This is a genomic window from Mesorhizobium sp. M0060 (genome assembly GCF_040323155.1).
GTDB lineage: Bacteria > Pseudomonadota > Alphaproteobacteria > Rhizobiales > Rhizobiaceae > Mesorhizobium.
The window spans coordinates 1-54,334 of the sequence record NZ_JAMYUP010000033.1; the positions used below are offsets into that span (position 1 = coordinate 1).

At 63.4% G+C, this 54,334-nt stretch carries 56 protein-coding genes, 1 pseudogene and 1 riboswitch (1 of these 58 cut by a window edge); of the genes and pseudogenes, 25 read left to right on the top strand and 32 right to left on the bottom strand.

The window, feature by feature from the left end:
* Positions 1–119: 119 nt before the first annotated feature.
* Complete coding sequence (locus tag NKJ94_RS24995; protein ID WP_352528813.1) at positions 120–548, bottom strand: cupin domain-containing protein; 429 nt, start codon at positions 546–548, stop codon at positions 120–122.
* A 6-nt stretch (positions 549–554) separates the two neighbouring features.
* Complete coding sequence (gloB, locus tag NKJ94_RS25000; RefSeq protein ID WP_352528815.1) at positions 555–1,322, bottom strand: hydroxyacylglutathione hydrolase; 768 nt, start codon at positions 1,320–1,322, stop codon at positions 555–557.
* Between the two features lie 98 nt (positions 1,323–1,420).
* Here gloB and NKJ94_RS25005 point away from each other — a divergent pair, with 98 nt between their 5' ends.
* From NKJ94_RS25005 to NKJ94_RS25015, 3 genes are all read left to right on the top strand, one after another.
* Complete coding sequence (locus NKJ94_RS25005; protein WP_352528817.1) at positions 1,421–2,191, top strand: class I SAM-dependent methyltransferase; 771 nt, start codon at positions 1,421–1,423, stop codon at positions 2,189–2,191.
* A 127-nt stretch (positions 2,192–2,318) separates the two neighbouring features.
* A complete protein-coding gene (locus tag NKJ94_RS25010) occupies positions 2,319–4,145 on the top strand; it encodes an ABC transporter ATP-binding protein/permease (RefSeq protein WP_352528819.1) in 1,827 nt (608 codons plus the stop codon).
* 76 nt (positions 4,146–4,221) lie between these two features.
* Positions 4,222–5,028: a DUF1194 domain-containing protein gene (locus NKJ94_RS25015; RefSeq protein WP_352528821.1), complete on the top strand. Its 807-nt coding sequence runs from the start codon at positions 4,222–4,224 to the stop codon at positions 5,026–5,028.
* A 22-nt stretch (positions 5,029–5,050) separates the two neighbouring features.
* On the opposite strand, the gene NKJ94_RS25020 is transcribed toward NKJ94_RS25015, so the two are convergent.
* From NKJ94_RS25020 to metX, 4 genes are all read right to left on the bottom strand, one after another.
* Complete coding sequence (locus NKJ94_RS25020; RefSeq protein WP_352528823.1) at positions 5,051–6,085, bottom strand: RNA polymerase subunit sigma-70; 1,035 nt, start codon at positions 6,083–6,085, stop codon at positions 5,051–5,053.
* Positions 6,086–6,126: 41 nt separating this feature from the next.
* Positions 6,127–6,873 (bottom strand): SDR family NAD(P)-dependent oxidoreductase, encoded by a 747-nt coding sequence (locus tag NKJ94_RS25025; RefSeq protein ID WP_352528825.1) that lies wholly within the window; start codon positions 6,871–6,873, stop codon positions 6,127–6,129.
* 242 nt (positions 6,874–7,115) lie between these two features.
* On the bottom strand, positions 7,116–7,730 hold the full coding sequence (gene metW, locus NKJ94_RS25030; protein WP_352528924.1) for a methionine biosynthesis protein MetW: 615 nt from the start codon (positions 7,728–7,730) through the stop codon (positions 7,116–7,118).
* 58 nt (positions 7,731–7,788) lie between these two features.
* A complete protein-coding gene (gene metX, locus NKJ94_RS25035; RefSeq protein ID WP_352528827.1) occupies positions 7,789–8,958 on the bottom strand; it encodes a homoserine O-acetyltransferase MetX in 1,170 nt (389 codons plus the stop codon).
* Positions 8,959–9,051: 93 nt separating this feature from the next.
* Positions 9,052–9,129: riboswitch (SAM riboswitch) on the bottom strand.
* Between the two features lie 138 nt (positions 9,130–9,267).
* On the opposite strand from metX, the gene hisC reads away from it, so the two are divergent.
* Both hisC and NKJ94_RS25045 read left to right on the top strand, forming a co-directional pair.
* The gene (gene hisC / locus NKJ94_RS25040) at positions 9,268–10,377 is read left to right on the top strand and encodes a histidinol-phosphate transaminase (RefSeq protein ID WP_352528829.1); all 1,110 of its coding nucleotides are present in this window, start codon (positions 9,268–9,270) and stop codon (positions 10,375–10,377) included.
* A 4-nt stretch (positions 10,378–10,381) separates the two neighbouring features.
* Positions 10,382–11,317, top strand: coding sequence for a prephenate/arogenate dehydrogenase family protein (locus tag NKJ94_RS25045; RefSeq protein WP_352528831.1), 936 nt, complete (start codon positions 10,382–10,384; stop codon positions 11,315–11,317).
* A 32-nt stretch (positions 11,318–11,349) separates the two neighbouring features.
* Here NKJ94_RS25045 and NKJ94_RS25050 read toward each other — a convergent pair whose 3' ends face one another.
* Positions 11,350–12,351: a DUF2125 domain-containing protein gene (locus tag NKJ94_RS25050; protein WP_352528833.1), complete on the bottom strand. Its 1,002-nt coding sequence runs from the start codon at positions 12,349–12,351 to the stop codon at positions 11,350–11,352.
* A gap of 113 nt (positions 12,352–12,464) precedes the next feature.
* On the opposite strand from NKJ94_RS25050, the pseudogene NKJ94_RS25055 reads away from it, so the two are divergent.
* Positions 12,465–12,997: pseudogene (locus NKJ94_RS25055) on the top strand (gamma-glutamylcyclotransferase).
* Between the two features lie 45 nt (positions 12,998–13,042).
* Here NKJ94_RS25055 and NKJ94_RS25060 read toward each other — a convergent pair.
* Complete coding sequence (locus NKJ94_RS25060) at positions 13,043–14,023, bottom strand: quinone oxidoreductase family protein (RefSeq protein ID WP_352528835.1); 981 nt, start codon at positions 14,021–14,023, stop codon at positions 13,043–13,045.
* A 447-nt stretch (positions 14,024–14,470) separates the two neighbouring features.
* On the opposite strand from NKJ94_RS25060, the gene NKJ94_RS25065 reads away from it, so the two are divergent.
* Both NKJ94_RS25065 and NKJ94_RS25070 read left to right on the top strand, forming a co-directional pair.
* The gene (locus tag NKJ94_RS25065) at positions 14,471–15,418 is read left to right on the top strand and encodes an aldo/keto reductase (protein WP_352528837.1); all 948 of its coding nucleotides are present in this window, start codon (positions 14,471–14,473) and stop codon (positions 15,416–15,418) included.
* Positions 15,419–15,564: 146 nt separating this feature from the next.
* Positions 15,565–16,185 (top strand): LysE family translocator, encoded by a 621-nt coding sequence (locus tag NKJ94_RS25070; protein ID WP_352528839.1) that lies wholly within the window; start codon positions 15,565–15,567, stop codon positions 16,183–16,185.
* 27 nt (positions 16,186–16,212) lie between these two features.
* On the opposite strand, the gene NKJ94_RS25075 is transcribed toward NKJ94_RS25070, so the two are convergent.
* Together NKJ94_RS25075 and NKJ94_RS25080 are read right to left on the bottom strand one after the other, a co-directional pair.
* Complete coding sequence (locus tag NKJ94_RS25075) at positions 16,213–17,013, bottom strand: lysophospholipid acyltransferase family protein (RefSeq protein WP_352528841.1); 801 nt, start codon at positions 17,011–17,013, stop codon at positions 16,213–16,215.
* 108 nt (positions 17,014–17,121) lie between these two features.
* Positions 17,122–18,030: a LysR family transcriptional regulator gene (locus tag NKJ94_RS25080; protein ID WP_352528843.1), complete on the bottom strand. Its 909-nt coding sequence runs from the start codon at positions 18,028–18,030 to the stop codon at positions 17,122–17,124.
* A gap of 134 nt (positions 18,031–18,164) precedes the next feature.
* On the opposite strand from NKJ94_RS25080, the gene NKJ94_RS25085 reads away from it, so the two are divergent.
* On the top strand, positions 18,165–18,785 hold the full coding sequence (locus tag NKJ94_RS25085) for a pyridoxamine 5'-phosphate oxidase family protein (protein WP_352528845.1): 621 nt from the start codon (positions 18,165–18,167) through the stop codon (positions 18,783–18,785).
* 16 nt (positions 18,786–18,801) lie between these two features.
* Here the strand turns inward: NKJ94_RS25085 and NKJ94_RS25090 are convergent, their stop codons facing one another.
* The 3 genes from NKJ94_RS25090 to ftsE form a co-directional block, all read right to left on the bottom strand.
* Positions 18,802–19,563 (bottom strand): YdcF family protein, encoded by a 762-nt coding sequence (locus NKJ94_RS25090; protein WP_352528847.1) that lies wholly within the window; start codon positions 19,561–19,563, stop codon positions 18,802–18,804.
* An 88-nt stretch (positions 19,564–19,651) separates the two neighbouring features.
* On the bottom strand, positions 19,652–20,635 hold the full coding sequence (locus tag NKJ94_RS25095) for a cell division protein FtsX (protein WP_352528849.1): 984 nt from the start codon (positions 20,633–20,635) through the stop codon (positions 19,652–19,654).
* Entirely contained in the window at positions 20,628–21,287 is a 660-nt protein-coding gene (gene ftsE, locus NKJ94_RS25100; protein ID WP_023677923.1) for a cell division ATP-binding protein FtsE, read from the bottom strand. Before ftsE ends, NKJ94_RS25095 begins: the two co-directional genes overlap by 8 nt.
* Before the next feature lie 236 nt (positions 21,288–21,523).
* Here ftsE and NKJ94_RS25105 point away from each other — a divergent pair, with 236 nt between their 5' ends.
* The 3 genes from NKJ94_RS25105 to NKJ94_RS25115 all read left to right on the top strand — a co-directional run bounded on the left by NKJ94_RS25105 (position 21,524) and on the right by NKJ94_RS25115 (position 23,112).
* Positions 21,524–21,814 (top strand): hypothetical protein, encoded by a 291-nt coding sequence (locus NKJ94_RS25105; RefSeq protein ID WP_352528851.1) that lies wholly within the window; start codon positions 21,524–21,526, stop codon positions 21,812–21,814.
* Positions 21,815–22,000: 186 nt separating this feature from the next.
* Positions 22,001–22,543 (top strand): hypoxanthine phosphoribosyltransferase, encoded by a 543-nt coding sequence (gene hpt / locus NKJ94_RS25110; RefSeq protein WP_352528853.1) that lies wholly within the window; start codon positions 22,001–22,003, stop codon positions 22,541–22,543.
* A 197-nt stretch (positions 22,544–22,740) separates the two neighbouring features.
* Positions 22,741–23,112 (top strand): response regulator, encoded by a 372-nt coding sequence (locus tag NKJ94_RS25115; RefSeq protein WP_352528855.1) that lies wholly within the window; start codon positions 22,741–22,743, stop codon positions 23,110–23,112.
* Between the two features lie 6 nt (positions 23,113–23,118).
* Here NKJ94_RS25115 and NKJ94_RS25120 read toward each other — a convergent pair whose 3' ends face one another.
* Complete coding sequence (locus NKJ94_RS25120) at positions 23,119–24,069, bottom strand: DMT family transporter (protein WP_352528857.1); 951 nt, start codon at positions 24,067–24,069, stop codon at positions 23,119–23,121.
* Between the two features lie 224 nt (positions 24,070–24,293).
* Between NKJ94_RS25120 and NKJ94_RS25125 the strand changes: the two genes are divergently transcribed.
* The gene (locus NKJ94_RS25125) at positions 24,294–25,151 is read left to right on the top strand and encodes a LysR substrate-binding domain-containing protein (protein WP_352528858.1); all 858 of its coding nucleotides are present in this window, start codon (positions 24,294–24,296) and stop codon (positions 25,149–25,151) included.
* A gap of 73 nt (positions 25,152–25,224) precedes the next feature.
* On the opposite strand, the gene NKJ94_RS25130 is transcribed toward NKJ94_RS25125, so the two are convergent.
* Both NKJ94_RS25130 and NKJ94_RS25135 read right to left on the bottom strand, forming a co-directional pair.
* A complete protein-coding gene (locus tag NKJ94_RS25130; protein ID WP_352528860.1) occupies positions 25,225–27,855 on the bottom strand; it encodes a TIGR02302 family protein in 2,631 nt (876 codons plus the stop codon).
* 211 nt (positions 27,856–28,066) lie between these two features.
* Entirely contained in the window at positions 28,067–29,008 is a 942-nt protein-coding gene (locus tag NKJ94_RS25135) for a threonine/serine dehydratase (RefSeq protein WP_352528862.1), read from the bottom strand.
* 62 nt (positions 29,009–29,070) lie between these two features.
* On the opposite strand from NKJ94_RS25135, the gene NKJ94_RS25140 reads away from it, so the two are divergent.
* Positions 29,071–29,373 carry an ArsR/SmtB family transcription factor gene (locus NKJ94_RS25140; protein WP_023677929.1) on the top strand — a complete coding sequence of 101 codons (303 nt, stop codon included), beginning with the start codon at positions 29,071–29,073 and terminating at the stop codon, positions 29,371–29,373.
* A 92-nt stretch (positions 29,374–29,465) separates the two neighbouring features.
* On the opposite strand, the gene lysA is transcribed toward NKJ94_RS25140, so the two are convergent.
* The 3 genes from lysA to argH all read right to left on the bottom strand — a co-directional run bounded on the left by lysA (position 29,466) and on the right by argH (position 32,430).
* Positions 29,466–30,734: a diaminopimelate decarboxylase gene (gene lysA, locus NKJ94_RS25145; RefSeq protein ID WP_352528864.1), complete on the bottom strand. Its 1,269-nt coding sequence runs from the start codon at positions 30,732–30,734 to the stop codon at positions 29,466–29,468.
* A 17-nt stretch (positions 30,735–30,751) separates the two neighbouring features.
* Positions 30,752–30,958, bottom strand: a complete 207-nt coding sequence (locus tag NKJ94_RS25150; protein WP_352528866.1) for a hypothetical protein — start codon at positions 30,956–30,958, stop codon at positions 30,752–30,754.
* Between the two features lie 71 nt (positions 30,959–31,029).
* The gene (gene argH / locus NKJ94_RS25155) at positions 31,030–32,430 is read right to left on the bottom strand and encodes an argininosuccinate lyase (protein WP_352528868.1); all 1,401 of its coding nucleotides are present in this window, start codon (positions 32,428–32,430) and stop codon (positions 31,030–31,032) included.
* Positions 32,431–32,465: 35 nt separating this feature from the next.
* Here argH and tlpA point away from each other — a divergent pair, with 35 nt between their 5' ends.
* Entirely contained in the window at positions 32,466–33,149 is a 684-nt protein-coding gene (gene tlpA, locus NKJ94_RS25160) for a thiol:disulfide interchange protein TlpA (RefSeq protein ID WP_352528870.1), read from the top strand.
* Between the two features lie 2 nt (positions 33,150–33,151).
* Here tlpA and NKJ94_RS25165 read toward each other — a convergent pair whose 3' ends face one another.
* On the bottom strand, positions 33,152–35,584 hold the full coding sequence (locus NKJ94_RS25165) for a bifunctional diguanylate cyclase/phosphodiesterase (protein WP_352528872.1): 2,433 nt from the start codon (positions 35,582–35,584) through the stop codon (positions 33,152–33,154).
* A gap of 307 nt (positions 35,585–35,891) precedes the next feature.
* Between NKJ94_RS25165 and ugpB the strand changes: the two genes are divergently transcribed.
* From ugpB to NKJ94_RS25185, 4 genes are all read left to right on the top strand, one after another.
* Positions 35,892–37,202: a sn-glycerol-3-phosphate ABC transporter substrate-binding protein UgpB gene (gene ugpB, locus NKJ94_RS25170; protein ID WP_352528874.1), complete on the top strand. Its 1,311-nt coding sequence runs from the start codon at positions 35,892–35,894 to the stop codon at positions 37,200–37,202.
* 81 nt (positions 37,203–37,283) lie between these two features.
* Positions 37,284–38,168 carry a sn-glycerol-3-phosphate ABC transporter permease UgpA gene (gene ugpA / locus NKJ94_RS25175; protein WP_352528926.1) on the top strand — a complete coding sequence of 295 codons (885 nt, stop codon included), beginning with the start codon at positions 37,284–37,286 and terminating at the stop codon, positions 38,166–38,168.
* Between the two features lie 8 nt (positions 38,169–38,176).
* Positions 38,177–39,025 carry a sn-glycerol-3-phosphate ABC transporter permease UgpE gene (gene ugpE, locus NKJ94_RS25180; RefSeq protein WP_352528876.1) on the top strand — a complete coding sequence of 283 codons (849 nt, stop codon included), beginning with the start codon at positions 38,177–38,179 and terminating at the stop codon, positions 39,023–39,025.
* A gap of 7 nt (positions 39,026–39,032) precedes the next feature.
* Positions 39,033–40,100 carry a sn-glycerol-3-phosphate import ATP-binding protein UgpC gene (locus NKJ94_RS25185; RefSeq protein WP_352528878.1) on the top strand — a complete coding sequence of 356 codons (1,068 nt, stop codon included), beginning with the start codon at positions 39,033–39,035 and terminating at the stop codon, positions 40,098–40,100.
* A 21-nt stretch (positions 40,101–40,121) separates the two neighbouring features.
* On the opposite strand, the gene NKJ94_RS25190 is transcribed toward NKJ94_RS25185, so the two are convergent.
* From NKJ94_RS25190 to NKJ94_RS25210, 5 genes are all read right to left on the bottom strand, one after another.
* The gene (locus NKJ94_RS25190) at positions 40,122–41,204 is read right to left on the bottom strand and encodes an ABC transporter ATP-binding protein (RefSeq protein ID WP_352528880.1); all 1,083 of its coding nucleotides are present in this window, start codon (positions 41,202–41,204) and stop codon (positions 40,122–40,124) included.
* Complete coding sequence (locus NKJ94_RS25195) at positions 41,201–42,784, bottom strand: ABC transporter permease (RefSeq protein WP_352528882.1); 1,584 nt, start codon at positions 42,782–42,784, stop codon at positions 41,201–41,203. Before NKJ94_RS25195 ends, NKJ94_RS25190 begins: the two co-directional genes overlap by 4 nt.
* A 169-nt stretch (positions 42,785–42,953) precedes the next feature.
* Positions 42,954–43,961: an iron ABC transporter substrate-binding protein gene (locus NKJ94_RS25200; protein ID WP_352528884.1), complete on the bottom strand. Its 1,008-nt coding sequence runs from the start codon at positions 43,959–43,961 to the stop codon at positions 42,954–42,956.
* Positions 43,962–44,245: 284 nt separating this feature from the next.
* Positions 44,246–44,689: a MerR family transcriptional regulator gene (locus NKJ94_RS25205; RefSeq protein ID WP_352528886.1), complete on the bottom strand. Its 444-nt coding sequence runs from the start codon at positions 44,687–44,689 to the stop codon at positions 44,246–44,248.
* Between the two features lie 54 nt (positions 44,690–44,743).
* A complete protein-coding gene (locus NKJ94_RS25210) occupies positions 44,744–44,875 on the bottom strand; it encodes a hypothetical protein (protein ID WP_352528888.1) in 132 nt (43 codons plus the stop codon).
* 137 nt (positions 44,876–45,012) lie between these two features.
* Between NKJ94_RS25210 and NKJ94_RS25215 the strand changes: the two genes are divergently transcribed.
* The 5 genes from NKJ94_RS25215 to NKJ94_RS25235 all read left to right on the top strand — a co-directional run bounded on the left by NKJ94_RS25215 (position 45,013) and on the right by NKJ94_RS25235 (position 48,276).
* Positions 45,013–45,768 (top strand): thioredoxin family protein, encoded by a 756-nt coding sequence (locus NKJ94_RS25215; RefSeq protein ID WP_352528890.1) that lies wholly within the window; start codon positions 45,013–45,015, stop codon positions 45,766–45,768.
* Position 45,769: 1 nt separating this feature from the next.
* Entirely contained in the window at positions 45,770–46,477 is a 708-nt protein-coding gene (locus tag NKJ94_RS25220; protein ID WP_352528892.1) for a cytochrome c biogenesis CcdA family protein, read from the top strand.
* A gap of 13 nt (positions 46,478–46,490) precedes the next feature.
* Positions 46,491–46,829, top strand: a complete 339-nt coding sequence (locus NKJ94_RS25225) for a YnfA family protein (RefSeq protein ID WP_352528894.1) — start codon at positions 46,491–46,493, stop codon at positions 46,827–46,829.
* A 264-nt stretch (positions 46,830–47,093) separates the two neighbouring features.
* Complete coding sequence (locus tag NKJ94_RS25230; RefSeq protein ID WP_352528896.1) at positions 47,094–47,636, top strand: sigma-70 family RNA polymerase sigma factor; 543 nt, start codon at positions 47,094–47,096, stop codon at positions 47,634–47,636.
* A gap of 1 nt (position 47,637) precedes the next feature.
* A complete protein-coding gene (locus NKJ94_RS25235) occupies positions 47,638–48,276 on the top strand; it encodes an NrsF family protein (protein WP_352528898.1) in 639 nt (212 codons plus the stop codon).
* A gap of 9 nt (positions 48,277–48,285) precedes the next feature.
* Here the strand turns inward: NKJ94_RS25235 and NKJ94_RS25240 are convergent, their stop codons facing one another.
* The 7 genes from NKJ94_RS25240 to NKJ94_RS25270 form a co-directional block, all read right to left on the bottom strand.
* A complete protein-coding gene (locus tag NKJ94_RS25240; RefSeq protein ID WP_352528900.1) occupies positions 48,286–49,164 on the bottom strand; it encodes a 3-hydroxybutyryl-CoA dehydrogenase in 879 nt (292 codons plus the stop codon).
* Between the two features lie 114 nt (positions 49,165–49,278).
* Positions 49,279–50,208, bottom strand: coding sequence for an electron transfer flavoprotein subunit alpha/FixB family protein (locus tag NKJ94_RS25245; protein ID WP_352528902.1), 930 nt, complete (start codon positions 50,206–50,208; stop codon positions 49,279–49,281).
* 24 nt (positions 50,209–50,232) lie between these two features.
* Complete coding sequence (locus NKJ94_RS25250; RefSeq protein WP_352528904.1) at positions 50,233–50,982, bottom strand: electron transfer flavoprotein subunit beta/FixA family protein; 750 nt, start codon at positions 50,980–50,982, stop codon at positions 50,233–50,235.
* Positions 50,983–51,190: 208 nt separating this feature from the next.
* A complete protein-coding gene (locus NKJ94_RS25255) occupies positions 51,191–51,994 on the bottom strand; it encodes a rhomboid family intramembrane serine protease (protein ID WP_352528906.1) in 804 nt (267 codons plus the stop codon).
* A 25-nt stretch (positions 51,995–52,019) separates the two neighbouring features.
* Complete coding sequence (locus tag NKJ94_RS25260; RefSeq protein WP_352528908.1) at positions 52,020–52,601, bottom strand: cob(I)yrinic acid a,c-diamide adenosyltransferase; 582 nt, start codon at positions 52,599–52,601, stop codon at positions 52,020–52,022.
* A gap of 29 nt (positions 52,602–52,630) precedes the next feature.
* Positions 52,631–52,822 (bottom strand): twin transmembrane helix small protein, encoded by a 192-nt coding sequence (locus NKJ94_RS25265; protein ID WP_023677950.1) that lies wholly within the window; start codon positions 52,820–52,822, stop codon positions 52,631–52,633.
* A gap of 23 nt (positions 52,823–52,845) precedes the next feature.
* Positions 52,846–53,712 carry an SDR family oxidoreductase gene (locus tag NKJ94_RS25270; protein ID WP_352528910.1) on the bottom strand — a complete coding sequence of 289 codons (867 nt, stop codon included), beginning with the start codon at positions 53,710–53,712 and terminating at the stop codon, positions 52,846–52,848.
* A gap of 57 nt (positions 53,713–53,769) precedes the next feature.
* On the opposite strand from NKJ94_RS25270, the gene NKJ94_RS25275 reads away from it, so the two are divergent.
* Positions 53,770–54,334, top strand: partial view of a YihY/virulence factor BrkB family protein gene (locus tag NKJ94_RS25275; protein ID WP_292656768.1) — the 5' portion only. 290 nt of this gene lie beyond the right edge of the window; 565 of the gene's 855 nt are visible here — the first part of the coding sequence; it begins with the start codon at positions 53,770–53,772; its stop codon lies off the right edge, out of view.

Here is a 54,334-nt window from a genome sequence, read left to right on the forward strand (position 1 = left end):
TGCTGTATTGCTCGACGGACCGCCTCTGTCGTCGTGGCGCGGCCGTGTAGAATCTGTCCCATAGCGCGTCCTTTGATTCGGACGACAATGGTGCGCCATTAAAGCCTGAGATCAAACACCTAGGGCGTTCCCGGCTGCCAGCCGGGTTCGGCGAGTTCGAAGGCAGCGAAATCGAAGCCCGGAGCCACGGTGCAGCCGACCAGGGTCCATTCGCCGAGGCTGCGTGCCGACTGCCACCAGCCCGCCGGCACGACAATCTGCGGCCGCTCGCCCGCGGCAAGCGCCGTACCGAGGATCTGCTCGATAACGGGACCGTCTTCTCGATGTATCGAGAGCGCCAGCGGCGCGCCGTCATAGAAGTGCCAGACCTCCGCCGCGTCCCTGACCCGGTGCCAGGCCGACAATTGGTTCTTCTCCAGAAGGAAATAGATCGCCGTCGAATGGCCGCGGGCACCTTCCGCGCCATCGCGAAAGGTCTCGGCATACCAGCCGCCTTCCGGATGCGGCTTCAGGCCGAGCAGGGCGATGATTTCGGCGGAACTGGTCATGGCCGCTTAGAAATTGTCCTTGCGCTTGCGGATCTCGGCGAACACTTCGGCATCGGAGGCCTTCTCCAGGCCGAGATGCCTGCGGATCGCCGGATCGTGCCAGCGCAGGAACGGATTGGTCGACAGTTCCTCGCCGATCGTCGTCGGCAGCGTCGGCTTGCCGTCGGCACGCAGCGCCTCGATCTTGGCGGCGCGCTCTTTCAGCGCCGAATTGGTCGGGTCGACGGTGAGCGCGAAACGGGCGTTGGCCAGCGTATATTCATGGCCGCAATAGACGACCGTGTCGGCCGGCAGCGCCGCGAGCTTTTTCAGGGATTCGTACATCACCGGCGGCTTGCATTCGAGCAGCCGCCCACAGCCGAGCGCAAACAGCGTGTCGGCGGCGAATGCCACTTTCGACGCCGGCAGATGATACGTGACATGACCCGCCGTGTGGCCGGGTGTGGCGATGACCTCGATCCGCTCATCGCCGAGGTGGACGACCGAGCCTTGCTCGACGGTTTCGTCGATGCCGGGAATCTTTGCCTTTTCGGCTTCCGGCCCGACGATGCGCAGCTTGAAGCGCTCCTTCAGCGCCAGATTGGCCTCGACGTGGTCGAGATGGTGGTGGGTGGTCAGGATCATCGTCGGCGTCCAGCCGGTGCGCTTGATCGCGGCCAGGATCGGCGCCTCCTCGGGTGCGTCGATGAGCGCCGTCTGGCCGCTTTTCGGGTCATGCACCAGGACGCCGAAATTGTCGCTGCGGCACATGAATTGTTCGATCTCGACGGGCATCACATCTCTCCGTTTCTAGGCGCAGACATAGGGCGGCGGCCAGACGATGTCATCCGCCTTTGTTGAACTTGAACTGCTTCGAAGCTACCGTTCCGCCCATGCATTCAGATATTGTCGACCTCCGTTCCTTCTATTCGACCACTCTCGGGCGCCTGGCCGAGCGCTCGATCACCATGGCGCTGTCCTCGATATGGGCCGTCGTGCCCAACGAGCGGCTGGTCGGCCTTGGCTACACCTTGCCCTGGCTGGAGCGCTTCGGCAGCGATGCCGAGCGTGTCTTCGCCTTCATGCCGGCAACGCAGGGGGCGGTGGTCTGGCCGGCGACGGGGCCGACGGCGACGGCGCTGGTCTTCGACGAGGAGCTGCCGCTGGTCGATTCCTGCATTGATCGCATGCTGCTCGTCCATTCGCTCGAACATGTCGAGAACCCGCGCGAGACGCTGAACGAAATCTGGCGGGTGCTGTCGCCCGCCGGCCGTGTCGTCATCGTCGTGCCCAACCGGCGCGGCGTCTGGGCGCGCTTCGAGCATACGCCTTTCGGCAATGGCCGGCCGTTCTCGCGCGGCCAGCTGACCGAATTGCTGCGCGAAGCGAATTTCACCCCGGCCGCATGGTCCGATGCGCTGTTCTTCCCGCCGTCGCCGCGACGCTTCATGATGCGGTTCCACAATGTGCTGGAACGTGCCGGCCGGCGCTTCTGGCCGATCTTCTCCGGCGTCATCGTCGTCGAGGCGCAGAAGCGGCTCTATCAGGGCGTGCCGGTCGCCCAGCGCGCTTCCCGCCGCGTCTTCGTGCCGGTTCTCTCGCCGCACGGCGCGCCGACGCTCGGCCGGCTGTCACAGGCCGAACACCCGGCACCGCCAGGATGACGCGTTCGTGATCCGAGACGTGCTTTTTCACGCCTATCTGACGATATCAGATTTGCTGTCCGATTGAAGGCCGTGCGGCCGATCCCTGTGACCGGTTTGGCATTGCTCCGAATGCAAGGATCCACTCATGGCTGATCATCCGGATGTCGAGGCCCAGACGCTTGCCACGTCGATCGAAGCCAGCAGCCTGCGTGAGCAACTGGCAACGATCAAATTGGCGCTGACCACCTCGCCAGTGCGAAAACAATTGCTTTGGGCAGCGATCGGCATCGTCGCTGTCATCGTGGCGAGCTCGATCGGGCAGGTTCTGCTCAATCGCTGGAATCAGCCTTTCTACGACGCGCTGGCGCGGCGCGACATGCAGGGCTTCCTGCATCAGCTTCTGGTCTTTGCCGGCATCGCTGGCGGGCTTGTGGTGCTCAATGTCGGCCAGACCTGGCTCGACCAGATGCTCCGCCTGAAGCTGCGCGAGGCCCTGACGCTCGACCTGATCGGCGAATGGATGCGGCCGGCGCGCGCCTTCCGACTGACCCATGCCGGCGCCATCGGCGTCAATCCCGACCAGCGCCTGCAACAGGATGCCGGGCATCTCTCCGATCTTTCTACCGGTCTCGGCATCGGCCTGCTGCAGTCCTGCATCCTGCTTGCCTCCTTTGTTGGCGTCTTGTGGTCGTTGTCTTCCGGCTTCGTCTTCCATATAGGCGGCCATTCGCTGGCCATACCCGGCTACATGGTCTGGGCGGCGATCCTCTATGCGGGCACCGCCTCCTGGTTGAGCTGGCTGGTCGGGCGGCCGCTGATCCGCTTCAACAACGATCGCTATACGCGTGAAGCGGAGCTGCGCTCCTCGGTGGTTCGCGTCAACGAGAATGTCGATGCCATCGCGCTTGCGCATGGCGAGGCCGATGCCAGGCGCCGGCTCGAGTTCGACCTTGGCATGGTGCTGGGCGCCATGCGGCGTATCTACAGCGCCCAGATCAATCTTTCCTGGGTTACCGATACCTATGGCTGGATCACTGTCGTCGCGCCGATCCTCGTCGCTTCACCGGTCTATTTTGCCGGCGATATCAGCTTTGGCGGGTTGATGATGGCAGTCGGCGCCTTCAACCAGGTCCATTCCTCGCTGCGCTGGTTCATCAACAATATCGGCGGTATCGCCGATTGGCGCGCCACGCTGATGCGGGTCGCCGACTTCCGCATCGCGCTTGGCGACACCGACGCGCTGCACGATACGGAAAGGCGCATCGCCTTCGGCGAAAACCCGGACGGCAGCCTGACCTTCGAGAAACTTGAGATTGCCTCGCCGGACGGATGCACCAAGCTTGCCGAGCCGCATGTCGAAATCCGCGCCGGCGACCGCGTTATGATTACCGGAGATCCGGGCGCCGGCAAGACGCTGTTCTTCCGCGCCATTGCCGGTTTGTGGCCATGGGGCAGCGGACGGATCGGCATGCCGGCCGGAGAAGCGCCGATCTTTGTTCCGCGTACCCCCTATTTCCCGCTTGGCACGCTGCGCGAGGTGCTCAACCATTCAGATGGCGCGGCAACCGTGAGCGATGCCGAGATTTCGGCAGCGTTGGCCGAGGTCGGGCTCCAACGCCTGTCGTCCTCGCTCGATCGCTCGGCACGCTGGGAGCGTGAGCTCAGCGACGACGAGCAGCGTCTGCTGGCTTTTGCCAGGCTCGCCTTGCGGCGACCGAAATGGGTGATCATCGACGAGGCGCTGGATGCGTTCGACGGCGCGGCGCTGAGGCAAGTGCTGTCGATGCTGGAGAAGCGCCTTCCCGACGCCGCGATCCTCAATATCGGCCGCGGCCAGCAAAATATCCGCTTCTTCCCGCGGGCGTTGACCATCCTCAAGGATGCCGGCCAACCGGCCCTCAAGCCGGCCCGTGTCAGGGCAGGCGCCATCGAACCGCCCCCGGCTACCGCCTCGGCCGGCCGAAAGAAATAGAAGCCAAGCTTTATTTCGCCGCGATCGCGGCGAAAAACTGTCGCGATCGTTTCAGATGGGAACGTTCCGACCGACCATGCTTGACGCTCTCACCCTGCTCGCCTGCCTTGCCTGCGCCCCGGCAGCACCTGTGGCCGCGCCCGCCGATGCCGTTGCCGTCGACGTCGAGCTGGTGCTGGCCGTCGACATTTCGCAGTCGATGGATGAAAGGGAGTTTGCCCTGCAGCGCGCCGGCTATGTCGCGGCGCTGCGCCATCCCGACTTCATCAACGCCGCGCGTGCCGGCACCTCCGGCCGCATCGCCATCACCTATTTCGAATGGGCAGGCACCATCCGCGACGATGCGGTCATTGCCTGGCAGGTCATCGACAGCAAGGAGAGCGCCAACGCTTTCGCCGACAAGATCGCGGCCCGCCCGTTCAGGAGCTTTCGCGGCACCTCGATTTCCGGCGCACTTGCCTTCGGCGCCGCGCTTTTCGACGGCATGACCTTCGTCGGCAAACGCCGCGTCATCGATGTCTCGGGCGACGGCCCAAACAATAGCGGCTTGCCGGTCACAACGGCGCGCGACGCGGCGCTGGCGAAGGGCATCGTCATTAACGGGCTACCGATCCTGATCAGCCCGTCACCCACCTTCAGCCATCTCGACCGGTATTATGCCGAATGCGTCACCGGCGGGCCGGGCTCCTTCGTGCTGCCGATCTATGCGGCTTCCGAATTCGCCACCGCCATCCGCCGCAAGCTGGTGCTCGAGGTCAGCGGCATCGAGTATCCCAAGGAGGACCTGAGGACGATCCGCATCGACGCGCCGATCGACTGTCTGCAGGGCGAGCGCGACCGCCGGTTTTTCTCGGACCCGTATTTCCCTGAACTTGACCGCTAAGACCTTGCCGCAGGGGCCAAGTCTAGGCCGGCGGCAGGCCGAAGGCCGGAAACAGACTGGGGCCGAGCGGCCCGACATAGATCGTCAAAGAGGCGATTCCGCCTTCAGCGGGCTCGAACACATGCAGGGAATGGGCCCGCCACGCCGGGTCATCGCGACTGCGGGAATAGACCCCGACCGCCGGCTGGCCATTGGCTGCGGTGGCCACCGTGCGGAAGCCGCCAAAATTCCCCCAGACGGTCTCGAAGAAACCGCGGATCGCCTCCCGGCCTTGATACCATTCGCGCCAGGGCGGCATGTGATAGGTGGCGTCCTCACGCAGCAGCTCGATCAAGCTGTCGAGATTGGCGGCTTGCCAGGCCTGCATGTAACGCTCGAGCAGTCGTCCTTCTTCTGGATTGGGCCGCGATCGGGCCTCGGGCCGTCCCTGAGGGTAACGCGCCGCAAGCGTTGCGCGGGCGCGCTGCAATGCACTGTTGATCGAAGCCGTCGATCCGCCCAGCAAACGCGCCGTCTCGACAGCCGACCACCCCAGCACGTCGGAAAGCAGCAGCGCGGCGCGCTGCCTGGGCGGCAGATCCTGGATCGCGGCGACGAAGGCGAGCCGGACGGCTTCGCGGCTCTCGTAACGCGCTTCCGGACCTGGCCCGCTGTCGACGAGCCCTGGAAGCTCGGCATCGGGGTAGGGCTCCAGCCAGGTAATTTCGGCCGACGGCCCGCCTGTAGCCGAGCCGTGGGAGGGCGGTTGTCCGGGCTGCTGCAGAATGCGATGCGCCCTGGTCCGCGCCTTCAGCGCGTTGAGGCAAGCGTTGGTCGCGATCGTGTAAAGCCAGCCGCGAACCGAACCCCGCCCGTCGAACTCCGACCTGGCGCGCCAGGCGCGAAGAAACGTGTCCTGGACGAGGTCGTCCGCCTCGTGCAGCGAACCCATCATGCGGTAGCAATGCAGCTTGAGCTCGCGGCGATGCGCCGCCGTGACCTTCTCGAAGGCCAGCCGATCGAGAATCGGCTGGCCTTGCTGGCGTGCTGGCTCCAGAGGTGGCTGAGCGTCTGTCATGCGGCTTCCGGGTTCCGGGTCAGGTTTGCATTACGCGCGCCTCAGGCGGCCGGGGCAAGCCCGCTCCCGCTCACCATGAAGGTACTGCCTTGCGACTGGCCGGTGGCGAGTGCGACGACCGCCCGTCCGACATCGGCCGGCGTTTGCATGTCGGTCATGGCGGCGATGAAGTCCGCGGGCTGGATGCCCATATAGGCCGCGATACTGTCGACGCCGGCCTTGCCTACGCCGGTCTCCGGCATGATGCGCATCGGCGCGAGCGCCATGAAGCGCAGGCCGAGGCCGAGCCGATCGGACTCCTTCTGGCTATGGCCGGCCAGGAACATCTGCATGCGTTTTGCTCCGGCATAGCCGCCGGCATTCGGTGGCCCGCCGGTCAAGGCCGCGCCGCTGGAGATCAGAACGATCCGGGTTCCCGGCTTGAGCGGACGCCGCAGAGCGGACCGGCAAAACAGGAACGACGCCTTGACGTCCGTTTCCCAATTTGCGGAGAACGCCTTCCAGTTCTGTTCGTGCACCGGCGCGGAAGGGGCCAGCGCGCCTGCACAGATCACCAGGACGTCCGGCTCCAGCGCGGCGAAGACCCGATCGGGGGCGGAGTCCACGGTTGCATCGACCGCGAGCGTCTTAACGCCCGAAATTTCCCAGGCAAATTGCGCCAGGGACTGTTTTCCGCGGGCGACGGCCAGCACCGTCGCTCTCTCTTTGAGGGCGGCCTCCGCGATCGAACGGCCGACACCACGGCTGCCTCCGACGACGACGACATTCTGATTTTGCAACGATCCCATGGATCACCTCTCTATCCCAGCCGCCGGACCATCCAGGCGCGCTCATCGACAAGGACAGCGCAGGCGTGCCGAAATCATCGGTGCTGGTCAGAAATTTTCTCGGCATGGTCGGCAAGGCCCGCGCGAAGCCCGGAAGAAACGCGTCGGCGATGATCTGCCGAGCGATCATGTAAGGCGGAATGTCAGGATAACGGTGGGTTTTGCCGCGCAGATCAGTGGTTCGTGGTTTCTGCCGGTTAAACCTATCGTTTCAGCAGAAACACCGCTTGCTGACCGAAAAAGTTCCAGAACCACCACGGCATGGAGAAGCCGATCCTCTGGCCGTTGGCGTCGAGCGCAGTTGCCTTTTCTACGGTCGCGCCAAGCTCGTCGCACAGATTGACGAAGTCGCGAATGGTGCAGAAATGGATGTTGGGCGTGTCGTACCAGGAATAGGGCAGGTCCTTGGTCACCGGCATGCGGCCGTTGAAGAGCAGCGAAAAGCGCACCCGCCAATGGCCGAAATTGGGGAAAGAGACGATGGCGCGGTTGCCGATCCGGAGCAACTCGTCGAGCACCAGCTTCGGATTGCGGGTCGCCTGCAAGGTCTGCGACAAAACGACGAAGTCGAAACCCTTGTCGGGGTAGAATTCGAGGTCCTTGTCGGCATCCCCCTGGACGACCGACAGGCCGCGCGCCACGCATTCGTTGACGCCGCGCTGCGACAGCTCCAGCCCGCGGCCATCGACCTTCTTGGTCTCCTGCAGCAATTCGAGCAGCAGGCCGTCGCCGGAACCGACGTCCAGCACCCGCGACTGCGGCGGGATGAGCGCGGCGACGACTTCGAGGTCGACGCGCTGGGCGCGGTTGACGCTCATGGCTTCGCCTTCTGCTTGGCGCATGATCCTGATCCGAAAAGTCTGCAACTTTTCGGGGTCATGCGCCGAGCCCTCTCGCCCGCGCGGCCGAGGCGATGAAGCCTTTGATGGCGGCGAACAGTTCCGGCTCGTCGAGCAGGAAGGCATCGTGGCCGCGGTCGGTCTCGATCTCGACGAACGATACCGAAGCGCCGGCCGCGTTCAGCGCGTGGACGACCGAGCGGCTCTCCTCGGTCGGGAACAGCCAGTCGCTGGTGAAGGAGACCAGGCAGAAGCGCGTCTTGGTGCCGGCGAAGGCATCGGCCAGCCGGCCGCCATGGTCGGCGGCGAGATCGAAATAGTCCATCGCCCGGGTCATGTAGAGATAGGAATTGGCATCGAAGCGATCGACGAAGGTCATGCCCTGATGGCGCAGATAGCTCTCGATCTGGAAGTCGGCATCGAAACCGAAGGTCAAAGCTTCGCGGTCCTGCAGGTTACGGCCGAACTTGCGGTGCAGCGCTGCTTCCGACAGATAGGTGATGTGGGCGGCCATGCGCGCCACCGCCAGCCCCTTTTCCGGCCGCTTGCCATGCTCGAAATATTTGCCGCCATGCCAGTCCGGATCGGCCATCACCGCCTGCCTGCCGACCTCGTGGAAAGCGATGTTCTGCGAGGAATGGCGGGCGCCGGTGGCGATCGGCAGCGCCGAGAAGACGCGCTCGGGATAGCTGGAGGCCCATTGCAGCACCTGCATGCCGCCCATCGAGCCGCCTAGCACGCTGAACAGCTTTTCGATGCCGAAATGCTCGACCAGCATCAGCTGCGCGCGCACCATGTCACGGATGGTGATGATCGGCAGGTCGAGCCCGTAAGGCTTGCCGGTGGCGGGATCGGTCGAGGCGGGGCCGGTGGAACCGAGGCAGCCGCCGATGACGTTGGACGAGATGACGAAGAAGCGGTCGGTGTCGATGATCTTGCCGGGGCCGATCAGCACCTCCCACCAGCCCGGCTTGCCGGTCACCGGATTGGTGTTGGCGACATGCTGGTCGCCGGTCAGCGCATGGCAGACGAGGATGGCATTGGAGCGCGCATCGTTGAGCGTGCCATAGGTCTGGTAGGCGATCTGGAACGGCGACAGCAGCGTGCCGGCGTCGAGCTTGAGCGGCTTGTCGGCGCCGAAACGCAACACCGGGCTCGACGGCTGGTCGGCCTCGTTGTTGGTTTTTCGAGCGCGCAGAGCGACCATCACATCTCCTTGCCCCGCCTTCAGTTGTCCGCCGGTCTGGGGCAACAACCAGTCAGGGCAACAAAAAACCGGCCATGCCTTCGCAAAGCCGGTTACAAGATGCAAACGGCCCTTTAGCAAGTTGTTTAACGTGGCTGCAAGCCGACCGGCCAAATCACCACGGAACTGTCGCTGCTCTTCTATGACTCGCGCGTGGCTTCGTCAACGGCAAGTTCTTCATCCTGAATTGCCGCCCCTCGACATTCCGGGCCATGGCTTGTATTTCCGCTGCGGCCTTCGGATGGAGGCACCCTCGACGGATTTCATAATATGAGCCAGACACCGGACCAGACACGTCCAACGCCCCGCGCCGGCATCATGGACATCGAAGCCTATGTGCCCGGCAAGAGCACGGCGCCCGCCGGTGTCGCCAAGGTCCACAAACTGTCGTCGAACGAGAACCCGCTCGGTCCTTCGCCGAAAGCAATAGAGGCCGCGCGCGCGGTTGCCGACAAGCTCGCGGTCTATCCCGACGGCAGCGCCAGGCGCCTGAGGGAAGCGATCGCTGAGGTGCATGGGCTCAATCCGGCGAACATCATCTGCTCCAACGGTTCCGACGAGATCCTGGGCCTGCTTGCGCAGACCTACCTCGCTCCCGGCGACGAGGCGATCATCACCGAACACGGCTTCATGGTCTACAAGATCTACATACAGTCGGCCGGTGCTGTCCCGGTGACGGTCAAGGAGACCGATGAACGCGCCGATATCGATGCAATACTGGCCGCGGTGACGCCGCGTACCAGGATCATCTTCCTTGCCAATCCCAACAATCCAACCGGCACTTACGTGCCGTTCCAGGAAGTGCGCCGCCTGCATGCCGGCCTGCCGCGAAACGTGCTTCTGGTGCTGGATGCCGCCTATGCCGAATATGTCCGGCGCAACGACTATGAAGCCGGTGTCGAACTGGTGGGCGGCACCGATAATGTCGTCATGACGCGGACCTTCTCGAAATTGGGCCTTGGCGGGGCGCGGATCGGCTGGATGTATGCGCCAATGCACATCGTCGATGCGATCAACCGCGTGCGCGGCCCCTTCAACGTCAATGCGACGGCGATCGAGGCCGGCATCGCCGCGATCCGCGACCGCGTCCATATCGAGCGCAGCGTCGCCCATAACGAGACCTGGCTGGCCTGGCTGAGCGAGCAATTGACCGGGCTCGGGCTGCGGGTGACGCCGAGCGTCGGCAATTTCATCCTCATCCACTTTCCCGAGGACGAAAAGCATTCGGCGGCGGCCGCCGACGACTATCTCAGCCAGCGCGGCTACATATTGCGGCGGGTTTCCGGCTACGGATTTCCGAACGCGCTGCGCATGAGCATCGGCACCGAAGAGGCCAATCGCGGCGTTGTCGCCGCACTCGCGACATTTCTGAAAAGCTAGAACCATGACATCACCGATGTTCGAAAAGATCGCGCTGGTCGGCATCGGCCTGATCGGTTCGTCGCTGGCGCGGGTCATCCGCCGCGAAGGACTCGCCGGCCAAGTCGCCATTTCGACGCGCAGCGAAGCGACGCTGGCGCGGGCCAGCCAACTTGGCCTTGGCGACACCTACACGACGGATGCGGAAGAAGCGGTTCGCGACGCCGATCTGGTCATCGTTTCGGTGCCGGTCGGCTCTTCGGGCACGGTCGCCGCGGAGATCGCACCGGCGCTGAAAAAGGGCGCCATCCTCACCGATGTCGGCTCGACCAAGGCGTCGGTGATCGCGCAGATGCAGCCGCATGTGCCGGCGGGCGTTCACTTCATTCCCGGCCATCCGCTGGCCGGCACCGAAAAATCGGGACCGGATGCCGGTTTTGCCGAACTGTTCGAGAACCGCTGGTGCATCTTCACGCCGCTGCCCGGCACCGATGCCGAGGCGCTGGAAAAGCTATCCGAATTCTGGCGCCGCTGCGGCTCCAACATCGACACCATGGACCCCCAGCATCACGACATGACGCTGGCCATCGTTTCGCACCTGCCGCACATCATCGCCTATAACATCGTCGGTACCGCCGACGATCTGGAGTCGGTGACCAAGTCCGAGGTCATCAAGTACTCGGCCTCCGGCTTTCGCGACTTCACCCGTCTTGCGGCTTCCGACCCGACGATGTGGCGCGACGTCTGCCTGCACAACAAGGACGCTATCCTCGAAATGCTGGCGCGGTTTTCCGAGGATCTAGCGTCGCTACAACGGGCGATCCGCTGGGGCGACGGCGAAAAACTGTTCGACCTGTTCACCCGCACCCGCGCCGTCCGCCGTTCGATCATCGAGGCGGGCCAGGACATCGACGCGCCGGATTTCGGCCGCCAGGCAGTCGAACACCCGGTAAAGGGGTAAGCCCGCGGCAAGCCGATCGCAGGCCAGACCGCCTAATCGAGCGGCTTGATCTTGCCTAGCGGGATGAAGCCGAGCGAGGCCTTGCCCTTGACGATCTTCAGCGGCATCGACGGCTGGTTGCCGAGCAGCGCCAGTCCGGCAAAGCCGGCTTGGATCTCTTTCTTCTGCTCGGGGATGGCGGTGGCGAGGATTGCCGCCACGGCCTTTGGATCGTTGAGCTTGATCGTCAGGTCGGCATTTATGAGACCGTCGTCGTCGACCGACAGCGGTCCGGAAACGGTGATGCGCGCAGTTCCGGACGACAGATCGAGCTTGTGGATTTCGGCAGCCTGGCCGCGCAGGCTCTTCGGATTTGTCTTGATCAGCGCCACGCCGTTCTTCAGCGTCACGTCGCCACTGCCGTCGAACGGCGGCAAGACGCGCCCGTCGATGGCCGCCGCATCGATTTCGAGATCGGTGAAATTGCCGGCATAGTCGATATCCTGGCCGTTTGGACGCAATTGCCCTGCGGCGGTTCCGGCACTGAACAGCGAGACGGGATCGGTATCGTCCGCCGGATCGGTCTGGCCGGACAGGCCTTCCGCCTGCAGCGAGAGGTGCCTCGGCAGCGGCCAAGACAGCTTCATGCCGGCTTGCAAATCATCCCAGTCGATCCACAGCGGCGTCATGCCGGGAACCGAGGTCCTGAGCGGCCCCCTGAGCTCGGCGGCAGGCGACAGAAGCCGTATGATCTGCGTGGCGGCGTTGATTTTGCCGGTTGAGGCAGCGACGTTGCGGCTGTCGTCCTCGTAAGCCAGACTGTCGCAGGAAACGGTGAAGCTGAAGGGATAGCCGCTGACCGCGAGATTGGCGCAGTCGGCCTTGATGCCCTTTTCGTCGAGATCGGTCACCGCCTTGCCGGCTGCGCTCTCGACCAGGTCCGCCAGGTAGAACCAGCCGGCGCTGTAGATGCCGAACAGCACGAGGATGAAAGCGGCAAGCCACAACAGGCGGCGACGTTGGTTGGGCGGCGGGCGCTCGTCACTTGACGTCATGCTGCGGCTTTCGTTAACGCGGGTGGCATGGGTGGGCTGTCGCTTGCGGCAACAACAGGTAGACGGACTGAAACACCACCGGTGGGGTGGTCGTCACAATCAGGCTTGGCGATATGGGCGATTTTTGGGTTTTTGGCTACGGCTCACTGATCTGGCGACCGGGATTCGCGCATGTCGAGACGCGGCGCGCCCGCCTGCATGGCTACGCCGTTCGCTCTGCGTTTATTCTTTCGTGCATCGCGGCACGCGCGAACGGCCGGGCCTGGTGCTCGGCCTCGACCGCGGCGGCTCCTGCATCGGGCTGGCGTTCCAGGTTCCAGGCGAGCTGCGCAACGAGGTCATCACCTATCTGCGCGAACGTGAGCTGGTCACCAACGTCTATCTCGAACGTATGCTCAGCGTTCGCCTCGACAAGAGTGAGACGGATGGGGGCGAGACGGTCGAAGCCATCGCCTATGTCGTGGACCGCAGCCATGAGCAATATGCCGGTGCACTCGACGCGGCGGCGGCGGCGGCCGTCGTTCGCGGCGCCGTCGGCCAGTCGGGGAGGAATGAGGACTACGTGCTCAGCACGCTGGAGCACCTCGAAGCACTGGGTATAAGCGACCACTGGCTGGAAGAGGTGACAAGACGGATCGCGACGTAGCTTCTGTTATCGTTGACCATGATGTTTTCGGTGTCGTGGTCCGGGCTACATCCTGAAAATCTGTTTTCCAAGATCGGCGCGATCCAGGCTGTTTGCCACGGCAAGCTTGAACTCGGTCAGCGGGTGGAGACCGCCGACAGGAACGTGGAAGCCGGGCTGGCCGAAGATGTCGATGATCTCGCGTAGCACAGGCCGGTCGGCTTCGACCGGCGGCGAAAAGAAGTAGCGATAGATATTCGCCCTGATTTCGACGCCGCTCAGCAACACATCGAAATTGTGCAGTTCGAAGCGCTCGGCACTCATGCCGCCATTGATCACCATCTGCCCGCCGAGCGCCAGGGTGCGGATCAATTCGCCGCTGGCAGGTCCGCCGACATTGTCGATAATCCCGTTCAATCCGGCGCCACCGGTGATATCCATCACCGCTTCCCGGATGCTTGCCTTCAAGTCCGAAAGGTCAAGAATGGCGGCGGCGCCAAGCGTCTTCAGGTCAAAGCTTTGGTGCGAGCGCCGCACCAGCGCGATGACGTTGATGCCGCGTCGTTGGGCGAACTGCATCACCATTGTCGAAATCGACGAATAGCCGGCCGTGACAGCCAGCCACTGGCCAGGCTGCACACGGGAATCCACCATCAGATCCCACGCGGTAATGGGGTTCACCATCTGCCCGGCGCGTTCGACCGGATAGCCGGCAGGCAACGGGATCAGCCATTCGGCGGGAATGGCCGCGTACTCGGCCCAACTGCCATAATAGCTGAACGCGACAAGCGTGCCCGGATCCAGCAAGACGTTCGCGCCGACGGCTTCGACGATGCCGGCGCCATGGTTTCCCGCGCTCTGCCGGGGAAAATGCGGCTTCTTCGGTTCGGGATAGAGATTCTGGATAAACAGGAAGTCGCCCGGATTGATCGAGGCCGAGACCATCCTGACCAGCACCTCGCCGTCGCCGATCCGCGGCATCGGCAGGTCGTCCACATAGAGCACGTCGCGCGGCGAGCCGATTGCGTCAAATACAATTGCTTTCATGCCGGTCTCCATAACAAACGATCCGGGGCAAACAGTCTGGGCCCGGCCAGACCGCGCCGAGATTTGCGTCGGCGCCGCGGAACTTACGGCCGGCCGGCAAAAGTCAGAATTGGCAGATTTGACAATCTATGTGCTAAATTTGCCAGATGTTTCCTCAGAGAATGCTGGTTTGGATATCGGGGACCAGCGTCCTGAGGCGGCGAAGACGCTTCTTGAAGGCACCAGACTCGGCATTGCCGAAATCGCGCCGTAGGACTGCCGCCTGGCGAATTTCGATGCAAGAGCCAATAGCCATTGGCTGGACACGGGGCGCGGCGGGTCGCGGCTTTGTGAAGCGCCGGCGGGCTGGAAAAAAGGCTATGCGTTTGACGTTGCCGCGGCACGCCATAGGTTAGCCCGGTCGGCGGCTCCCACCCGCCCCAGCATGAATCACCATGGAGATCAGCCTTGCAGAAACGTCGTCTCGGTCGCACCGACCTATCCATCGCGCCATTGGTTCTGGGCGGCAATGTGTTCGGCTGGACCGCCGATGAGAAAACCTCGTTCGACCTGCTCGACCGCTTTGTCGACGCCGGCCTCAACGCCATCGACACGGCCGATTCCTATTCGCGCTGGATTCCCGGCCACCAGGGCGGCGAATCCGAAACCATCATCGGCAAATGGATGAAGAGCCGCGGGAACCGCGCCAAGGTTGTCGTCATCACCAAGGTCGGTTCGGACATGGGCCAGGGCAAGAGGGATCTGTCCGCCGCCTATATCGAAAAGGCCATCGACGCCTCGCTGAAGCGGCTGCAGGTCGATACCATCGATCTCTATCTGTCGCACTGGCCTGATCCGGCCACTCCCTATGAAGAAACGCTCGGCGCCTACCAGAAACTGCTCGACACGGGCAAAATCCGCTATGCCGGCGCTTCCAACCTCGACGCCGCCCAGTTACGCGCCGCACTCGACGTAGCAAGCCTGCGCGGCCTGCCGCGCTACGAGGTGCTGCAGCCGGAATACAATCTCTACGACCGCTCGTCCTTCGATGGTCCGCTGCGCGATCTGTGCGCGGCCGAGGACATCGGCGTCATCACCTATTTCAGCCTCGCCAAGGGCTTTTTAAGCGGCAAGTACCGGAGCGAAGCCGACCTCGGCAAAAGCCCGCGCGGCGGTGGTGTCAAAGGATATCTCAACGCGCGCGGCATGCGCATTCTTTCAGCACTCGACGCCGTGTCGGGCAGACATTCGGCCAAGCAGGCGGAAGTGGCGCTTGCCTGGGTGATGGCGCGCCCCGGCGTCACCGCTCCGATCGCCAGCGCGACAACGCTCGACCAGCTCGACAGCCTGGTTCGTGCCGCGTCGTTGCAGCTCAGCCCGGACGATATCGCCGAACTCGACAAAGCCAGCGCCTAGCCGCGGTTTGGAGCTGCTTATCTATCCAGGATATTCAAGCAGTAGATCCGTCAGCTGAGCGCGAACGAGCTTGCACGATCGTTCAAGACGGGCACCGCCGCCTTGCCTTACCGTCCCTGCATCGTCGCAGGATGCAGGGACGCCGCATGGCCGCACAGGTTCTTATCGATCAGCAGCTATGGCAGCAATTGCTGGCGCTTGTGCTGGCATCGGCCATCGTCATGGGCAGCCCGGGACCGGCGACGATAAGCGTCACCGCGGTCGGTGCCGCGTTCGGCCTGCGTGATTCGCTCCGCTATGCCTCGGGCATCGTTTTCGGCACGATCCTCGTGCTGCTGGTGGTGGCGACGGGCATCATGGCCGTTCTCGCCGCGTTGCCGAAGCTTGCGGCGCTGCTGGCGGTCGCCTCAGCGGCCTACATCCTTTACCTGGCGTTCAAGATAGCGACGGCGCCGCCACTGGCGGCGCGCGTCGGTGGAGCGGCCCTTCCCACCTTCCTTGGTGGATTCCTTCTGGCCGTCGCCAACCCGAAAGCCTATGTGGCGATTGCCGCCGTGTTCGCCGGCGCGTCTTCTGGCGCCGGCGATCTTGCTGTTTCAGCCAAGCTGGCGGTCCTCGCCTTGATGATCGTTGCCATTCATCTCTTGTGGCTTCTCGCCGGCGCGGCCTTTGCACGTATGTTGCGCAAACCCTTGGCTTCGCGGATCGTCAATCTGGTGTTTGCCGTGACGCTGGTTGCGACAGCCGCTCTGGCTGCCCTGCCGTGAGCCCTTGCGGCATCTGAGGCTGTTGTTTCAGCCTTTCATTTCAGGTTTCGCGTCCAGCTCACCAAGCCTTTTCACTGCCGTCGGCGGCATCGGCGGCGGGTTCGGCGTCTGCGCCGCCTCGACGAGGAGCTGGTCGCAGGCGGCTTCCGTCTCGCCGATCAGCCGTTGCATGAATTCATCCTTGCCGAGGCCGGGCGGGATCGGCGGCAGGAAGTGCGCCTTGATCGTGCCGGGATAGCGCAGGAATTTACGGCGCGGCCAATAGAGGCCGGCGACGTGAGCGACCGGCACCACCGGAATGCCAAGTTGCGCATAGAGTTCGACGATGCCGTATTTATAGACCGGTTCGTCGCCCGGCGCCCGGCGCGTGCCCTCGGGATAGATGATGAGTTGGCGGGGATTGCGCGCCAATTCCTGTTTGGTCGCGGCGATCACCATCTTCAAAGCCTTCGACCGGCTGCCGCGGTCGACCGGAATCATCCGCATTTTCAAGATGTACCAGCCGAAGAACGGGATCCAGGTCAGCTCCCGCTTCAATATGTAAACGGGATCGTCGAGGAACGGCAGGAAGGCGATCGCGTCCCAGAAGGATTGGTGCTTCGGCGCCAGGATGAAGGAGCCTTTGGGCAGGTTTTCCTGGCCTGTGATCTCGCTCCTGGTGCCGGCGATCTTGTCGTAGAGCCACATGCTGGTGCGCGACCAGAATTTCGGCACAAACCAGGCGCGATGGCGCGGCGACAGGAAATAATACGGGGTCCAGAGGATCATCTGGACGATCAAATTGAGGTAGAAGGCGAGATTGAACGCCAGCGAGCGGATATGGAGCATGCAGCAAGTGCCCGGTGAGGAGGTGTGCGTTGGTTACACCAAGCGCCGGCAAAAAGGAAACGGCGCGAGGCCGGAGATCGGTTCCGGTCTTGCGATAGGCCGTCTCCGTCACGCCTGCCACGCCGCCTGTACCAGGCGCTGCTTCAGGCGCGGGGCCGCGAAGTCGAGGAACGCGCGCAGCTTCACCGGCAGCAGCCCCTGGCCGGCATGGACGAGGCTTACCGGCCATGGCTCGGGCTCGAACTCCTGCAGCACAGGGCGTAGCGTACCCGATCGAATTGCGGTGGCGATCTGGTAGGAAAGCAGCCTGGTCACGCCGACGCCAGCAATCGCCGCATCGATTGCCGCCTCAGCGGTGTTGACCCGTAGCCGGGAGCGGATCGGCACGGCGAATTCGGCCTTGCCGGTGGCGAAGCTCCAGCTGGCGGCGGTGAGCCCTTCGAAGGTGATTGCACTGTGCGCCGCAAGCTCTTGCGGGGTTTTCGGCGTGCCGTGCTCGGCGAGATAGGCCGGGCTCGCGCAAACGACGCGGCGGATCGATCCCAGGCGGAGGGCGATCAGGCTCGAATCGGCAAGCTGGCCGATGCGGATGGCGAGATCGATGTGCTCCTCGACCAACTGGGTTATCCGATCGGCGAGCGTCAGCCGGACGCTCACGTCGGGGTAGGCGGCGAGGAAGCCGGTGACGACCGGCAGCACATGCAGGCGGCCAAAGACGATCGGTGCGGTAACGATCAGTTCGCCGGTCGGGGCGCTGTATTCCCCCGCGGCTGTCCGCTCGGCCTCGCCGACCTCGTCGAGAATGCGACGACAGGCGGCGAGATAGGCGTGGCCCGCGTCGGTCAGTGACAGCTGCCGCGCCGAGCGATTCAACAGCCGTGTCTTCAGGTGTTTTTCCAGGTCCGAAATCTTGCGACTGACAGTTGTCAGCGGAATGCCGAAGCGGCGCCCAGCGGCCGAAAGACTGCCTGTCTCCGCCGCGGCAACGAAAAGCGACATGGACTGGAGGCGATCCATAGCTCTCCCGAAAAATTGCTCCTTCCGAAAAGTGGAAGGATAGATTGCAGATATGGCATCTGCATCTCGAAGATGGAAGGCTCTATTTCCGGAGTGAGTAATGCAGCGCAGTTCGGCGCTTCAGGAGGGTTTTGATGAACGCTCACACCAGCGATGTCGCCTTCACACCGACGGTCAAGGCGATCCAGGCCCGCAAGGGCACGCGCCAGACCTATGCCCGTGTCGAGGAGCGTGGCGGCTGGCAGGCAGCAATCACGCCCGATCTCGCCGCTTTCGTCGAGGCCCAGACCAGTGTCTTCCTGTCGACCGCCAATGCGGATGGCCAGCCTTACATCCAGCATCGCGGCGGGCCTGCCGGGTTCCTCACGGTACTTGATGAGCGGACGATCGGCTTTGCCGATTTTTCCGGCAACAGGCAGTTCATCACTCAGGGCAACCTCAGCGACAACCCGCAGGCTTTCCTGTTCCTGATCGACTATGCGCAGCGGCAGCGCATCAAGATCTGGGGCAAAGCGCGCGTCGTCGAGGGTGATGCCGAGCTGACGGCAAGACTGATGCCGCACGACTATAAAGCGCGACCCGAGCAGGTCATCCTGTTTGCGGTTTCGGCCTGGGATTCCAATTGCTCGCAGCATATCCCGCAGCGTTTCGAAGCGGCCGACGTGGCGGCGGCTCTGGCCGAACGCGACAGGCGCATAGAACGGCTCGAGCAGGAGATCGCGCGCTTGCGCTCGGATCCAACAGCCAGGGAATGAAAAGTGCCAGTGCCGTTCAGTTTCCGCCCGCGGCGTCGGCCAGCGTGACGCCGTTGGGCGTTTGCTTCGCCGGCATGATGCCGCGCGCCAGCGCCAGCAGGTATTTGCTGTATTCGGTGAACAGCACGCGCAACGCTTCCGGCTTGGTCAGCCAGCCGCCATTCTCGAGGTTGGTGTTGACCACCGGATAGGGCTCGAGCCTTGCGCCGTGCAGCAGCCGGCCCATTTCCAGCAGGCTGCGCGGCATGTGATAATTGTTGGTGACGAGGATGACGGTGCCGTAGGCGTGGTCCTCGACCCATTTGGCGCTTTCCTCGGCGTTGCCGATCGTGTCGAGCGCAGCGCGGTCGATGTCGACGCAGCAAGAAAACAGCCTCTTGTCGCCGCCGGTCGCGGCTTGAAGCTGGCGGCGGCTGGCGGAAGGATGGACGCCGCTGATCAGCAGCCGCTCGCCCTTGCCTGACGCAAGCAGGCCCATCGCGGCGTCGAGGCGCGACTGGCCGCCGGTCAGCACGATGATAGCGTCGGCCCTTGCCGGATTGGCGGGCGTCGTCAGATGGCTGACGGTATTGGCGAACCAGCCGAAGCCGGCGACAAACAGCGCCACGAGAGCGAGCAGAAGGAGAGCCGAGATGCGCAAGGAGCGGGCTGCCAGCAGCCGCCCGTGTTTGGCGAACCCATCTGGCTTGACGAACTCGTCTGGCTTGGTGAATTCATGCGGACGCGCAACCAGCACCGGCATGCACCCAGCGGTATCGGTCGAGTCCCGGTCCATCATCGCATGGTTAATCCCGAAATACGGCCTTTGGTAGGAAAAAAATGCAATTTTCGTGACGATGCGTTTTCATCCGTGATCGATCTTTCCTTTAGCCGGCGTCCGGCTGGCGAATGTCGATGTCGCTGAGATAGGTAACCACGGTGAAATGTGACGTTGCCGCCGTCAGCGCGCCGATCACCAGCACCATGACAGCGACCCCGAGATAGCCTGCGGAGCCGATGGCGAAATTGCCGAACAGGGCGGTAGCCTGGTCGGCCTGCGGCGTTGCCATGTTGCGTGACGACCACCAGGAGAAGATGATGAAGACGAGGATCGCCGCGGCGCCGCCTGCCGCGGCGCCCTTCATGCCGGTAACCAGAAAATGCCGGCGGAATTCGCGTGCGATGAAGCGCGCCTCGGCGCCGACGAAATGCAGCACCTCGATGATGTGGCCGTTTCCGGCCATGGCGCCGCGCGTCGCGAACACCACTGTCAGCACCGTCGCCGACAGCATCAGCGCCAGCACAGCGATGCCGATCGTTACCGTGGTCCGGGCCATGGCAACCAGCCGGTCAACCCAGGTGCGATGATCGTCGAGCGAGGCACTCGGCAGCTTCGGCGTGATCGCCGCGCGCAGTGCGACAAAATCGGGCGGGTTGTTCTCGTCGATGGTGACGATGATCAAGCGCGGCACCGGCAGCTCATCGATGTTCAAGCCCGAGCCCAACCAGGGCTCGAGCAGCCGGGCCGTTGCCTCGCGGTCGACGATCTCGGCGCTTTTCACGCCGGGGAATTCGCCGGCGATCTGCGAGGCCTGGGCAAGCGCGGCCTCCATGTCGAGGCCGTCGACCGGCTTGATCTGGATCGTCGCCTCGCGCGAGATCTGATTCTGCCAGACCGAGGCGGTGTCGCGCACCAGCGTTACCGCGCCGAAGGTCAGGCAAGACAGAAACGTCATGATGGCGATGACCAGCACCAGCGCCCGGCCGGCGACGTTCTGCGCCGGCACGATCGGCGCCATCTTGCGCTGAACGCGGGGCTTTGCCGCCGCGGCGTCCTGATCCTCGAACTGTTGGACGGAAAGCTCAGTCATAGATGTCCAGCCTTCCGCCGGCCAGGATCATGCGCCGTGCGTCGACCTGTTCCATCAGGCCGAGGTCGTGCGTGGCGATCACCACGGCAGTGCCCAGTCGGTTGAGCTCGATGAACAGCCGCAGCAGGCGTCGCGCCAGCGGCGGGTCGACATTGCCGGTAGGCTCGTCAGCGAGCAGGATCTCGGGCTGCTCGATCAAGGCCCGGGCGATCGCGGCGCGCTGCTTCTCGCCGCCGGACAGCACTGGCGGCAGCACATGCATGCGCTCACCGAGGCCGACCCATTTCAGCAGCTCGGTGACGTCGGTGCGGTAGGTCGCCTCCTCGCGGCCGCGCACGCGCAGCGGCAAGGCCACGTTCTCGTAGGTGGTCATATGGTCGAGCAGGCGAAAATCCTGGAACACCACGCCGATGCGGCGTCTCAGATGCGGCAATTCGGTGCGCGAGATGCGCGAGCGGTCCTTGCCGAAAATGGTGATCAGGCCGCGCGTCGGCTTCAGCGACATGAACAGGAGCCGCAGCAACGTCGTCTTGCCGGCGCCCGAAGGTCCGCTCAGGAACTGAAAGGAGCGCTCCGGAATGTGCAAGGAGATGTCGCGGAGGATCTCCGGACCCATGCCATAGCGGAGGCCGACATTTTCGAAGCGGATCACTTTCGACGACCTGGAATTCTCGGCGGCAAGATGCCAGCCCTTTCTGTGGAAAGACCATCGGCCGGCATGGTTAACCGGCGGTTAATTAGGGGGCTTTTCGAGCGAGTCACAGGGGTTCCGGTGGGGAAGCGTTAACCATTTCCGTTTACCCAAAAGAAACGAACAGCGAACAGGTGCTGTAGTGTTGGGCCATGATGGCTGAGGATCGAACCGCGCGCCCGGTTTCCGGCGAAATCATGACCGACCCGGCCGCCGAGCCGGAACGCATCATGCGCGACGTGACCGCCGACGTCATCGATGCCGATTATGAGGTGCTGCCCCGCCATTTTACGCGTCCAGACTTTGCGCCGCCGGCTACGCGCATGATTTCTACGCCTTCGATCGAAGGCATGGACATGTTGCGCAAGCCCGAAACCGCCGTCGAACGGCCGTTGTGGTTGCACGGTGGGCCGATCTTCTGGATTGCCGGCGTCGGCGCCGCCTTTGCCGCCTTCTGGATTTCGGGCGGCCACGCGCTGGTTCGTTAGAACGGCGCCAGAAAATCAACAGGTTACCAGATAAACGGTTCGCGATGCGCTGCGGACATCCGACCGTTCGCGGGCGCCCTGCGAAAGATTTGGCTTTGCCAGCCGGCTCGACATGCCTAGAAACGGGGTTGAAGACCGTTTCGGTCAGCTTCGCCTGCGAGGCGATCACTTTTGGAAAGGCGGCCAATGCCAGTTGTGCGCGGCAAGGACATCGAAGTCCTGTTTTCGGCGTCCGCCATCGCGCGGCGGAACCTGGAACTTGCCAAGGAGATCGCCGGGCACCATTACCACGACCTTCTGGTAATCTCGGTGCTGAAGGGATCGTTCATTTTCGCCGCCGATCTTATCCGTGCCATGCACGATGTCGGCCTGTCGCCGGAGGTCGAGTTCATCTTCATCTCCAGCTACGGTGCCGGGACGACCAGCGGTGAGGTGAGGGTGCTGCGCGACATCGACAACGAGGTCGCCGGCCGCGACGTGCTTTTGATCGACGACATCCTCGAATCCGGCAAGACGCTGAGCTTCACCCGCGACCTCATGCTGTCGCGCGGAGCCAGGAGCTGTGCCATCGCCGTGCTGCTCGACAAGCGGATGCGCCGCCAGACCACGCTCAACGCCGATTATGTCGGCTTCGACTGCCCCGATTATTTCGTCGTCGGTTATGGCATGGACGTCGCCCACGCGTTTCGCGAATTGCCGTTTGTCGGCGTCGTCAAGGGCGACGCCTGAGGCCTTTTGAAAATTCTACTCCGGCGGTCATCTGACGCGGTTTTCTGCGCTTCCGGTGCTCACGGACTTGAATGTCCGCTCCGCTCCGGTTCTCGAAAACCACGCCATATGCCTCGCCGGAGCGAATTTTGAAAAGGCCTCATGGCCTTTCCTGGCTTTCAGGAAACATCAACTTTTCCCCGTCAAATATCCTGCCCATGGCAAAGCTCCTGATCGTCGAGGACGATGAATCCGTCCGCACCCTCGCCGCCCGTGCGCTCGAACGCGCCGGGCATAATGTCACCATTGCCGCCGACGGCGCGCACGGTCTTTCTCTGATCCGGGCGGCGCAAGGTGGCTACGACCTTGTGCTGTCCGACATCCGCATGCCCGAGATGGACGGCATCGAGATGGCCAAGGCGGCAGTGGTCCTTTTCCCGGCGATGAAGATCATGCTGATGACCGGCTATGCCGACCAGCGCGAGCGCGCCGAGGAATTGGACGGCATTATTCTCGACGTCGTGCAAAAACCGTTCACGCTGGCTGAAATCCGCGCCCGCGTCGAACAGGTGCTCGCCTGCTTCGCCTGACCGCCTTCAGGCAGGGTCGCAGGTCGCCGCAATGGCTGGCGCGCCGCTCCGGCGCCGGCTGGCATTGAGCGCAAACAGGCCGGCGCCGATGATGAGGGCTGCGCCGGCCGCCGTCGCCGGTCGCGGCACTTCGGCAAAGAACAGAAAACCCCATAGCGGCGACCAGATGATGCCGGTGTATTCGAAGGTGGCGACGCTGTTGGCGGGCGCCAGCCGGTAGGCCTGCGACAACAGGATCATTCCGGCCGAGGCAACGAAGCCGCATGCCCCCATCTTCAAGAGATCCAGCGTTGTCGGCCAAACCCATGGCCGGACGAGGAATTCGAGGCTCGGATGCACGGCATGGTCAATACCTGCCAGCCAAAACAAGCCCGCCACCAAGCCAGCGCCGACCAGATAGGCGCCGTTCTGGTAAAACGCCATGACGGTCGACGATTCGGTGTCGCCGATCTTGCGTGCCATCAATTGCGAGAAACCGTAGAGCAGAGCCGAGCCTAGCGACAGCAGCGCCGCCCAGTCGAACAAGCCGGCACCCGGGCGCACCATCACCAGCACGCCGAGCATGCCGACCAGGACGGTGGCAAGCGCCTGCCAGGACACGCGTTCGCCGAGATAAGGGCCGGCCAGCGCCATGATGAACAGCGGCGCCATGAAATAGAGCGCCACCGCGTCAGCCAGCGGCAGGGCGGCGATTGCCAGATAGTAGGCCGTGTAGGAGGTGAACTGGATGAAGGCGCGCATCGTCAGCATGCCGAATCGCTTCGACAGGATCGCCTGCAATCCGACATCGGCGTGCACGAGGAAAACCAGGATCGGCAGTGCGACGATCGAGCGGATCGCCATCACCTCCGTGACCGGATAGTGGCTCGACACCGCCTTGACCAGCGGGTCCTGCAGCGAAAAGACCAGCACGCCGAGACAGAGGCTGAGGATGCCGAGCACAAGCCGATTCTGCATAGGCGCTCCGGTCTCCTGCATGCGCGGTCGGAAGCAGGCCTGCATCCGGGTAAAAAGAACCCGCCACCGTTTCGGGCAGCGGGTACGAGTGAGGACTTTTGATTGGTCCGCGGCCGATTTCGCGGCCGCATATCCAATGGGTGAGATGACTATCGTCCGCCGTTTGACATGTTGCAAACGAATTGGAATGATGCCAGCTATCAGATATTCTTATGGCGGACGGCATGCGACCCAATCTCGACAGCGACCTGTTGCGCACCTTCGTGGCGGTCGCCGACACCGGCAATTTCACCAAGGCGGCGGAGCGGGCCGGCCGCACCCAGTCGGCGGTCTCGATGCAGATGAAGAAGCTCGAAGGCATGGTCGGCGACAGCCTGTTCGAGCGCGGCTCGCGCGGTGTGGCGCTGACGCGGCGCGGCGGCGAGCTCATCGCCAACGCCCGCCGGATTGTGTCGCTGCTCGACGAGACGGCGGCATCGATGGTCGCGGCGCCGCTCGGCGGCCCGGTGCGCATCGGCATCCCGGAGGAATATGGCCACGCGATCCTGTCGCGCGCGCTCGGCGCCTTTGCCAAGCGCCATCCTCAGGTCGACATCACCGTCCGTTACGCGCATTCTGGTGCGCAGATCGCGGCGCTCGCCGCCGGCGAACTCGATCTGGCGGTGGTGTTCGAATGGCAGGATCTCACAGGCGGCGAGGTGCTGATGCATGACCCGACCGTATGGGTGACGTCGGAGCTGCACCAGATGCAGGAGGAGCGGCCGGTACCGATCGCGCTCTACAACCGTGCCGGCTGGTGCAAGGATTTCGCGATAAAGTCGCTGGAACAGCGCGGTCTCGCCTACCGTGTCGCCTACACCAGCGATACCAATGGCGGCCTGCGGCTCGCCGTCACCTCCGGGTTGGCGATTGCGCCGATCTCGCGCAGCAACATCCCGGCCGGCTGCCGCGAACTTACGGCCGCCGACGGGTTCGGCGACATCGATTCCTCGAACGTAGTGCTGCGGCGCAATCCGAACGCTTCCGGCGAGGCTATCGACGGGATGGAAGAGGCGATTCGCGAGGCGTTCACCAACCGTTAAACATGTCGCTCAGTCCGGCGATGGCGGTCACCACGGACCGCGCACGGCGATCTTCCGAATATAGAGGGCAGCCTTACTTCAGCTCCAGCAACCGCTCCAGATAGCTGCGCTCGATATCGGGGCTGAGCGCGTTACCGAGCCGCTTGCGGATCGCTTCGAGGATCTGGCGGGCGCGCTGCACGTCAATCTCGTCAGGCACTCTCACCGAACTTCCGTCATCGGGACCCTCGCTGGTGCGGGGCCGCCCGAGCGGGTCACGATCGGCATTCTGCTGGCGTCCGCCCTGCCCGTTGCCGCCTTGGTCGCCTTGCATCGCCTGCAATTGCTTCATCATGTCCTTGGCGCCCTTGCGCAAGGCTTCCAATGCGCGGCCCTGGTGACCGACGGCTTGGTCGCCCTCGCCCTCGCCGAGCGCCTGTTCGGCATTGCCCATGGATTTGCCGGCCTCGCCAAATCCCTCATTGGGGTCGAGGCCCATGCCTTCGAGGCCCTTCCTCAATTGTTCGAGCTCGCTCTGCAGCTTGCCCTGGCCTTCCTGCAATTGCTTCAGCGCATCGGCAAATTCCTGCGGCGTCATCGGCTTCGGCCGGCCGAGCGGATCGCGGTCGTCGCCCGGGCCGGGCTTGCCCTCTTCGCCCATCGGGCCTTGCTCACCGTTCTCGCCGAGCTGCTCGTCGCGATTCTGCCCGCGCTGTTGCTGGCCGCGCTGCATCTGATCCATACGGAAAGTGTCGTTCATCATCTCCTGCTGGCGCCGCATGATCTCGCCCAGCTTGTCCATCTGCTGGCGCATCTCGCTATCCTGCTGGCCGCCTTGCTGCTGGCGGCCTGCCTGCAGATTGTTCATCATGTCCTGCAGCTCCGACAGCAATTGCTGCGCTTGGTCGCGATCGCCGGATTTCGCCAGGTTCTCGATCTGGTCCATCATGCGGTCGATGTCGCTCTGGCGCAGTTCCTGGCCGTTCTGCTGCATCTGTGGCGCATTTGGATTCTGCTGCGCCCGCGCTGCGAATTCCTGCAGGAACTGGTTCATCGCCTCGCGCAGTTCCTTCATCGCCTTCTCGATCTCTTGGTCGCTGGCGCCGTTCTTGATCGCCTCCTGCAGCGCCTGCTGCGCCTGGCGCAGCCGCTTCTCGGCCGCCGAAAGATTGCCTTCCTCAATGCCGAGCGCGATCTCCCAGAGGTAAGCGACCTCGTCGCGCAACTGGTCGTCGCTGTCGGCCATCTTCAGCCGGGTGCGGGCGCTCATGATGGCGAGGTAGTGCGTCATGTTGTCGAACGTGTCTTCGGGCCTGAGCGTGATCGCATCCATCAGATCGAGCACGCGATCCTTGCTATTGGCGTCGAGTGCCAGCATGCGGCGCTGCTCGATCAGCGCCCGCGCCAGCGGGTTGGAGAATGGCCGCTCCGGCATCACCAGCGTCTTGGTTTCGCTGGTTGCCGTGTGTCCGGCGCCGTCGGTGGCGACGAGCGACAGCTTGACGTTGCCACCGGCCCAGACGTGGTCGGTCAGATCCTTCGTCGTCCTGGCGGCATTGGCCTTGCCGCCGCGGCGCGGCAACGACAGCGGCATTTCCGGCGGGCCATAGAGCGGGTGCGCCTCGGGCGCCTGCGGATCGGCCAATGCGAAAACCGCCTTGGCGGAGGCCGCACCATAGTCGTCGTCGATCTGGTAGTTGAGTTCGAAGGCGCCGTTAACGGCGCGTTTCGGCTCGCCGACAAAGCGGATCTGCGGCGGCTTGTCCGGGATTATCGCGAAGGCCCAGCGGCCGAGGTCACCATCGCCGGATTGCAGCGTCAGCGTGCCGTCGGCCGTCAGCTTGCCGGCGAACTGGCGCACGTTGGAAGCCGTTGCCGTATTTGCCTCCGGCTTGGTGAGTTGCGGCCCGGTCGGATCGATGGCGCGGGTGTTGCCGCCGGCGTCGGCGTAGCTCAGCGTTTCCTCGCCCGAACCGCCGGTGACGCGCAGCGATATATCGCTGCCCTCCGGAACGGTGAAGGTTGGGGCCGCTTGATCGACGTTGTTGGCAAGGACTGGGTTGGCAAGAACCGGAGCTGTGAGGAATACCGGCGGCCGGCCGGTATAGGCCGGCGGCGTCACCCAGGCGTCGATGCGCGGCGGCACGGCGTCGCGCGCGGCACGGGCAACGAAGCCGTCACTCAGCCTGCCGCCCGACGGCCCGAAGGAGAAGGCAAAGGCGGTGACCAACAAAAGCGCTGCAACGGCGCGCAACGCCCACGGGTCATGCTCGGGGACGCGCGTGCGCGGCACGTCGCCGCCAAGGTCGCCCAGCCGGTCCGCCATGCGCCTCTGATGCTCGCGCCACAGGGCTTGCGAAAAAATGCTTTCCTTGCCGCTCGGGCGATCGGTCTGGACCTGCACCGGGCTGTGCAGCAATCGATTGGCCGCCTCGATGCGGCGGTCGACCTCGGCCCTGGATGGCGTGCGGAAGAAACGCAATGGATAGAGTGCGGCAAGCGCTGCGACGCCGAATGCCGTGATGAGACCGATCCGCGCCAAATCGGGCAAAAGCGGGAACAGGCCGAGCCACGAGATGCTGAGGAACAGGCTGGCGACGATGATCAGCGGCAGCAGCAACGGCCAGCCGCGCTCGACAATTATTGAGACCTGCGTCGCCAGCCGGCTCAAGGCAAGGCGCCCGGCCAGGCTGCGATGGCTGGTGAAGATGGGTCGTTGCGTCATCGGCCCTTCCTGGCCGGGCGGGACAGCCCGGACCTCACGAGTCTATCGCATGGACCCGAAAAGTCGATTTTCGGGAAGCACGATGCGAAGACCTAAAATCTTAGCGCGTACTTCGTGCATCCAGGCGGTTGCACGTCACCTAAGGATACCAACAAACACGGCGAAGGCGAGGCGGTTCCCCAAAACGTGAACAATAATGCCCCGGATATTGTCAGAATTTCGCCGGATTGGCGTTTGCGCCGCAGACCAGAACGGCAACGCGCTCGCCCGCAGCCGGCCTGTAGCGGCCGGACAGGAGCGCCGCGAAGGCGGCCGCACCGCCCGGCTCGGAGATGATTCGCACCCGGTCCCACAGCGCCGCCTGGGCGGCGATGATGTCGTCGTCGCTGATCAATATCGAGCGCTCGACGAAAGCCTCGGCGATAGGAAACATCATTTCGCCGACACGCTTTGGCGCGAGTGAGTCGGCGGCGATGCCCTCGGTCGGCGCATCGACGGGCCGGCCGGCCTCGAAGGCGCGATGAAGCGTCGGCGCGCCCTCCGGCTCGACGGCGATGATCCTGATGCGGCCGGAAAACCAGGCGGCGATGCCGCCGATCAGGCCGCCGCCGCCGACGGCGACCAGCAGCGTGTCGAGCTCCGGAAGGTCGGCCTCGATCTCAAGCCCGAGCGTGCCTTGCCCGACCAGCGTCTCCTCCTGGTTGAAGGCGTGGATCTGCAGCGCGCCGGATTTTTCGGCGAAGCTCTCGCTGGCGGCCAGCGCCTCGGCATAACGGGCGCCGCCGACGATCAGCTCGGCGCCGTAACCGCGGATGCGGTCCAGCTTGGCCGACGGGCTCACTTCGGGAACAAAGATGGTCGCCTTGTGGCCGAGTCGCATGGCGGCATAGGCGACGGCGGCGCCGTGATTGCCGCCGGATGCGGCGACGACGCCAGCTGCGGGAACCGGCCGTTCGAGGAGATTGGTGAACGCACCACGCGCCTTGAACGAGCCGGAATGCTGCAGGCACTCGAGCTTCAGGTCGATGCTGAGAGGCGGACGGCCGAAATCGGCCATGTCGACACGCAGCACCGGCGTGTGGCGCACGAAGGGCCGGATGCGGGGTTCTATCGCCGCAATGCGCTCGCGGGTGATCGTGTGGCCGTGCAGCATGCTTCGCCCCCAGAGTTGACATTCAGAGTTGACATTAATTAGTAACTTGGCAAAGTGCCTAAATGCAAGAGGTCGACGTCTTCAAAGCGATCGCCAACGAGCGCAGGCTGCAGATCCTCGATTGGCTGAAGGACCCGCGCGCGCATTTTCCGCCGCAGACGGACGGCGATCTGGTCGAGGACGGCGTCTGCGCGCTGCTGATCGCGGAAAAGCTGGGGATCACCCAGGCAACGCTCAGCGAGCATATGCGCGTGCTGACCCAAGCAGGGCTTTTGCGTAGCAAGCGCATCAAGCAGTGGATATTCTATCGCCGGAACGAGGACAGGATCGCCGAGACCAGGGCACTTATTCAGCACCGGCTGTAGCGTTCAGCACCGGCTGTAGCGTTGCAGGCGATCCATTTTTGTTTGACCACGATCGTTTCCGAAAACCGGTTCCCAGTTTTCGGGGTCATGATCTATTTCAACCAGTCAGGCACCGAATCCAGCCCGATCAGCTCGTCGTAGGTCTGGCGCGGGCGCACGACGTGGAAGCGGTCGCCGTCGACCAGCACTTCCGGCACCAGTAGGCGGGTGTTGTAGGTGCCGGCCTGGACGGCGCCATAAGCGCCGGCGGTGGCGACAGCGATCAGGTCGCCGGCCTTCAGCCGGGGCAAGTCGCGGTCGAGGCCGAGATAGTCGCCGGTTTCGCAGACCGGGCCGACCACGTCGACCTTCATGCGCGGTGCTGCGGCCGGCTGCTGCAGCACCGGCTTGATGTCGTGGAAAGCATCGTAAAGCGTTGGCCGGATCAGGTCGTTCATCGCGGCATCGACGACGAGGAAGTTCTTGGCGTCGCCCTCCTTCACGAAGATCACCTCCGAGACCAGGATGCCGGCATTGCCGACGATCATCCGGCCCGGCTCGAACATTACCTTCAGCCCGAGCTTGGCGACATGCTTCCTGACGATCTGGGCATAGGCATCGGGCAAAGGCGGCGGGTTGTTGTCGACCCGGTAGGGAATGCCGAGGCCACCACCGACATCGATATGCTCGATGGCATGACCGTCGGCGCGCAAGGCGCCGACCAGCTCCACCAGCAGGGCGAAGGCGTCGTCGAAGGGCTGCAATTCGGTGATCTGGCTGCCGATATGGGTATCGATGCCGGTGATCTTGATGCCGGGCAACTCAGCCGCGCTGGCATAGACCTTTCGCGCCTGCTGCCAGGGAATGCCGAACTTGTTCTCGGCCTTCCCAGTCGAAATCTTCTTGTGCGTCCTGGCGTCGACATCTGGGTTGATGCGCAGGGAGATCGGCGCGATCTTGCCCAGTGCGGTGGCGCGGGCCGACAGCAGCTCCAGCTCCGGTTCGGATTCGACGTTGAAACAGAGAATGCCGGCCGAGAGCGCAAAATCCATTTCGCGCGCAGTCTTGCCGACGCCCGAAAACAGGATCTTGCTTGCCGGAATGCCGGCGGCCAAAGCGCGGCGCAGTTCGCCTTCCGAGACCACGTCGGCGCCGGCGCCGAGCCTGGCCAGCACCTTTAGCACGGCCTGATTGGAATTCGCCTTCATGGCATAGCAGACGAGGGCGTCGAGCCCGGCAAAAGCTTCGGCGAAGACGCGAAAATGCCTGGTCAGCGTCGCCGTCGAATAACAATAGAACGGCGTGCCGACGCTGGCGGCGATATCTGATATCGCCACGTCCTCAGCATGCAGTGCGCCGTCGCGGTAGTCGAAATGGTTCACGAGATTGGTCCGAAAAATCAGAGCAGCGGGTCGAGGATGAATTTCTTGTCCTCGACAGGTTTTTCCGGCTCCGGCGGCAGAGGTTGCTTGGCCTTCTCGGCGTCCTTGCGCGCCTGCACGGCTGCTGCGTAGGGCGTATCGAGCGCAGCCTTCCTGCCGCAGGCCGCAACGGTGGCGATTACTGCCAGCAGCGTCAGCGTCACCAAAATCCTGCTTCCGGTCATCGTGCCATCCGTCCGAAACTGTTGCCCGCAGCCGCTTCTAGCCGAGTTTTGCGGCCATTGCACCCCGCGTCTTACGCCTTGGCGAGCCGCTTTTTCCAGTAGCGGATCTGTTTGCGCACCTCGGACGGCGCGGTGCCGCCGAAGCTGGTGCGGCTCTTTACCGAGTTCTGCACGGCCAGAACTGAAAACACGTCCGCCGTGACGCCTGGGTGAATGGACTGCAGATCCTCCAGCGAAAGCCTATCGAGCCCGATCTTCTTGTCCTCGGCCAGCGCCACCGCCCGGCCAGTGATATGGTGCGCCTCGCGGAACGGCAGGCCGAGCGTGCGCACCAGCCAGTCGGCGAGGTCGGTCGCGGTCGAATAGCCGGCGCCGGCGGCCTTTTTCATCGCGACAGTGTTCACCGTCATGTCGCGCACCATGCCGGTCATCGCCGCCAGCATCAGGTCGAGCGTCTCGGCCGCGTCGAATACGGATTCCTTGTCTTCCTGCATGTCCTTGCCGTAGGTCAGCGGCATGCCCTTCATCACCGTGAGCAATCCGACCAGATGGCCGGTGACGCGGCCGGTCTTGCCGCGCACCAGTTCGGCAGCGTCGGGGTTCTTCTTCTGCGGCATGATCGAAGAGCCTGTGGAGAAGCTGTCCGACAGCCTGACGAAGCCAAATTGCGGCGTCGACCAGATGATGATCTCTTCGGCCAGCCGCGACAGATGCGTCGCGCAGATCGCCGCCATCGCCAAGAACTCGAGCGCGAAATCGCGGTCCGAAACGCTGTCGAGCGAATTGCGCATCGGCTCGCGGAAGCCAAGCGACTTCGCCGTCTGGTGCCGGTCGATGGGAAAGCTGGTGCCGGCAAGCGCGGCCGCACCGAGCGGGCTTTCGTCCATCCGCTCGATCGCGTTGCGGACGCGAGACAGGTCGCGCGCAAACATCTCGACATAGGCCATGCAGTGGTGGCCGAAGGTCACCGGCTGCGCCGCCTGCATGTGGGTGAAGCCCGGCATCACCGTTGCGGCATGCTCCTCGGCCCGCTCCAGGAATGACGTGATCAGGCCCTTCAGCGCCTCGGCGACACGAAAGCATTCGTCCTTGACCCACAGCCTGAGGTCGACCGCCACCTGGTCGTTGCGCGAACGGGCGGTGTGCAGGCGGCCGGCGGCGGGGCCGATCAGCTCGGCCAGACGGGCCTCGACATTCATGTGGATGTCTTCCAGCCTGGTCGAGAACTCGAATGTGCCGGCCTCGATCTCTGCCAGAATCGTGTTCAGCCCGTGAGCGATTTTTTCTTGATCGGCCGCCGAAATAATGCCGGTTTGCGCCAGCATCTCGCTATGGGCGATCGAGCCGCGAATATCCTGCGCGTAGAGTTTGCGGTCGAACGAGATCGACGCGTTGATCGCTTCCATGATTGCGGCCGGACCCGAGGCAAAACGTCCGCCCCACATCTGATTGCTGGCCTTCTTGTCGCTCATCGCTATAACCCGTGCTCCGGAGCAGTTTTTGAAAAATGGCAGACGGCAATAGATTTTTCCCGGCTTTGCGTCTCATCCTCGCCGCTTTGGTTGCGGGCGTGCTGGCCGGCGCGGTCGCGGTATATGTCAGGGAAAGCGGTTCTGGCAACAACGCGCCCGCGCAAGTGGCTGTCGGCGGCGGCAAGGACGACCTTGCCTGCGCTGCCAAGACCGACCGTGCCAAGAAAATTGCCGCCGCTGCTACCGGCCAGGTTGCCGCGCTTTTGCCGGCGGATCCGCCGCTATCGCTGAAAAGCCTGGCCTTCAACGGCCCCGACGGCAAGCCGACGACGATCGCCGACCATGCCGGCAAAACGGTGCTGCTCAATCTGTGGGCGACATGGTGCGCACCTTGCCGCGCCGAAATGCCGGCGCTCGATGCGCTGCAGAAGGAGATGGGCAGCGATGCGTTTCAGGTTGTTGCTGTCAACGTCGATGCCGGCGACGATACCAAGCCGAAGAAGTTCCTCGAGGACACCGGCGTCAAGGCGCTCGGCTATTATCGCGATGCGACGATGGCGCTGTTCAACGACGTCAAGACGCGCGGCCTGGCGCTGGGCCTGCCGGTCACCATGCTGATCGACGCGGAAGGCTGCCTGATCGCGCACATGAACGGTCCGGCCGAATGGTCCGGGCCGGACGCCCGGCGGCTCGTCGAGACGGCGCTTCAGCCGGGATAGGCTCAGACCGTGCGCAGGCGCGGCTTCAGCACGGCAATGCTTGCATCGCGTCGGCTGGCGGTGCGGATTGCCGGAGCTGTCACGCCGGTCAGGTCGCCGAATGTCTCGATCGGAGCCGGCTTGCCGAGATGATAGCCTTGCCCGATCTCGCAACCCTCGGCGTCCAGGAACTGCAATTCGCCCGGCGTCTCGATGCCCTCCGCCAGGACCGGCAGGCCGAGACCGCGTCCAAGCCCCAGCACGGCGCGGACGATCGCCGCGAACTGGCCGTTCTTGTCGACCGATTTGATGAACGACCCGTCGATCTTGATCTTGTCGAAGGGAAACGCGCTAAGGTTGGATAGCGAAGAGTAGCCGGTGCCAAAATCGTCCATCGCCACATGCACGCCAAGCGCCTTGACCTGCCTCAAGGTTGCCAGCGCGCGCGGCATGTCCTTCACCAGGGCCGTTTCGGTGATCTCCAGTTCGAGCCTGATGGGTGCCAGGCCGGATCTCGCCAGGGCGTCGTGCACCTTGCGGCTGAAGTTCGGATTGTGAAGCTGCACGGCGGAGACGTTGACGGCGACCATCAGCGGGTTTGTCCAGCGAACAGCATCGTTACAAGCCGTCGTCAGCACCCAGTCGCCGATCTGGGCGATGGCGCCGCTGTCCTCGGCCATGGGGATGAAAACGGCCGGGGAAATATCACCCCGCTCCGGATGCTGCCAACGGACCAGGGCTTCGAAGCCGATCATCTTGCCGCTGCGAATCTCCTTCTGCGGCTGGTAGACGAGGTGGAACTCCTTGCGGGCGATCGCCTGGCGCAATTCATGCTCCATCACGCGCTTGTCGCGGGCCGCGGTGCCCATGGCTACCTCGAAAAACCGGTAAGTGTCCCTGCCCTCGGTCTTGGCGCGATGGAGTGCCGTATCGGCATGGCTGATCAGGCCGGCCTGGTCTTCGGCATCCAGCGGAAAGAAGGCGATGCCGATGCTGGCCGAGACAAGACCGTAGCCGACTGAAACTCTGTTTTCCTCCCGGATCGCAGCCAGCACATCCTCGGCTATGCGACCCGCGGCCAGTGGGTCGGGGAGGTTCGGAGCTATGATGGCAAATTCGTCGCCGCCGAGGCGCGCGAGCATCTGTCCGTGGCGCGGGATGCCGGAAATGCAGTGCGCCAGCTTCTGCAGCATGGCGTCGCCGGCGCTGTGGCCATAGAGGTCGTTGACTTGCTTGAACCGGTCGAGGTCAAGCAGCAGGAGCGCCAGATATCCATCCTTGCCGCTACGATCCATCGATGCGATTTCCGCTTCGAGCCGGGAAGAAAAGCTTCGGCGATTGGCAAGCCCGGTAAGTGGGTCGAAATGTGCGAGGCGGAGGATCTCTTCTTCCGCCTTTTTGCGCTCGCGGACGTCGCGAACGGCAAGCACTGTATGAGGCCTGCCGCAGTACGTGATCTTCCTGGCGATCAGCTCGACAGGAATTCTCGTGCCGTCGCTGCCCCTCAATTTCGCTTCCTGCGCCTGCTCGCCGAAGCCGGATATATCGGCTGTGCTCCGTTCGTCGAAAAGGTCGCCGAGCTGCATCGTGTTCAGGGTGGCTGTCGCCGTGCCCGTCAGTTTCGCCATGCTGTCATTGGCGCTGACGATGCGGGTGCCATCGCAAACGATCAGACCTTCGACAGCGGCATTGGCGAGATCGTGCATGCGATCGGCCTCGAGCTTCTGGCCGCGAAAACGCAGGTCGATCCACAGGGCGGCGCCCGACAGCACAAGGATTACCAGGCTGGCGACTGCTGCGGCAAACGCCTGGGAAACGGGGTCGATTGAATGTTCGGATATTTCAATCGAGGAATCCGGAAAGATCGACACTGCGGCCATCGCGATGAAATGCAAGCTGCAGATCGCCAGCGTCAAAAGCACGGCGCCGCCGAGCGTCGCGAGCGCGGATGGGCGGCGCAAGACGACAAGAAGCGCCACTGCCGCGAGCGTCCCGCCGGCCAGAAGCGATATCGCGACAAGGGGCAGGTTCCACACGATCCGGCCTTCCACCTCGAATGCCGCCATGCCGATGTAGTGCATCGTCGCGATGGCGCCACCGAGAATGGCGCCGCCGACGAGGAAATGGTCGATGCCGCGGCGCAAGGTGGCAACCCACATCCCAAGCGCGGTCAGGATGACGGCGGCGGCAAGCGAAAAGGCGGATAATCCCGGATTGTATGCGTTTGGTATTCCCGGCGTAAACGCAGTCATGGCGATGAAATGCGTCGCCCATATGCCGAACCCGGTCGAAGTTGCGGCGATCATCAGCCAGACAAGCCGATTTCGGTCGGTCGATCGGCCGACATGCTTAAGGAGATTAACTGCTGAGAAGCAGGAAATGCCGCAGACGAGGGCGGCAAGTGCGACCAGTCTCAGGTCGTGCTGACTTACAATACAGTTATAGACCGTCAGCATCCTGGGTTCACTCGGTCTGCCAAAAAAACAGGGGAGGTGTGACTGATTAGCCCTTGGAGATTTTAACGAATGGTTAACCCGCGGGTCATGAGGCGGGTCTTTTCGGGGGAAACCAGACAAGTGCATGCCGCTCTGCCGAGAGGGGCGGTGGTGCAGTCCCCTGACGCCGCGCTTTCGGTAGCGAGCGCACTTTAGTCGGAAACGATGTTCATTGATCCGCAACAAAACCGTTGTCCGATTGTCATCAGCGCCACATATTGGCTTTGCGGAAGCGCCCCTTTCGCCAATGACAAACGGGAGATGAAACATGAAGTTCTTCGGCTTCGCGGCCGGTATTGCCGCCACCTTGACCCTGCTTTCCACCACCTCCGCCTTCGCCGTCACGCAGATCAGCTGGTGGCACGCCATGACCGGTGCCAACGCCGAGGTCGTCGACAAGATCTCCAAGGATTTCAACGCCAGCCAGAGCGACTATGAGCTCGTTCCGGTGTTCAAGGGCACCTATCCGGAGACGCTGAATGCGGGCATAGCGGCCTTCCGCGCCGGACAGGCGCCCGATATCCTCCAGGTGTTCGACGTCGGTACCGGCGTGATGATGGCGGCCGAGGGTGCGATCAAACCGGCGGCCGATGTGCTGACCAGTGCTGGGATGACCTTCGACAAGAGCCAGTATCTGCCCGGCATCGTCGGCTATTATTCGAAGCCGGACGGCACCATGCTGTCCTTCCCCTACAACTCCTCCTCGCCGATCCTCTACTACAACAAGGACATCTTCCAGAAGGCCGGCCTCGACGTGAACAGCCCGCCCAAGACCTGGAACGAGGTGTGGGAAGCTGCCAAGAAGATCAAAACGAGCGGCGCCGCCCCTTGCGGCTACACCTCGACCTGGCTGACCTGGATCCATCTGGAGAATTTCGCAGCGTGGAATGACGTGCCTTGGGCTACCCAGCAGAATGGCCTGGCCGGAGGTGATGTCGAACTCAAGATCAATGCGCCGATTTTCGTCAACCACTTCCAGGCGCTCGCTGACTTGGCCAAGGACGGCACATTCAAGTATGGCGGACGCACCTCCGAAGCCAAGCAGATATTCCTCGCCGGCGAATGCGGCATCTTCACCGAATCGTCAGGCGGCCTCGGCGACATCGTCAAGTCCGGCATGAACTATGGCATCGGCCAGCTTCCCTACGATACCGACGCCAAGGGCGCACCACAGAACACCACGCCGGGCGGTGCCAGCCTGTGGGTGTTCGGCAACAAGTCGGACGAGGAATACAAGGGCGTCGCGGCCTTCTTTGCCTATCTGTCCAAGACAGATGTGCAGGAATATCTGCACCAGAAGTCGGGATACCTGCCAGTGACGCTTGCGGCATACGAGGCGACTAAGAAATCAGGCTTCTATGACAAACACCCCGGCCGCGAGACACCCATCCTGCAGATGACGGGCAAGGCGCCGACCGACAACTCGAAGGGCGTGCGCCTGCCGAATCTGCCGCAGGTGCGTGATATCCAGAACGAGGAGCTCGAGAAGATGCTGGCCGGCCAGCAAACCGCTCAGCAGGCGCTCGACAATGCGGTCACGCGCGGCAACGCCGCGATCAAGGAAGCGCTGGAGAACTGACGGGATTATCTCGGTTAGTCGGTTGGAATATCGCCCACGCGAGCTCGCGTGGGCGATACCTGAATAGCGAGGGAAATCAGCCTGTCTCCACGCGTCGTCTTTCCCAACAAGATCCTGCCCTACCTGCTGGTGGCGCCACAACTCGCCATAACACTGGTTTTCTTCTATTGGCCGGCCGGTCAGGCGCTTTACCAGTCGATGCTCAGGCAAGACCCGTTCGGGCTGAGGAGCCGGTTTGTCTGGTTTGCCAATTTCCGGAAGGTGCTGGCCGATCCGGCCTACCTCAACTCGATCAAGGTCACGGTGGTGTTCTCTCTTGCGACCGCGATCGTTGCCATGGTTGTGGCCCTGCTGCTCGCGGTCATGGCCGAGAAGGCCGTGCGCGGCAAAGGCCTCTACCGCACACTGTTGATATGGCCATATGCCGTGGCGCCGGCGATTGCCGGCATGCTGTGGCTTTTTCTGTTCAATCCTTCGATCGGGTCGTTGGCTTATTTGCTGAGAAGCCTCGGCATCGCGTGGGATCCGCTGCTCAACGGCACCCACGCCATGATCCTGCTGGTGTCGGCGGCTGCCTGGAAGCAGATCAGTTACAATTTCCTGTTCTTCGTTGCCGGCCTGCAGGCGGTGCCGAAAACGCTGATCGAGGCGGCGGCCATGGATGGCGCCGGCGAGACCAAGCGCTTCTGGACTATCGTCTTCCCGCTGCTTGCGCCGACAACCTTTTTCCTGCTGGTCGTCAACACGGTCTATGCCCTGTTCGACACGTTCGGCATCGTTCATGCCGTCACCGGCGGCGGGCCGGGCAAGACGACCGAGACGCTGGTCTACAAGGTCTACAATGACGGCTTCGTCAATCTGATCCTCGGCGATTCGGCGGCGCAGTCGGTCATCCTGATGGCCATCGTCATTGCGCTTACTGCTATCCAGTTCCGCTACGTGGAACGCAAAGTCCATTACGGTTGAGGGCAGCGATGATCGGCCAGTCCCCGCTCCGCACCTTCATCGCCCATGCCGTGCTCATCCTTGGCATATTGATCGTGGCTTTTCCGATCTACTACACCTTCGTTGCCTCGACACACACGCTGCAAACGATCCTCAGGCCGCCGCTGCCGCTCTTGCCCGGCGACCAGCTCTGGAACAACTACAGCGAGGCGCTGTTCGGCGGTATTGGTCGCATCGGCGGTGTCAGCGTCGGCAGACTGCTCCTCAACACCACGATCATGGCGCTCGGCGTTGCGGTGGGAAAGATCTTCATCTCGATCCTGTCGGCCTACGCGATCGTGTTCTTCCGCTTTCCGCTGCGCATGACCTTCTTCTGGTTGATCTTCATCACCTTGATGCTTCCGGTCGAGGTGCGCATCCTGCCGACCTACAAGGTGATGGTCGATCTCGGCATGATCGACACCTATGCCGGCCTGATCATCCCTTTGATCGCTTCGGCCACCGCGACGCTGCTGTTTCGCCAGTTTTTCATGACCATACCGGGCGAATTGGTCGAGGCGGCGCGTGTCGACGGTGCCGGGCCGTGGCGCTTCTTCTTCGATATCCTCCTGCCACTGTCTCGCACCAACATCGCGGCTCTGTTCGTAATCCTCTTCATCTACGGCTGGACGCAGTATCTTTGGCCGCTGCTCGTCACCAACAGTAACGATATGAACACCATCGTCATCGCGCTGAGAAAGATGGTTTCCTTCGCCGATGCTGACACGCAATGGCACCTGGTCATGGTCACGGCAATGCTAGCCATCGTGCCGCCGATCCTGGTGGTCGTGCTGATGCAACGCTGGTTCGTGCGCGGCCTGGTCGAATCCGAAAAGTGAGAAGCCGATGGCGACCGTCGATCTGAAGGACGTGAAGAAGATCTATCCCGGCGGCATCGAAGCCGTGAAGGGCGTTTCCATTGCCATTCCCGACAAGGAGCTTTGTGTTCTGGTCGGCCCCTCGGGCTGCGGCAAGTCTACGCTGCTGAGGATGATCGCCGGGCTGGAGACCATTTCTGCCGGTACAGTCGCCATCGACGGCAAGGTGGTCAACGCCATTGGCCCGACCGAGCGCGACATCGCCATGGTGTTCCAGAACTACGCGCTTTACCCGCATATGAAGGTCTATGACAACATGGCCTATGGCCTGCGCAACCGCGGCACGCCGAAGGACGAGATCGACAGCAGGGTGCGTTCGACCGCCAAGGTGCTGGAGCTTTCGGCGCTTCTCGACCGGCGCCCGCGCGAGCTTTCCGGCGGCCAGCGCCAGCGTGTCGCCATGGGCCGTGCCATCGTGCGCAACCCGAAAGTCTTCCTGTTCGACGAGCCCTTGTCCAACCTCGATGCGAAATTGCGCGGGCAGATGCGCGTCGAGATCAAGAATTTGCAGCGCTCGCTCGGTGTCACCTCGGTTTATGTTACCCACGACCAGCTTGAGGCGATGACGCTGGCCGACATCCTCGTTGTCATGAACGCCGGACTGGTCGAGCAGATCGGCGCGCCGCTCGATGTGTACGAGAAGCCGGCGTCGACCTTCGTCGCTTCCTTCATTGGTGCGCCGCCGATGAATCTCCTGGCGCTGACGGGGGGCTCGTCCGGCTCGGCACTGGCGGACGGTACGATGGTTGGCTTGGCGCCTGGACAAAGCAAGGCGGTGACACTCGGGTTTCGTCCGGAGGATGCCGATATCACTTTCGCGGCAGAGGCGCCGTCCGGCGCGCTTGCGCTGCCGGCGACGGTCGAAGCCGTCGAACCGGTCGGTGCCGAAAGCTTTCTCCACTGCGCGGCAGCCGGCAGCCGCATCGTCGTACGCGTCTCAGGTCGCGCCAGCGCCAGGCCCGGCGACCAATTGCGCGTCGTGGCCAGGTCCGAAAAGCTGCACTGGTTCGATCAGGCGGGCAAACGGGTCGATTGAGGTCGGCCTTGTACAAACCGTTCAGGCAAACACATGCGCCTTGCCCGATACGGTCAGCCGGACGATCTCGCCGACTGCCGGGGCGTCCATGCCCGGCTTGCGCAGGATCAATGGCGTGTTGCCGATGGCGGCGGCGTCGGGCGGATCGGGACTGTTCAAGAGACGCACGGCGATCGTGCACATCGAGCCGGCAAATTCGGATTCCGTCACCTCGCCGAACAGCATGTCCGCAGTGCCCGACATGCCTTCACGCGAGGTTCTTTTCAGCAGCACCTGCTCGGGCCGCAGCATGATGCGGGCGACGTCGCGCCGCTCCGTGCTGTCGACGGCGATGCGGCCGAGCGGCGAGGTGGCGAAGCCATCGGCGATCCTGGCCGGCAGGACGATGGCGTCGCCGAGGAACTCGGCGATCATCCTGTCCTTCGGCCTGAAATAGAGGTCGCGCGGCGTGCCGACCTGCGAGAATTTGCCGTCGCGCATCACCGCGACCTGGCTGGCGAAGGACAGCGCCTCGGCCTGATCATGGGTGACCAGGATCGTGGTGATGCCGGCTGTTTCGAGAAGCTCGGCCACGGCCTTGCGCATTGAGGCGCGCAGGCCGGTGTCGAGCGCCGAGAACGGCTCATCGAGCAGCATCAGCCGCGGCTTCATGGCCATGGCGCGGGCCAACGCGACACGCTGCTGCTGGCCGCCGGAGAGTTCGTGCGGGCGGCGCTTCAGGATCCCTTTGTCCAGCCCGACGACATAAGCGAGCTCGGCGATGCGCTCGTTGCGCTTTTCCTCGTGACGGCCCATGCCGAACCCAATATTCGCGGCGATGCTCAGATGCGGGAATAGAGCGCCGTCCTGCGCCACCAGCCCGATGCCGCGGCGATGCGCCGGCACGGCCGTGTCGCCATCGGCCAGCACCTCGCCATCGAGCACGATGCGACCCTGGTCCGGCGCCTCGAAGCCGGCGATCAGCCGCAGCAAGGTGGTTTTGCCGCAACCGGACGGCCCGACGATGGCCGTGCGGCTGCCGCTGGCCACGCTGAGGTCGACGCCGGCAAGTGCGGCCACTGGGCCGTAGTGCTTGTGGATGCCGCTCAGTTCGAGAAAGCTCATCGCCCGGCCATCCGCTTCGACTGGACGTAGAGCAGCCAGGTCAAAGGCAGCGACATCGCCACCATGATCAGCGCATAAGGCGCCGCCGACGCATAGTCGATCTCGCCGCTATAGGACCAGAACGCCATCGCCAGCGTGCGGGTGCCGTTGGGTGCCAGCATCTGGGTTGCGGTCAACTCGTTCATGATGCCCAGCGCGACCAATGCCATGCCGGCCGCGGCACCCGGCGCCGACAGCCGGATGGTCGTCGACCACAGCGCCTTGAGCGGCGACCGGCCGAGGCTGGAGGCGGCGCGTTCGAGCTCGACCGGCGCCTGTGCGATCGACGCCCTGAGGCTGATCAGCGCGCGCGGCAGGAACATCAGGGCGTAAGCGACCAGGATGGTGAACAGCGTCTGGTAGAGCGGCATGGCGATGCGCACGGTGATGGTGACCAGCGCCAGCGCGATGACGACGCCGGGCAGCGCGCCGACGATATAGTTGCAGCCCTCCAGAATGCGCTGCAGCCGCCCCGGCGCGCGGATGGAGATCCACGCCATGGGCATTGCCGCAACGGTGGCGAGCAGCGCGCCGGCAAGCGCCAGAAACAGCGTCTGGCCAAGCGCCAGGCCGATCTCGTCGAGCCGCCAGACCTCGGCGCCGCCGGCCATAAGCCAGCGGCCGATCGTGACGAACGGCACGCCGAGCGCCAGCAGCGTGGTGAGAGCCGGCAGCAGCAGGCAAGGAATGGTGGCTCGCCCCAGGGTCGTGCGCTGCTGATGGCGCGCAGCGCCCGAGCCGACGCGGGCATAGCGTTCCTCGCCGCGCACCAGCACCTCCAGCCCGAGCAGCACGAAGCAGCAGGTCACCAGCACGCCGGCCAGCATGTTGGCGGCGGGGCCGTTGAAGGTCGACTGGAACTGGTCGACGATGGCGGTGGTGAAGGTGTCGAAGCGGATGAACACGTAGAGGCCGTATTCGGCCAGCAGATGCAGGCCGACAAGCAGGGAGCCGCCGCAGATGGCGAGCCGGAGCTGCGGCAGCACGACACGCCGGAACACGCGCCATGGGCCAAGCCCGAGGGCCGCGGCGGCATCCTCGAGAGCCGGATCGAGCCGGCGCAGAGCTGCCGCCACCGGCAGATAGAGGAACGGGAAATAGGCGATAACGGACACAAGCACGCCGGCCCACAGCCCGTGCAGTCTGGGCACCATGGTGATCCAAGCGTAACTATGGACGAAGGCGGGAATGGCGAGCGGCGCCACCGACAGCCAGGCCCATAGGCGGGCCCCCGGCAGATCGCTGCGCTCGGTGAGCCAGGCCAGCGCCACCGACAGCACGATCGAGATCGGCACGGCCAGCACCACCAGCAGACTGGTGTTGACCAGAAGCTCGCCGACGCGCGGCCTGAAGACCAGCGCCGTCACGGTTTCCCCGCCGGTCTGCACCGCCACCCAGACGATGAAGGCAAGCGGCAGCAGCGCGAAAAGCGAGACGAAGACGGCGGCCAGCGAAATCCACGAGACCGCCCAACGACGGGCCCGCACGGCCGCGGTGTCGGCCGGCAAGCCTGAAGGTGCGAGATCGATCGCAGATTGCATCAGATCAGACGTTGCGCCATCTCCGCCCGAAGGCGGAGACGATCGGCGGCCGATACTGTGGCGAGCAGCTTGTGGTCATGGGCAAATGCCATCTTGAAAGCAGAGCGCTCCCGCGGAAAGCGAATTCCCACAGGAGCGCAGTCGGTTGCCCTTTTAGGACGAACGCCGACTAAAGCAAGCCGGCCGCCGTCATCAGGTCGGTCACCTTCTTCGAGTTCAGTGCCGTCGGGTCGACTTTCGGGGCCTGCAGATCAGCCAGCGGCACCAGCTTCGGATTGGACTCGGCGCCCTTGCCGACTGCGTATTCGAAGGAATCGCCGGTTTTCAGCACGTCCTGGCCACCCTTGCCGGTGACCCATTTCAGGAAAGCTTGTGCTTCCTTCTTATGCTTGCTCGACGCCAGCACGCCGCCGCCGGAAATCGAGACGAAAGCACCCGGATCCTGGTGCTTGAAATAGTGAAGCTCGACATTCTTGCTGTTCTCGCCGGTCTTGGCCTGATCGCCGAAATAGTAATAGTGGTAGATCACGCCGCCATCGATCTCGCCGGCATTGACCGCCTTCATCACGGTGCTGTTGCCCTTATAGGCGGTAAAGTTCTCTTTCATCGCCTTCAGCCAGTCGGCCGTAGCGGTCTCACCCTTGAGCTGAAGCAAGGCGCTGACGATCGCCTGGAAATCGGCGCCGGACGGCGAGGCGGCCCAGCGGCCCTTCCAGCTCGAATCGGCGAGATCGAGGAGCGATTTGGGAAGCTGGTCGGCGCTCAGTTTGGTCTTGTTGTAGGCAAAGACGGTGCTGCGCGCGGCAACGCCGACCCATTTGCCGCTGGCCGGCTGGTACTCCTGCGGAACCTGGGCCAGCGTCTCGGCGTCGACCGGCGCGAATAGGCCGGCCGTCTCGACCAGCACCATGGCCGGCGAGTTCTCCGTCAGGAACACATCGGCGGGCGAAGAGGTGCCTTCGGCAACGATCTGATTGGAGAAATCGCTGTCGCCGCCGTTGCGGACGGTGACCTTGATGCCGGTTTCCTTGGTGAACCCTTCCGCCCAGGCCTTGGTCAGGTTTTCGTGCTGGGCGTTGTAGACGACGATGCCCTCGTCCTCGGCCATTGCCGGGCCGGCGATCAGGCCGATTGCAAGTGCTATCGCACCGGCAAGGGCGGAAAGAGCATATTTCATGGTATCGTCCTCGATTTCGATGGGCTTTGGTTTGGCACGCTGCACCTATCAATACATGACTAGCACAGTCAACATTGCTGGCTGCTTCAATCCGTCGCCGAGGCGCACAAACCCCGTGCCAGACGGACAATTCTGCGTGATGGAGGGGGGCAGCCTTTCGAACGTATGACGCGCGGCATCGGATGGCACAGACCCGCCGGAAAAAGACCAGCGCCCGGGGGAATTTGGTCGTGAGTCATGGCTGACGGTCGACCAATATGAGGCGCATCGTTCGCAGCGGCTGACTATCCGCAGCAGCCGCTTTTTGCTGGTGTCGCCATGTCCTTGAAAATCACGCAGTCCTGGCCGGGGCCGCCAGCACAGGAAACATTGCAGCGCGTCACAAAGCTCTCAAGCCGGCGCTCGAGCAAGCGTAGCTCTGCGAGCTTGTGGCGCACCTCGTCGAGATGCTGCTGGGCAATATCACGTGTCTCGACGCAATCGCGGCTAGTGCTGATCGAAAGGTTCAGCAACACGCGCACTTGGTCGATGCTGAATCCGAAGTCCCGGCATTGCTTGATGAAGGTCAGCCGGCCGAGATCGTCGTGATCATAGCTGCGCTGCCCACCGGCCGTGCGCTGGGCAGGAGGCAGCAAACCGATCTCTTCATAATAGCGAATGGTCGGGGTCGTGACGCCTGCGGCCTTGGCAAGGGCGCCGATTGTGAACACGCGGATGTGAAGGTTCATCGCCAGATACTCCTTGAACCTCAAGTTACTTGAAGAAGTACCGTCCTGCCAAGATTAGAAATCGGGAAAGGCCGTTTCGATGAAAACCACCCTAAAATGGGCCGGCGTCGCAACAGCCGCTTGTGCGGCCTGCTGCACGGTCAGCTTCATACCGGCGGCGCTGCTAGGCACCAGCCTGGCTGCCATCGGCGGTGCCGCCTGTACCTGGGGCCTCGGCCTGCTCGCGTTGGCCGTTCCGATCGGCGGGCTATATCTCCTCTCGCGTCGCAAAGCTGCGCCCAACGCCACGTTTCAGTCATTGATGGCCCAAGAGGAATGCGGCTGTGGTCCGTCTGGTGCCCTCGACCGCCCAAGATGATGCCCTGTCGATCGCCTGCACCCTTGGTGCTTCCGATTTCAAGGAGCGTGTCGCCGGCATCCGCGCCCTGGCGCGACGGTCCTTGCGGCGTGCAGATCGCGCGCCGCTGTCGCTGTCGCTGACCTATGAGCCGGAAGCTCTGGACGAGGTGCGCGAGCTGATGCGCAAGGAGCGAACCTGCTGCGCGTTCCTGACCTTTGATTTGAAGAGCAGCGCGCGCGACGTGGTTCTCACCATCACCGCACCGGAGGCGGCGGCCGAGGCCGCTGATCTTTTGTTTGACCATTTCGCCCTGAACTCGCGCCATCCAACCTCAAGGAGATTGCATAACATGCAACGTCGTCACTTCCTGATGCTCTCAGCCACCGCCGGCATCGCCGCTGCCGCCGGCCCAGCGTTCGCCCACAACGGCGACGAAACCATTGCCGGCTTCGACGAAGCGCTTAAGTCCAGCAAGCCGGTGATCATCCACGTTACGGCGCCTTGGTGCGAGGTCTGCCAGGCGCAAAAGCCTATCGTGGCAGCACTCCTCGCGTCTCCCGACTTCAGGACCATGAAGAAATTCGATGTCGATTTCGACACGCAAAAGGAGGTCCTCGCACGCTACCACGTGCAGATGCAGAGCACGATGATTGTCTACAAGGGCGGCAAGGAAATCGACCGGCAGACCGGCCAGACCGACCCGGCTGTTATTGAAGCGCTGCTCAGGAAGGCGCTGTAACATGCTGCTTGCCCTGCTTGCCGGCATTCTGTCGATCCTTTCACCCTGCGTGCTGCCGCTGCTGCCGGTGATTCTGACCGGCGCCCTGGCCGAACACCGGCTGGCACCGCTGGCTTTGGCCGCCGGCGTCGCCGTCTCCTTCACCGCGATCGGGGTGTTTGTTGCCACCATCGGCTTTTCGATCGGCCTCGACATGACGGTGTTTCGCTCGGCCGCCGCCGTGCTTTTGATCCTGGTCGGAGCCGTGCTGCTCGTGCCGCGTTTTCAGACGCAATTTGCCGTGGCGGCCGGTCCGGTAAGCAACTGGACGCAAAGCCGCTTCGGTGGCGTCTCCACCTCCGGCATATCGGGCCAGTTCGGTGTCGGACTGCTCCTTGGCGCGGTATGGACGCCTTGCGTCGGGCCGACCCTCGGCGCAGCGTCCATTATGGCCGCGCGCGGCGAAAATCTCGGCATGGTGGTGTTGACCATGCTGGCTTTCGGCATCGGCACCTCGTTGCCGCTCCTGGCGCTGGCATTGATGTCCCGTGAAGCGCTGCTACGCTGGCGGGGCCTGATGCTGGGCGCTTCGAGCGGCATCAAGATGGTTCTTGGCGCGCTGCTCGTCATCGCCGGCGCTATGACTCTGACCGGGTTCGACCGTACCTTTCAAACCGGGCTTGAGCGGGCATTGCCTGACTGGCTGGTGGTCATCACGACGCGCCTGTGACAGACTCGACCGCATGCCAGTTCTTCTCAGCACCTTCCTGACGTTCGCGGCCGCCGCCCTGGCTGAGATTGCCGGATGCTTCGCCTTCTGGGCCTGGTTGCGGCAAGGCAAACCGATCCTCTGGCTGGTGCCGGGCGTCGCGTCCCTGATGCTGTTCGCCTATCTGCTAACGCTGGTGCCTAGCGACTATGCGGGCCGCGCCTACGCCGCCTATGGAGGCATCTATATCCTCGCATCCCTGCTCTGGCTGTGGCTGGCCGAAGGGCATCGGCCGGATACGTGGGACTTGGCGGGCGGGGCGATCGCCGTACTCGCGGCGGCAGGCATATTGTTTGCGCCGCGTGGTCATTAACTCCGATCGGGCGTGGCAACTCTTTGAGACGGATTTTCAACCGCTCGCAGTTGGGTGGCATTTGAGGTTGCGCAGAGTCGCCAAGTGAAAGTTGCGCGCTACGGCTCGAAGCTTGAAAAGCACAGCCACCGGCATTTCATGGCCTGCGGCCACCGCTTCTCACCAGCAAACTTTCGTGGTTTCCACGTACTTTGTCTTGGACATTATTTCGCCGGCCACGTAACAAATCAGCGCCGAGACGCGAATATCGGGGAGTGAAGTCTTGTGACCGGCAAGGACGAAGCCGAGCTTTCCCGGCTGCTGCGGGCCGCGATCGCTGGAGACGAAAGGGCCTATGCCGACTGTCTGCACCGGATCGCCGCTCTCGTTCGTGGCTTTGCCAGGCGCAAGATCGTGCAGGGCGGGGTCGATCCCGAGGATGTCGTGCAGGAAACCTTGCTGGCCATTCATGTGAAACGGCATACATGGCGCCATGATGCGCCGGTGTTGCCTTGGGTCTATGCCATAGCGCGCTTCAAGCTGATCGATGCGTTTCGGCGGCGCGGCCGGCGGATCGAGATCGAGATCGACGAAATCGCCGAGACCTTTGCCGAGCCGGAAGCGGAGACGGTCAGCGAGCGCGACATCAACCGAGCACTCGACGGCCTGTCGCCGGCGCAGCGTTCGGTGGTCTCGGCAGTATCGGTCGAAGGCCGTTCGATCGGCGAGACGGCGGCGAAATTCGGCATCAGCGAGACGGCGGTGCGGGTGTCGCTGCACCGCGGGCTTGCCGCCATTGCCAAACGGTTCGGGGCGGGGCGGGAATAACATGAGGACCGAAGATCTCATCAAGGCGCTCGATGCCGATGCCCGCAGCAAGGCGCTGCCGCTGGGCGCCGCCTGGTGGCTTGCCACCGGCGCGGCCATCGTGATCGCGGCCGCGGTTTTCTGGCTGACGATCGGCCCGCGCCCCGACATCGCATTTGCCATGCACACGATGCGGTTCCTGTCGAAATTCGTCTTCACTATTGCTCTTGCCGTCAGCGCCTTTGTCTTGGTCCGCGCGCTGTCGGCACCCGGAGCATCGACCGGCCGGGCGGCGATCTGGATGATCATCGCCCCGCTGCTGGTGATTGTGGCCGTGATTCTCGAACTCCTCGTCGTGCCTGCGTCCGACTGGGGCACGCGCCTGGTCGGCACCAACATGATCATCTGCATGACGTTCATTCCGCTGATCGGCATCGGCCCGCTTGCCGTCTTTCTCGCGGTGCTGCGCCATGGCGCGCCAACACGGCCGGTGCTTGCCGGTGCGGTAGCGGGCCTGCTTGCCGGCGGGCTGGCGGCGACCTTCTATGCCGCGCATTGTTTCGATGATTCGCCGCTTTTCGTTGCCACCTGGTACACTGTCGCGATCGCCATCCTTGCCGTGCTCGGGGCGCTCGGCGGGCGGCTTTTCGTGCGCTGGTAGCGACGGCGATCAGCGTGTCGGAACGGGGTGTTCGCCGCGATAGTCGTAGAAGCCGCGCCCGGTCTTGCGGCCGAGCCAGCCGGCCTCGACATATTTGACCAGCAGCGGGCAGGGGCGGTATTTCGAATCCGACAGGCCGTCATGCAGCACCTGCATGATCGACAGGCAGGTATCCAGCCCGATGAAATCTGCAAGCTGCAGCGGCCCCATCGGATGGTTGGCGCCGAGCTTCATGGCGGTGTCGATGGCGTCGACCGAGCCGACACCTTCATAGAGCGTATAGATCGCCTCGTTAATCATCGGCAGCAGGATGCGGTTGACGATGAAGGCCGGGAAATCCTCCGAGACGGTGATCGTCTTGTCGAGCTGCTTCACATAGGTTTTTGCCGCCTCGAAGGTCTGGTCCTCGGTGGCGATGCCGCGCACCAGTTCGACCAGCTTCATCACCGGAACCGGGTTCATGAAATGTATGCCGATGAAGCGCTCCGGCCGGTCGGTCTGCGAAGCCAGCCGCGTGATCGAGATCGACGACGTGTTCGTCGCCAGGATGGCCTCGGGGTTGAGCTGCGGGCAGAGCTGGGCATAGATCTTGCGTTTGACCGTCTCGTCCTCGGTCGCTGCTTCGATCACCAGATCGGCGCCCGCAAGGTCAGCCATGGCCGGTGCAGACGAAATGCGCGCCATCGCCTCGTTGCGCAGCTTTTCCTCGAGCTTGCCGGACCCGACCTGACGGGCCATGTTGCCGCTGATCGTGGCGATGCCCTTTTCGATGCGGTCGGGCGAAATGTCGTAAACCAGCACCTTGTAGCCCGCCAGAGCGGATACATGGGCGATGCCGCCGCCCATCTGGCCCGCGCCGATGATGCCGATCGTCTCGATCTTGCTCATTACCCGATCCCGTCGAGGCCTTTGCGGCCTGTTTTTTGTGCAGTGCACACTAAAAGGGCGGGGCGACTTCGTCTACCCCACCCCTCAGAATTTAATACGCTTTGGCAGAAGGCGTCAAAGCGCCTTTTGCAGTTCCGGCAGAATGACGAAGAGGTCGCCGACGAGACCGTAGTCGGCGACCTGGAAGATCGGCGCCTCCTCGTCCTTGTTGATGGCAACGATGACCTTCGAATCCTTCATGCCGGCAAGGTGCTGGATGGCGCCGGAGATGCCGACGGCAATGTAAAGGTCGGGAGCTACCACCTTGCCGGTCTGGCCGACCTGCCAGTCGTTCGGCGCATAGCCGGCATCGACGGCGGCGCGAGATGCGCCGACGGCCGCACCGAGCTTGTCGGCGACCGGCAGGATGACCTCCTGGAACTTCTCGGAGGAGCCCAGCGCGCGACCGCCCGAAATGATGATCTTGGCCGAGGTCAGCTCCGGACGATCGGTCTCCGAGAGCTTGTTCTCGACGAAGGTGGACAGGCCGGGGTTGGCTGCGGCCTTCACGGTTTCGACCGTGGCCGAGCCGCCCTCGGGAGCCGCCTGGAAGGAAGCGGTGCGCACCGTGATGACCTTCTTGGCGTCACTCGACTGCACCGTCTGGATGGCGTTGCCGGCATAGATCGGCCGCTTGAAGGTGTCGGGCGACACGACTTCGATGATTTCCGATATCTGTGCCACATCGAGCAGGGCCGCGACACGCGGCGAGACGTTCTTGCCCGAGGAGGTCGCCGGCGCGATGATCGTGTCGTATGGCTCAGCAAGCGAAACGACGAGCGCCGCCAGCGGTTCGGCGAGACGCTCGGTGAGTTCGTCCGCTTCGGCGAGCAGCACCTTGCTCACGCCCTTGAGCCTGGTGGCGGCGTCCGCTGCCGGCTTGGCGCCCTTGCCGGCAACCAGCACATGCACGTCCGAACCGATCTGCAGTGCCGCCGAAAGCGCCTTCGCGGTCTGGTCGGAAAGCGTTGCGTTGTCGTGTTCGGCAATCAGAAGAATAGCCATGTTCTTGTCTCCGTTTCCGATTGCTTACAGCACGCCGGCTTCATTCTTGAGCTTGTCGATGAGTTCGGCCACGCTCTTGACCTTGACGCCCGCCTTACGGCCGCCCGGCTCCTCGGTCTTGATCACCTTCAGCCGCGGCTTGACGTCGGCGCCGTAGTCGGCCGGGGTCTTCTCGTCGAGCGGCTTCTTCTTGGCCTTCATGATGTTGGGCAGCGAGGCGTAGCGTGGCTGGTTCAGCCGCAGATCCGCCGTGACGATTGCCGGCATCTTCAGTTCCAGCGTCTGCAGGCCGCCATCGACCTCGCGCGTCACCTTGGCCTTGTCACCGTCGAGCACGATCTTGGAGGCGAAGGTGCCCTGCGCCCAGCCCAGAAGCGCCGCCAGCATCTGGCCGGTCTGGTTGGAATCGTCGTCGATCGCCTGCTTGCCGAGAATGACGAGACCGGGCTGTTCTGCCTCGACCACGCCCTTCAGCACCTTGGCGACACCGAGCGGCTCAGTCTGCTCGTCGGTCTTGACCAGGATGGCGCGGTCGGCGCCCATGGCGAGCGCCGTGCGCAAGGTTTCCTGTGCCTGCTGCGGCCCGACCGACACGACGATGATCTCTTCCGCCTTGCCAGCTTCCTTCAGCCGGATCGCCTCTTCCACCGCGATCTCGTCGAACGGGTTCATCGCCATCTTGACGTTGGCGAGTTCCACCGCCGAACCATCCGCCTTCACCCGGACCTTGACGTTCGCATCCACAACCCGCTTCACGGGCACAAGGATCTTCATTTGCCTGTCACCTCTTTCACGATAGTCTCTTCACGCTCGTCGGGCGCGCTATAGCAGCATGCACCTCTTCAGAGTTGTCGAAAGCCGACATTCCGGACGGAATTCTGGTCTTCGCCACGCCAGTAGGGTGGCGCTTCCGTAGTTGCGGCGACCCCGCGCGTCAATATCCAGGGCGCACTCGGATCCTCGGCGAAGCACTCAAATCGGTTCAGTCTAGACCGGAAACGCTTCCCCGGCCCCAGCGCGGCGCCGGCTGCGCGGGCGGCAGATCGCTTGCCGGCGGCTCCACGGCAACGGGCGCCGGACCGGCGACCACGGCCGGCTCCTCGTCGGCGCCGGCGAGTAGCGGTACGCCACGGCTGCGCAAGACAAGCACCAGCACGGCTCCGGCGATGATGCCGCCAATATGGCAGGCCCAGGAAACCTGATCCTCGCCACCCTGGGCGAACATGAAGATCTGGAACAATATCCACAGGATGAGCGGGATGAAGGCTGGAATGCGCAACGGGATGCGGGCGAAGGCCAGCACCCATACCTTTACCCGCGGATAAAGGATCAGATAGGCGACGACCACACCGGCGATGGCACCCGACGCGCCGATCAGCGGCACTTGCGAATCCCAGGCCACCAGACCCTGGAAGAAAGCACCGGCGATGGCGCAAAGCAGGTAGAAGATGAGGTAGCGGATGTGGCCGAGTGCATCCTCGACATTGTCGCCGAACACCCACAGGAACAGCATGTTGCCGCCGAGGTGGAAGATATCCGCGTGCAGGAAAGAATAGGTCAGGTAGCTCAGGCTCTCCGGAATGACGACAAATTGCGGAGCGAGTTCGGCGCTGTCATGCACAACCGACGGGATGAAGCCGAGGCCCAGCACCGCGGCGTTGGAGAAATCCTCACCGCCAAGTGTGGTGACAAAGTAGATCAACACATTGAGGGCGATCAGGCCGATCGTCACATATTGCAGCTTGATGTGCCGCAGCCGGTTGGTGTCGTAAAGCGGGATAAACATCGGGCCTCTCCCGCTTCCGGCGGATTCAGCGGTTCTTGCCGGGAACCCATAGCACGTCGGCGTTTCCGTTGTCATTGACCGCGCGTGCGGCGACGAACAGAAAGTCCGAGACCCGGTTGATGTACCTTATTGCCTCGCGGTTGACGGGCTCGTTTGGGTCTTGCGACAGCGCCACCATGATGCGCTCGGCGCGGCGAGCCACCGTGCGGGCGAGGTGAAGGGCGGCGGCGGCCGGCGTGCCGCCATTGAGCACGAAGGATTTGAGCGGCTGCAGATCCTTGTTGAGGAGGTCGATGTCCTGTTCGATGCGGTCGGTCTGCGAGGCGACGATGCGCAGCGGCTCGTAGTCGAGCGGCTTGCCATTGTCGGGGACTGCCAGATCGGCACCGAGATCGAAAAGGTCGTTCTGGATGCGGCTGAGCATCGCATCGATCGACGGATGTACTGCCGCTGTATGGATACGGGCCATGCCGATGCAGGCATTGGCCTCGTCGACGGTGCCGTAGGCGTCGATGCGAAGGTCGGATTTAAGCCGCCGCTCGCCGGAGCCAAGGCCGGTGGTGCCATCGTCGCCGGTGCGGGTGTAGATCTTGTTGAGCTTGACCACGGGTTACCTCCCGGCTGCTGGCTGCTGCGTCACTTACGGGTGAAATACACCGCCAGCATGATCAGCACCAAAGCCACGAACTGCAACAGCACGCGCGTCTGCATCAGCTTGTTAGAGGTCATGCTGGAGCCGCCGCGCATCATGTTGATGAGGCCGCGGATCAGCACGATCACCACGGCGACCATGACGAGAACGGCGAGGATGTTGAAGACGGTTGCCATGGTGTGTTCCAGTTGAATTGCGTTCAGGCGCGTTTGGCGAGCAGGCGGTAGAGCATCGCTGCCGGCAGGATGCGTTTGAGGATTACGCCGATCCTGGCCGGCACCGTTACCACATAATGCGGTCGCGGGCGCCGCGACAGAAGCGCATGGCGCAAGGCAGCGTGAACCACCTCCGGCCCGGGCTTCAGCCGCGATGCGCTGCCGCCGGCCCGCAGCCGTTCCAATTGTGCGTCATAGGCTAGGCGATGGACTGACTTCGCGTGATCGATGTTCGCCAAGAACCATGCGAGGCTGTTGCTGGCGATCTTCGATTTCACCGGCCCCGGCTCGATCAGTGAAACATGGATGCCGCTACCCCGGAGTTCCTGATAGAGGGACAGCATCAGCCCTTCGAGAGCGTGCTTCGATGCCGAGTAGGCGCCGCGGAAAGGCAGCGGCGCGAGACCGAGGATCGACGAGCAATGAACGAGGCGGCCATGGCCCTGGCGGCGCATCACCGGTACGACACGGCGAGTGAGATCATGCCAGCCAAAGACATTGGCCTCGAACTGCTGCCGCAACGCCTCGACCGGCAGGTCCTCGACGGCGCCGGGCTGCCCGTAGGCGCCGTTGTTGAAGAGGGCATCGAGCCGGCCGCCGGTCCGCTCCAGCACCGACGCCACCAGCGCCTCGATCGATCCGGGCTCGGTGTAGTCCAGATAAAAGGCCTCGATGCCGTCGGCGTCGAGCGCGGCGATATCTTCAGGCTTTCGGGCCGTTGCGAACACCCGCCAGCCTTCCTTCTTAAGAGCATGGGCGCAATAGGCGCCTATTCCGGAAGAGGCACCGGTGACAATGATGGTGCGCAACTCTTCTCCGGGAGGAATGGTGGTTTGACCTAGGGTTGTCATTTGCCGCAAACCCTTCCCATATTCGCGACGTCGGGACAATCGAAGGGAACGCGGTTCTTGTTGCGGAAGATCGTAGCCCTCAAACGCGTGCTCTACGACGCGCTCGGCCATTTCAACACCGACGACGGCTGGGCAATGGCCAGCCATCTGGCGATCACCGCGCTGATGGCGCTTTTTCCTTTCCTGATCTTCGCCACGACGCTGGCGAGTTTTTTCGGCGCGCAGGCTTTCGCCGACACCGCCGTGCACCTTGTGTTCGACACATGGCCCGAGCAGATCGCCAAACCGATCGCGCGCGAAGTGCTCAACGTGCTTACCGTCCGGCGCAGCGACCTGTTGACCTACGGTATCGTGCTTGCCGGATACTTCGCCTCGAACGGCATCGAGGCGCTGCGCACTTCGCTCAACCGCGCCTATCGTGTCTCGGAAACGCGCGGCATCATCTACCGGCGGGTGCAGAGCATCATCTTCGTGCTGATCGCGACGGCCGGGTTTTTGGCGATCAGCGTGCTGCTGGTCTTCGCGCCGTTGCTGGCACGGCTGGCCGAGTCGCATTTCGAATGGATAAAGCCCTACATGGGCACGATCACGCTGTGGCGTTACGTCATCGCCTCGGTCGTCA

What these genes read in the sequence shown, in the direction of transcription:
- NKJ94_RS24995 (WP_352528813.1), bottom strand. Translation starts at nt 548, where the DNA reads ATGACCAGTTCCGCCGAAATCATCGCCCTGCTCGGCCTGAAGCCGCAT.
- gloB (WP_352528815.1), bottom strand. Translation starts at nt 1,322, where the DNA reads ATGCCCGTCGAGATCGAACAATTCATGTGCCGCAGCGACAATTTCGGC.
- NKJ94_RS25005 (WP_352528817.1), top strand. Translation starts at nt 1,421, where the DNA reads ATGCATTCAGATATTGTCGACCTCCGTTCCTTCTATTCGACCACTCTC.
- NKJ94_RS25010 (WP_352528819.1), top strand. Translation starts at nt 2,319, where the DNA reads ATGGCTGATCATCCGGATGTCGAGGCCCAGACGCTTGCCACGTCGATC.
- NKJ94_RS25015 (WP_352528821.1), top strand. Translation starts at nt 4,222, where the DNA reads ATGCTTGACGCTCTCACCCTGCTCGCCTGCCTTGCCTGCGCCCCGGCA.
- NKJ94_RS25020 (WP_352528823.1), bottom strand. Translation starts at nt 6,085, where the DNA reads ATGACAGACGCTCAGCCACCTCTGGAGCCAGCACGCCAGCAAGGCCAG.
- NKJ94_RS25025 (WP_352528825.1), bottom strand. Translation starts at nt 6,873, where the DNA reads ATGGGATCGTTGCAAAATCAGAATGTCGTCGTCGTCGGAGGCAGCCGT.
- metW (WP_352528924.1), bottom strand. Translation starts at nt 7,730, where the DNA reads ATGAGCGTCAACCGCGCCCAGCGCGTCGACCTCGAAGTCGTCGCCGCG.
- metX (WP_352528827.1), bottom strand. Translation starts at nt 8,958, where the DNA reads ATGGTCGCTCTGCGCGCTCGAAAAACCAACAACGAGGCCGACCAGCCG.
- hisC (WP_352528829.1), top strand. Translation starts at nt 9,268, where the DNA reads ATGAGCCAGACACCGGACCAGACACGTCCAACGCCCCGCGCCGGCATC.
- NKJ94_RS25045 (WP_352528831.1), top strand. Translation starts at nt 10,382, where the DNA reads ATGACATCACCGATGTTCGAAAAGATCGCGCTGGTCGGCATCGGCCTG.
- NKJ94_RS25050 (WP_352528833.1), bottom strand. Translation starts at nt 12,351, where the DNA reads ATGACGTCAAGTGACGAGCGCCCGCCGCCCAACCAACGTCGCCGCCTG.
- NKJ94_RS25060 (WP_352528835.1), bottom strand. Translation starts at nt 14,023, where the DNA reads ATGAAAGCAATTGTATTTGACGCAATCGGCTCGCCGCGCGACGTGCTC.
- NKJ94_RS25070 (WP_352528839.1), top strand. Translation starts at nt 15,565, where the DNA reads ATGGCCGCACAGGTTCTTATCGATCAGCAGCTATGGCAGCAATTGCTG.
- NKJ94_RS25075 (WP_352528841.1), bottom strand. Translation starts at nt 17,013, where the DNA reads ATGCTCCATATCCGCTCGCTGGCGTTCAATCTCGCCTTCTACCTCAAT.
- NKJ94_RS25080 (WP_352528843.1), bottom strand. Translation starts at nt 18,030, where the DNA reads ATGGATCGCCTCCAGTCCATGTCGCTTTTCGTTGCCGCGGCGGAGACA.
- NKJ94_RS25085 (WP_352528845.1), top strand. Translation starts at nt 18,165, where the DNA reads ATGAACGCTCACACCAGCGATGTCGCCTTCACACCGACGGTCAAGGCG.
- NKJ94_RS25090 (WP_352528847.1), bottom strand. Translation starts at nt 19,563, where the DNA reads ATGATGGACCGGGACTCGACCGATACCGCTGGGTGCATGCCGGTGCTG.
- NKJ94_RS25095 (WP_352528849.1), bottom strand. Translation starts at nt 20,635, where the DNA reads ATGACTGAGCTTTCCGTCCAACAGTTCGAGGATCAGGACGCCGCGGCG.
- NKJ94_RS25105 (WP_352528851.1), top strand. Translation starts at nt 21,524, where the DNA reads ATGACCGACCCGGCCGCCGAGCCGGAACGCATCATGCGCGACGTGACC.
- hpt (WP_352528853.1), top strand. Translation starts at nt 22,001, where the DNA reads ATGCCAGTTGTGCGCGGCAAGGACATCGAAGTCCTGTTTTCGGCGTCC.
- NKJ94_RS25115 (WP_352528855.1), top strand. Translation starts at nt 22,741, where the DNA reads ATGGCAAAGCTCCTGATCGTCGAGGACGATGAATCCGTCCGCACCCTC.
- NKJ94_RS25120 (WP_352528857.1), bottom strand. Translation starts at nt 24,069, where the DNA reads ATGCAGAATCGGCTTGTGCTCGGCATCCTCAGCCTCTGTCTCGGCGTG.
- NKJ94_RS25125 (WP_352528858.1), top strand. Translation starts at nt 24,294, where the DNA reads ATGCGACCCAATCTCGACAGCGACCTGTTGCGCACCTTCGTGGCGGTC.
- NKJ94_RS25130 (WP_352528860.1), bottom strand. Translation starts at nt 27,855, where the DNA reads ATGACGCAACGACCCATCTTCACCAGCCATCGCAGCCTGGCCGGGCGC.
- NKJ94_RS25135 (WP_352528862.1), bottom strand. Translation starts at nt 29,008, where the DNA reads ATGCTGCACGGCCACACGATCACCCGCGAGCGCATTGCGGCGATAGAA.
- NKJ94_RS25140 (WP_023677929.1), top strand. Translation starts at nt 29,071, where the DNA reads ATGCAAGAGGTCGACGTCTTCAAAGCGATCGCCAACGAGCGCAGGCTG.
- NKJ94_RS25150 (WP_352528866.1), bottom strand. Translation starts at nt 30,958, where the DNA reads ATGACCGGAAGCAGGATTTTGGTGACGCTGACGCTGCTGGCAGTAATC.
- argH (WP_352528868.1), bottom strand. Translation starts at nt 32,430, where the DNA reads ATGAGCGACAAGAAGGCCAGCAATCAGATGTGGGGCGGACGTTTTGCC.
- tlpA (WP_352528870.1), top strand. Translation starts at nt 32,466, where the DNA reads ATGGCAGACGGCAATAGATTTTTCCCGGCTTTGCGTCTCATCCTCGCC.
- NKJ94_RS25165 (WP_352528872.1), bottom strand. Translation starts at nt 35,584, where the DNA reads ATGCTGACGGTCTATAACTGTATTGTAAGTCAGCACGACCTGAGACTG.
- ugpB (WP_352528874.1), top strand. Translation starts at nt 35,892, where the DNA reads ATGAAGTTCTTCGGCTTCGCGGCCGGTATTGCCGCCACCTTGACCCTG.
- ugpE (WP_352528876.1), top strand. Translation starts at nt 38,177, where the DNA reads ATGATCGGCCAGTCCCCGCTCCGCACCTTCATCGCCCATGCCGTGCTC.
- NKJ94_RS25185 (WP_352528878.1), top strand. Translation starts at nt 39,033, where the DNA reads ATGGCGACCGTCGATCTGAAGGACGTGAAGAAGATCTATCCCGGCGGC.
- NKJ94_RS25190 (WP_352528880.1), bottom strand. Translation starts at nt 41,204, where the DNA reads ATGAGCTTTCTCGAACTGAGCGGCATCCACAAGCACTACGGCCCAGTG.
- NKJ94_RS25195 (WP_352528882.1), bottom strand. Translation starts at nt 42,784, where the DNA reads ATGCAATCTGCGATCGATCTCGCACCTTCAGGCTTGCCGGCCGACACC.
- NKJ94_RS25200 (WP_352528884.1), bottom strand. Translation starts at nt 43,961, where the DNA reads ATGAAATATGCTCTTTCCGCCCTTGCCGGTGCGATAGCACTTGCAATC.
- NKJ94_RS25205 (WP_352528886.1), bottom strand. Translation starts at nt 44,689, where the DNA reads ATGAACCTTCACATCCGCGTGTTCACAATCGGCGCCCTTGCCAAGGCC.
- NKJ94_RS25210 (WP_352528888.1), bottom strand. Translation starts at nt 44,875, where the DNA reads ATGGCAGCCAGGCTGGTGCCTAGCAGCGCCGCCGGTATGAAGCTGACC.
- NKJ94_RS25220 (WP_352528892.1), top strand. Translation starts at nt 45,770, where the DNA reads ATGCTGCTTGCCCTGCTTGCCGGCATTCTGTCGATCCTTTCACCCTGC.
- NKJ94_RS25225 (WP_352528894.1), top strand. Translation starts at nt 46,491, where the DNA reads ATGCCAGTTCTTCTCAGCACCTTCCTGACGTTCGCGGCCGCCGCCCTG.
- NKJ94_RS25235 (WP_352528898.1), top strand. Translation starts at nt 47,638, where the DNA reads ATGAGGACCGAAGATCTCATCAAGGCGCTCGATGCCGATGCCCGCAGC.
- NKJ94_RS25240 (WP_352528900.1), bottom strand. Translation starts at nt 49,164, where the DNA reads ATGAGCAAGATCGAGACGATCGGCATCATCGGCGCGGGCCAGATGGGC.
- NKJ94_RS25245 (WP_352528902.1), bottom strand. Translation starts at nt 50,208, where the DNA reads ATGGCTATTCTTCTGATTGCCGAACACGACAACGCAACGCTTTCCGAC.
- NKJ94_RS25250 (WP_352528904.1), bottom strand. Translation starts at nt 50,982, where the DNA reads ATGAAGATCCTTGTGCCCGTGAAGCGGGTTGTGGATGCGAACGTCAAG.
- NKJ94_RS25255 (WP_352528906.1), bottom strand. Translation starts at nt 51,994, where the DNA reads ATGTTTATCCCGCTTTACGACACCAACCGGCTGCGGCACATCAAGCTG.
- NKJ94_RS25265 (WP_023677950.1), bottom strand. Translation starts at nt 52,822, where the DNA reads ATGGCAACCGTCTTCAACATCCTCGCCGTTCTCGTCATGGTCGCCGTG.
- NKJ94_RS25270 (WP_352528910.1), bottom strand. Translation starts at nt 53,712, where the DNA reads ATGACAACCCTAGGTCAAACCACCATTCCTCCCGGAGAAGAGTTGCGC.